We start from the raw sequence: 56,785 nt of genomic DNA on the forward strand, positions 1-56,785 counted from the left end.
TCCCGGAGGAGTCCATGAACCGCGTCTTCACCCGCTTCTGGCGGGGCAGCAAGCGCGGTGGCACCGGACTCGGTCTGTACATCGTCAAGGGAATCGTCGAGGCCCACGGCGGCACCATCACGGTCGGCCGCGCCCGCGGCGGCGGCGCCGAGTTCCGATTTACGCTGCCCGTGAGCGCCCCCGCGTATCTCGCGTAGCGGGCCCACGGGCTCTTCGAGCACCTCCGCCCCGTTAGACTCGGCCTTTGGCACCTTTGTGTCCTTCACGCGGCCCTCGCGAGTCGGTGACGGGGACCATCCGCAGGGGCACCGCCCAGCGACAGCTGGGGGACAAGGACAACCGGAAGCACGGGAAGAGATGTCGGCACCCAATAAGTCGTACGACCCTGTCGAGGTCGAGGCGTTGAAACCGGAAGAGATCGAGCGCATGCGGGACGAGGCGCTCGCCGCCTTCGCCGCCGCGGACTCCCTCGACGCGCTCCACGAGGCCAAGGTCGCCCACACCGGCCCGGCGTCCCCGCTGTCCCTCGCCAACCGCGAGATCGGCGCCCTGCCCCCGCACGCCAAGGCCGAGGCCGGCAAGCGCGTCGGCATGGCCCGCGGCGCGGTGAACAAGGCCCTCGCCGCCCGCCAGGCCGAGCTGGAGGCCGAGCGCGACGCCCGGGTGCTGGTCGAGGAGGACGTCGACGTCACGCTGCCCCACGACCGCGTCCAGGCCGGTGCCCGCCACCCGCTGACCACGCTGTCGGAGCGCATCGAGGACATCTTCGTGGCCATGGGCTACGAGGTCGCCGAGGGCCCCCAGGCCGAGGCCGAGTGGTTCAACTTCGACGCCCTGAACATCGGCCCCGACCACCCGGCCCGCGGCGAGGCCGACACCTTCTTCGTGCAGGCCCCCGACGGCGGCGCCGAGTCCGGGGTGGTGATGCGCACCCACACCTCGCCCGTGCAGATCCGCTCGCTGCTCGACCGTGAGCTGCCGGTCTACGTGATCTGCCCCGGCCGCGTCTACCGCACCGACGAGCTGGACGCCACCCACACACCCGTCTTCCACCAGGTCGAGCTGCTCGCCGTGGACGAGGGCCTGACCATGGCGGACCTCAAGGGCACCCTGGACCACATGGTGCAGTCGCTGTTCGGCGAGGGCATGAAGACCCGGCTGCGGCCGAACTTCTTCCCCTTCACCGAGCCGAGCGCCGAGATGGACATGCTCTGCTACGTCTGCAAGGGCGAGTCCGTCGGCAACCCCGACCGGCCCTGCCGCACCTGCTCCAGCGAGGGCTGGATCGAGCTGGGCGGCTGCGGCATGGTCAACCCGCGGGTGCTCACCGCCTGCGGCGTCGACCCGGAGAAGTACAGCGGATTCGCCTTCGGGTTCGGCATCGAGCGGATGCTGATGTTCCGCCACAACGTCGAAGACATGCGAGACATGGTCGAGGGTGACATCCGGTTCACCCGGCCCTTCGGGATGGAGATCTGATGCGGGTCCCGCTTTCTTGGCTGCGGGAGTACGTCGACCTGCCGGCCACCGAGACCGGCCGTGACGTCCAGGCCAAGCTCATTTCGGCCGGCCTGGAGGTCGAGACGGTCGAGCAGCTCGGCGCCGACCTCAAGGGCCCCCTGGTCGTCGGCCAGGTGCTGACCATCGAGGAGCTGGAGGGCTTCAAGAAGCCGATCCGCTTCTGCACCGTCGACGTCGGCCAGGCCAACGGCACCGGCGAGCCCCAGGAGATCGTCTGCGGCGCCCGCAACTTCGCGGTCGGCGACAAGGTCGTCGTGGTGCTGCCCGGCGCCACCCTGCCCGGCGGCTTCTCGATCTCCGCCCGCAAGACCTACGGCAAGGTCTCGCACGGCATGATCTGCTCCACCGACGAGCTGGGCATGGGCGACGACGGCACCCACGGCATCATCGTGCTGCCGCCGGAGACCGAGGTCGGCAAGGACGCCATCGAGCTGCTCGAACTGGTCGACGAGGTCCTGGACATCGCCGTCACCGCCAACCGCGGCGACTGCCTGTCCATCCGCGGTGTGGCCCGCGAGACCGCCATCGCCTACGGCCTGCCGCTGCGCGACCCCGCCCTGATCGACGTGCCCGCGCCCAACGCGTACGGCTACCCGGTCCAGGTCGCCGACCCGTTCGGCTGCGACCGCTTCACCGCCCGCACCGTCACCGGGCTGCGCCCCGAGGCCCGCTCCCCGATCTGGCTCCAGCGCCGGCTCCAGAAGGTCGGCATGCGCCCGATCTCGCTCGCCGTCGACGTCACGAACTACGTGATGATGGAGCTGGGCCAGCCGCTGCACGCCTACGACCGCAGGCTGGTCCAGGGCACCATCGGCGTGCGCCGCGCGCAGGAGGGCGAGAAGCTCGTCACCCTCGACGGCGTCGAGCGCAAGCTGCACGCCGAGGACCTGGTCATCACCGACGAGCGCGGCCCCATCGGTCTCGCGGGCGTGATGGGCGGCGCCAACACGGAGATCGCCGACCACACCGAGGACGTGGCGAACGCGACCACCGACGTGGTGATCGAGGCGGCCCACTTCAACGCCGTCTCCATCGCGCGCACGGCCCGCCGCCACAAGCTGCTGTCGGAGGCATCCCGCCGCTTCGAGCGGGGCGTCGACCCGCAGGCCGCGGCCGCCGCCGCGCAGCGCACCGTGGACCTGCTGGTGCTGCTCGCGGGCGGCACCGCCGAGGCCGGTGTCACCGAGGTCATCGCGCCGTCCGCGCCGCGCACCATCACCGTCCCGGCCGACCACCCGGACAAGGTCGCGGGCGTCGCCTACGGCCGCGAGACCGTCGTACGCCGCCTCCAGCAGGTCGGCTGCGACGTCTACGGGCAGGACGAGCTGATCGTCACCGTGCCGTCCTGGCGGCCCGACCTGACGGACCCGAACGACCTCGCGGAGGAGGTCATCCGCCTGGAGGGCTACGAGAACCTGCCCTCCACGCTGCCCAAGCCCCCCGCGGGCCGCGGCCTGACCGAGCGCCAGCGGCTGCACCGCCGCATCGGCCGGGCGCTGGCCGGCGCCGGCTACGTCGAGGCGCTGAACTACCCGTTCGTCGGCGAGCAGGTCTTCGACCAGCTCGGCCTGGCCGCCGAGGACCCGGCCCGCCGGGTCGTCAAGCTGGTCAACCCGCTCAGCGACGAGGAGCCCGCGCTGCGCACGACGCTGCTGCCGGGCCTGCTCGGCGCGCTGCGGCGCAACGACGGCCGGGGCTCGCACGACCTGGCCCTGTTCGAGACCGGACTGGTCTTCCACCCGCGCGAGGAGCGCCGCACCGCCGTGCACCTGCCGGTGGACCGGCGTCCCACCGACGAGGAGATCGCGGCGCTGAACGCCGCGCTGCCCGAGCAGCCCCGGCACGCCGCGGTCGTCCTCGCCGGCGCCCGTGAGCAGGCCGGCTGGTGGGGCAAGGGCCGTCCGGCCGACTGGGCCGACGCGATCGAGGCCGCGCGCATCATCGCCCGTGAGGCCGGTGCCGAACTCGCCGTGCGCAAGGGCCAGTACGGTCCCTGGCACCCGGGCCGCTGCGCCGAGCTGGTCGTGGTGGCCGACGGTGCGGAGCGGGTCGTGGGCCACGCGGGCGAGCTGCACCCGCGCGTCCTGAAGGCCCTGGGCCTGCCCGAGCGCACCTGCGCGATGGAGCTGGACGTGGACGCCCTGGAGGAGGCCGGCGACGGCATCCCCATGGCGCCGGGCATCTCCACCTTCCCGGTGGCCACGCAGGACGTCGCCCTGGTGGTCGACAAGCCGGTGCCGGCGGCCGAGGTCGAGGCCGCGCTGCGCGCCGGCGCGGGTGAACTCCTGGAGTCCATCCGCCTGTTCGACGTCTACGAGAACGCCGAGCAGCTGGGCGAGGGCCGCAAGTCGCTCGCCTACGCGCTGCGCTTCCGCGCCCCCGACCGGACGCTGACGGTGGACGAGGCGTCGGCGGCCCGGGACGCGGCGGTCGCCCTGGCGGGCGAGCGCACCGGAGCCGTACTGCGCGGCTGACCCACCCGGTCCCCACGAGCGGCCGGCCACGGACCTCCGTGGCCGGCCGCTCTCTCATGCCGGGGGCGCCCCTCGCCGTACCGGCGCGAGCGGCACGCCGGCCCCGGACGATCGGCTGCTGACGGCCCGTCACGTCCTGCATAAATGCATCCTCACCTGCGCTTTCTCACTCGTTCGGGTGGTCATCGGGGGTGAGCCGGGCCGTCCGGGCCGAGCCGTCGACAGAATCGGACCGGCCTTTCGGGGTCGGTCCGTCTGCTCTGTCAGGGACTCTCCATGGGGGACCAGAGGCATGATCCGCATCAAGGCGCGGGCGCCCACCGCGCGAGGAGCCGTACTTCCCACGATCTGGGGAGCGTCGGCGGTCGGTTACAAGTTCGGCTGCCCGCTCGCGGAGCAGGAGGGGCTCGGCGCCCGCATCGTCACCAGCGCCGTGTTCTTCGCCGTGGGCGCCGGCCTGATACTCCATGTCCGCCGCGCCCTGCTGCGCGAGCTGCGGCTCGCCCGGCGGGCGGCCCGCATCGCGCAGAGCGTCGTGCTGCGGCCCCCGCCGCCGCGTCTCGACGGGCTGAACGTGGCCGCCGTGCAGCTGTCCGCGGACCGGGGCGCGAGCGTCGGCGGCGATCTGTACGAGGCCGTCGCCACCGAGCACGGGGTGCGGGTGGTGATGGGCGACGTGCGCGGGCACGGGCTGGCCGCGCTCGGTACCGTCGCCGCCCTCCTCGGCAGCTTCCGCGAGGCCGCCCACGACGAGCCCACGCTGACCGGTGTGCTGCGCAGGCTGGAGCGCGCCCTCGCCCGGCACCTGCGGGACCGGGCCCGCGCCGAACACCCCGCGACCGGCGCCCCGGACCCCGACCACCCGGTGGCCGAGGAGTTCGTCACCGTGCTGCTCCTGGAGATCGGCACGGGCGGCGAGCTGACCGCCCTCAACTGCGGCCACCCCTGGCCCTACCGGCTCAGCGGCACCACCGTCGAACCCCTGACCCGCGCCGAACCGCTGCCCCCGCTGGGCCCCTTCCCGCTCCCCGCGGACCTGGCGCCGCGCCCCTGCGGCGAGCTGGGGCCCGCACAGTCCCTGGTCCTGTACACCGACGGCGCGGAGGACGCCCGGGACGCCCGGGGCCGGTTCTTCGCCCTGCCAGACGTGCTGCGCACCGCCGTACGGGACCAACCGGCGTCGCCCCAAAGGGTGTTGCGCACCCTCCTGGCCGCCCTGCTGCGCCACACCGGCGGCACGCCCACCGACGACGTGGCACTCCTGGTACTGCGCAACGAGCGGGGGCCGACCGCCATGGCGTGCGGGACCGTACGACCGGTCACCAGCACGCACCACTGATGTTCCCGCCAGACCACCGCTGTTCGAGGGGGATCCGGTGGCCTGGCGGGCCTCCGGAGAGGAATCCCAGTCAACCGAGCCGGGCCCGCGCCGCGACAGCGCGCGCATCCCCCGGGCACGGGCACTCGGTTCACACCCCGTGTGAATGCGGGGCGACTAGGCTGGCGGCACCAGGCACTCGGGGGTCACCCATGCAGCCCAACACTCTGCTCGACGCCATCCTGGACGAGGCGGGCATCTCGCACGCCGGTCTCGCCGCCCACGTCAACCAGGCCGGCCGCGCGCGGGGCCTCGCGCTCCGCTACGAACACACCGCCGTGTCCCGCTGGTTGAAGGGCCAGCGGCCACGCGGCCAGGTGCCCGACCTGATCTGCGAGGTGCTCGCCGCCCGGCTGCACCGGCCCGTGACCCTGGACGACATCGGCCTCGGCGTGCCCGGCCGCCCCGGCACCGCGGCCACCGGCTCGCTGTCCGGGTTCGTGGAACGGGCCACCGCCCTGTGGCGCTCCGACGAACAGCAGCGCCCGCATGTCCTCGGCGCCCCCGCCGTCACCGGCACCCCCGCCGTGATGCCGGTGTGGGAGTGGGAGAACCCGCCCGAGGACACCGACGTCTCCCGCGGCGGTCCGCACCGGGTCACGGCCGCCGACATCGAGACGCTGCGCGCGGCCCGTACGCACTACGAGCAGATGTACCGCAAGGCCGGGGGCGTCGCGACCCGCACCCGTATCGTCGGCTTCCTCAACGCCGAGGCGGCACCGCTGCTGCGCGGCGGCTACACCGACGCCACCGGGCGCCAGCTGCACCGCGCCACCGGCGGACTGGTCGCCATCGCCGGCATCTGCGCCTACGACTCCGACGCCCACGGACTCGCCCAGCGCTACTTCCACCAGGCGCTGCGCCTGGCCAAGGCCAGCGGGGACCGGGGCCTCGGCGCGTACGTGATAGCGCTGCTGGTCAACCAGTCGCTGTTCATGCGGGAGTACCGGCAGGCGGTGGCCTTCGCGGAGGCCGCGCTGCGCACCGCCGGACGGCACATCACCCCCGCGCTCGCCTCCGACCTGTACGCGATGCAGGCCAAGGCGTACGCGCACCTGGGGGACGCGGGCAGTGCCCTCGGCTGCATCCGGCGCGCGGAGACCGCCGCCGGACGCATCCGGCGCGGACACGAACCCGACGAGACCGGCTATGTGCAGCCCGGCCTGGTCAACGTCCAGGTGGCCGAGGCGCTGTTGAGCCTCGGGGAACTCGGCGCCGCCCGGGAGCACGCGGCGGCCGCCGTGGACAACCCCGCCCACGACCGGGGAAGAGTGCACCGGCTCGCCATGCTCAGCACCATCGAGCTGCGCCAGGGCAACACGGAGGAGGCCGTGGCCACCGCCGTACAAATGGCCGAACAGGCGCGGGGGATGGAGTCCCAGCGGCTGCGCGACCGGCTGCGCGCGGTGCGCGAACACCTGGCACGTTGCGGTTCGCCGGGCACCACGGAGGCCGCCGAAGTCATCGACGGGGCGCTGCGCGTGCCACTGTAGGGCCCCTGTGGGCGCACCGTCCCTGCTGCGATATTGCCACCTAATCGGCGAAAGGTGGCAGAACCGTGCAGTGGACGAAACAGAACGAACAAACGGTGTATGAGAACCGCTGGTTCAGCGTCAATCTCGCAGATGTCGAGCTGCCGGACGGCCGGCACCTCGACCACTTCCTCATCCGGCTGCGCCCGGTGGCCGTCGCCACGGTGGTCAACGAGGCCAACGAGGTGCTGCTGCTGTGGCGGCACCGCTTCATCACCGACAGCTGGGGCTGGGAACTCGCCGCGGGCGTCGTCGAGGACGGCGAGGACATCAGGGCCGCGGCCGCCCGGGAACTGGAGGAGGAGACCGGCTGGCGGCCGGGTCCCCTGCACCACCTGATGACGGTGGAGCCGTCCAACGGCCTCACCGACGCCCGGCACCACATCTACTGGTCCGACGAGGGCGAGTACACCGGGCATCCCGTGGACGACTTCGAGTCGGACCGCAGGGAGTGGGTCCCGCTCAAACTCGTCCCCGACCTGATCGCCCGTGGGGAGGTCCCGGCCGCCAACATGGCGGCCGCCCTACTGCTGTTGCACCATCTCCGGCCGGCCGAGGGCTAGTGGGCTAATGGGCGCGCAGCGCCTGCCAGACGGTCACCACGAGCGCGCCGAGCGCGGTCAGCGCGGCGAGCGAGGGCAGCGGCCAGCGCGCGTGTTCCAGCGAGACCATCCGGGAGTTCAGCTCGTCCAGCTCCTTGGCGGTCTCCTCGGTGCGGTGACCGAGCAGCGCGAGCCCGCCCTCGACTCTGGCGTAGGCCACGTCCAGTCGGCGCCGTAACTCTGCGAGTTCTCCATGGACCACGGGATGCTCCGGATCGGTGGTCACGGGTCCACTCCTTTCCGTAGTCGAAGGGGACGTTCCGCGCCCCCTTGCATGCGCATGAAGAGTGAACTCGCCTGGTGGACGCGAGGGGAGCGTGTGCGCCGGGTGGGTGTGAGCCCGGCGCGCACACGGTGTGTGAAACGCGCGTGCCCGGCACCGCCTCCGGTGCCGGGCACGTCGGCTGTCGCTGTGCGTGATCGGGCGTGGGCGCGTAAGCCCGTCAGGGCCGCGGCGCCTGCGCGCCGGTGGTGGCGAAGCGCTTGCGGTACTCGGTGGGGGTGGTGCCCAGGTGACGGGCGAAGGCGCGGCGCAGGGTCTCGTCGCTGCCGAGGCCGCTGTACCGGGCGGCGGCGGTGATGCCGTGCCCGTCGAGGAGGAGTTGCCGGGCCCGGTCGAGACGCACGCGCTCGACCCAGCGGGCCGGGGTGGTGTGCAGTTCGGTCCGGAACAGCCGGGTCAGCTGCCGGGTGCTGACGGCGGCGGACGCGGCCATGGCGGCCAGGCTGTGGTCGGCGGCGGGGTCGGCGAGCACGGCGGCGGTCAGTGTGCGCAGCGGGCCGCCGCGCGCGGTGGGCGTGGCCAGCGCGGTGGAGAACTGTGACTGACCGCCGGGGCGCTGCATGAAGACGACCAGTTCGCGGGCGACGGCACGGGCGGCGTCGGGGCCGTGGTCGTCCTCCACCAGCGCGAGGGTCAGGTCGATGCCCGCGCTGATGCCCGCCGAGGTGAGGTAGCGGCCGTCGTGGACGTGCAGGGCGTCCGGTTCGACGCGCACGCGAGGGTGGCGGCGGGCGAGGGTGCGGGCGTGGCGCCAGTGGGTGGTGGCCCGACGGTCGTCGAGCAGGCCGAGCCCGGCCAGGACGAAGGCGCCGGTGCACACGGAGGCGACCCGTGCCGCCCGCTGGGCGAGGGTGCCGGCCGCGGCCAGCAGTTCCGGCCGGGGGCCCGCTTCGGCGAGGTGGTCGGCCCCCGCGATCACCAGGGTGTCGAAGGGCCCGGCATCGGCCGCGGCCGTGGTAGCCGCGAGCACCGGGCCGCTGGAGGTGGTGACGTCGCCGCCGTCGGCCGAGACCAGGGTGCAGTCGTAGGGGTGCCCGAGCCGGGCCGCCTGGTGCAGCACCTCCAGCGGACCGCTGACGTCGAGCAGGGTCACGTCGTCGAACACGAGGAAGGCGATCCGGTGCGTCATGTCTGGATCCGTGGTTCATATGGCCGGACGGACATGGCGGCAGCCTACGGCACGGACGAGGGTGGAGGGAGCCCACGGATACAGGTGCCGAGCCAAGGAGACCCTGATGAGCGAGACGATCGCAGGCGTGCGCATCCCGGACAGCGCCCTGGCGCGGGAGGCGACCGAGCTGGTGCGCGAGGCCGCCTCACCACTGCTGTTCGACCACTCGCGCCGGGTGTTCCTGTTCGGGTCGCTGCGCGGCGCCGAGCAGAAGCTGGACTTCGACCCCGAACTGCTTTACGTCGGGGCCATGTTCCACGACCTGGGACTGACGGAACGCTTCCGCCGCACCGACCAGCGTTTCGAGATCGACGGCGCCGACGAGGCCCGCCGCTTCCTGCACGCCCACGGCATCAGCGGGGAGCCGGCCGAGCGGGTGTGGACGGCCATCGCCCTGCACACCACCGTGGAGATCCCGCTGCACATGGCGCCCGAGATCGCCCTGGTCACCCGTGGTGTGGAACTGGACGTCCTGGGCATCGGCTACCACGCGGTCCCGGACGAGCAGCGTGCCGCGGTGGTCGCCGCCCATCCCCGTCCCGACTTCAAGAACCGGATCCTCGCCGCGTTCACCGAGGGCGTCAAGGACCGCCCGGACACCACGTTCGGCAACGTCAAGGCCGACGTCCTCGCCCACTTCGTGCCCGGCTTCCGCCGCGGCGACTTCGTCGAGGTCGTCAAGGGCTCCGACTGGGCCGAATGACACGCTCCGCCCCGCACCCGGTGCGAAAGCGTTCCTTGATGAGAACACACACCGGAACGACGCCCCCCGAGGAGCCCTTGTGCGAGCCATCACCGTCCGGGACCGCGAGGCCGGTCCCGCCGGGCTGTCCCTGACGGACCTGCCCCGCCCGCACGCGGCCGAGAACGACGTCGTCGTGCGGGTGCACGCCGCCGGGTTCACCCCCGGGGAACTGGACTGGCCGGCCACGTGGACCGATCGCGCCGGCCGCGACCGGACGCCGAGTGTGCCCGGGCACGAGCTGTCCGGGGTCGTCGCGGAACTGGGATACGGCACGACGGGACTGAGCGTCGGGCAGCGGGTGTTCGGCCTGGCCGACTGGGCCCGTGACGGCGCGCTCGCCGAGTACGTCGCGGTGGAGGCCCGCAACCTCGCGCCGCTGCCGGCGGACATCGACCACACCGTGGCCGCCGCGCTGCCGATCTCCGGGCTGACCGCCTGGCAGGGCCTGTTCGACCACGGGCGCCTGGCCGCAGGTCAGACCGTCCTGATCCACGGTGTCGCGGGTGCGGTCGGCTCGATCGCGGCGCAGCTCGCCCGCGAGGCCGGCGCCCGTGTCGTCGGCACCGGCCGGTCCGCACACCGGGAGCGGGCGCTCGCCCTGGGCGCCGACAGGTTCCTGGACCTGGAGACCGAGCGGCTGGAGGAGGCCGGGGAGGCAGACGTCGTCTTCGACGTGCTCGGCGGCGACGTCCTCGACCGCTCTGCCGCCCTGGTCCGGGCCGGTGGCACGCTCGTCACCATCGCCATGCCGCCCAAGGTCCGGCCCAAGGACGGGCGGGCGGTCTTCTTCGTCGTCGAACCCGACCGGGCCCGGCTCGCCGATCTCGCCGCGCGGGTGCGGGACGGCCGCCTCAAGCCGGTCGTCGGCGCCGTGCGGCCGCTCGCCGAGGCACCGGCCGCGCTGGCCCCGGCCACCCGCGCCCGGGGCAGGACGATCATCCGCGTCACGGAGGACTGAGCAGCCGGCCGTCCTCGTTCCGGTCCCCGGCGGAGGCGTCACGGCCGTACCGCCCGGTCCGGCCGGAAAGGCCACGGGCCCCGAGCCGGACTCCCGGCTCGGGGCCCGTGGCCGGGCGGTCAGCCGTAGGTGTAGAACCCCGAGCCGGTCTTGCGGCCCAGGCGGCCCGCCTCGACCATGCGCTGAAGCAGCGGGGGAGCGGCGTACAGCGGCTCCTTGTACTCGGCGTACATCGAGTTGGCGATGGAGACGATGGTGTCCAGGCCGATCAGGTCGGACAGCTTCAGCGGGCCCATCGGGTGGGCGCAGCCCATCTCCATGCCGTTGTCGATGTCCTCGCGGCTCGCGATGCCCGACTCGAACATCCGGATCGCGGAGAGCAGATAGGGCACCAGCAGCGCGTTCACCACGAACCCGGAGCGGTCCTGGGCGCGGATGGCGTGCTTGCCGAGCACCTTCTCGGCGAACATCTGGGCGCGGCTGAGGGTGCCCTCGGAGGTGGTGAGCGCGGGGATCAGCTCGACCAGCTTCTGCACCGGGGCCGGGTTGAAGAAGTGGATGCCGACCACGTGGTCCGGGCGCGAGGTGGCGACCGCGAGCTTCACCAGCGGGATGGAGGAGGTGTTGGAGGCCAGGATCGCGTCCGGGCGGGTCACCACCTGGTCGAGCACCTGGAAGATCTCCGTCTTCACCGGCTCGCTCTCCACGACCGCCTCGATCACCAGGTCGCGGTCGGCGAACTCGCCGAGGTCCGTGGTGAAGCCGAGCCGGGCCTGGGTGGCGTCCCGCTCCTCCTCGGAGATCTTGCCGCGCTCGGCCGCCTTGGAGAGGGAGTTGTACAGCCGGGTCCGGCCGATCTCCAGGGCCTCGCCGGTGGTCTCGGCGACCTTCACGTTCAGGCCGGCCCGGGCGCACACCTCGGCGATGCCGGCGCCCATCTGGCCGCAGCCCACGACTCCGACGCGCTCGATATCTCCCGATGGGAAGGTCACATCGTCCCCTTCGCTGGTTCTCCGGCTCGCTCGCAGACCTCCGGGTTTCGGCGCCTGCTCCGATCGTGCACGTTACCGCGAAGTATCGATGATCGATCGCGTGGGTGCGGGCATTCTTCGCCAGGAGGACGATCCGTGATCATGCGGATCCCGAGCGTAAGGGAATGTGCGGATGGGACCCATGTCACGCCGGGCCTTCACCCTGGCGACGGTGTCGGCGCTGACGACGGGCGGCTGCGTGGCGGCGACCACCGGGGCCGACCGGGCGGTGCCGACCACCCGGGGCGCCCGGGGGGCCACCGGCGCGCCCGGCGCCCGCGCCGCCACCGAGATGCGGGGCGTGTGGATGGCGACGGTCGAGAACCGCGACTGGCCCTCCCGCCCGGGCCTCGGCGCCGCCGCCCAGCGCGCCGAGCTGATCGCCTACCTCGACCGGGCGGTGCGCAACCGGCTGAACACGGTGATCCTCCAGGTGCGGCCGACCGCCGACGCCCTGTGGCCCTCGCCGTACGAGCCCTGGTCGCAGTTCCTCACCGGCACCCAGGGCCGTGACCCCGGCTGGGACCCGCTGGGCACCGCCGTGCGCGAGGCCCACGCGCGGGGGCTCCAGCTGCACGCCTGGTTCAACCCGTACCGCATCGCCAACCACACCGACCCGGGCCTGCTCGCCGCCTCGCACCCGGCCCGGACGCACCCCGACTGGGCGGTGCCGTACGGCGGGAAGCTCTACTACAACCCCGGCCTGCCCGCCGTCCGCGCCTTCGTCCAGCGGGCCATGCTGGACGCGGTCGCCCGCTACCCCGTCGACGCGGTCCACTTCGACGACTACTTCTACCCCTATCCCGAGGACGGGCAGACCTTCGAGGACGACGACGCCTACGACCGCTACGGCGGCGCCTTCTCGACCCGGGCGGACTGGCGGCGGGACAACATCGACCGGCTGGTCGCGGAGATGGCGGCCGGGATCAGGCGGGTCCGGCCCGGCACCCGCTTCGGGATCAGTCCCTTCGGGGTGTGGCGCAACGCCACGACCGACCCGCGCGGCTCCGCCACGGACGCGGGCGCGCAGACGTACGACGACCTGTACGCGGACACCCGCCGCTGGGTCCGCGAGCACTGGATCGACTACGTCGCGCCCCAGCTCTACTGGGAGATCGGCGCCACCGGCGCGGACTACACGACGCTGCTCGACTGGTGGGCCGGGGTCGCCGACGGCACCGGGACCCGGCTCTACATCGGCGAGGCCCTGTACCGGGCCGGGGCCGCGGGGGCCGACGGGCGGCCGGCGGCCTGGCAGGACCCGGCGGAGCTGTCCCGGCACCTCGCACTCGCCGCCCGGCGTCCGCAGGTCGGCGGGCACCTGTTCTTCGCCGCCCAGGACATGGCGGCCGACCCCATCGGGGCGATGCGCCGCGTGGTCGCGGACCACTACACGCGGCCGGCGAGCCCGCCCCGCTGAGCTACCGCTGCGGCTCTTCCTTGTGCTTGACCTGGCAGTCGGGTCCGGGCGACATGATCGCCTCGTGTCCGTCCGGGAAGCGGACCCGGTAGGGCGGGTTGCCCTCCTGTCCCATCACTTCGACGACTTCGGACTCCTGGTCGTGTTGGCCGACCACCCTGCCGTGCTGGACAAGGTGGTCGCCTTTGGACGCACGCATCTCCCGGCCCTCCTCACGATCACGACCGCTGGGTGACGGCGATGCACACGAGCACGGCGACGGCGGTCAGGGGAGCGGCCGCCGTGAAGTGCTCGCCCAGCAGCAGCGCCGACCACACCAGTGTGAGCAGGGGCTGAGCCAACTGCAACTGGCTCGCCCGGGGCACCCCGATGGCCGCCATCCCCCGGTACCAGACCACCAGACCGAGGAACTGGGAGCCCAGCGCCACCCACAGCACCCCGGCGACGCCGTGCGCGGTGAGGTGGACCGGCTCGTACGACAGGGCCAGCGCGGCGGCCGGCAGCGTGAGCGGCAGGCAGAGCACCAGCGCCCAGCCGATCACCTGCCAGCCCGGCATGACCCGGGCCAGCAGCCCGCCCTCGGTGTACCCGGCGGCGCACACCAGCAGGGCGGCGAACAGATAGCCGTCGGCGGCGGTGAGCGCGCCCCCGCTCTGCACCACGGTGAACGCCAGCACCGCCACCGCGCCCGCCACCGCCGCGAGCCAGAACCGGCGGGAGGGGCGGTGTCCGGTGCGCAGCGCCGAGCAGACGGCCGTGGTCAGCGGCAGCAGCCCCACCACGACGGCCGCGTGCGCGGTGGTGGAGGTGCGCAGGGCGAGCGTGGTCAGCGTCGGGAAGCCGAGCACCACACCGAGCGCGACGACGGCGAGGGAGCCGAGCCGGCGCCGCTCGGGGAGCCGTACCCGCAGGGCCAGCAGGGCGCCGCCCGCCACCAGCGCGGCCAGCACGCTGCGCACGGTCACCAGCGACCAGGGGCCGAAGCCCTCCAGGCCCCAGGCGGTGGCCGGGAAGGTGAGGGAGAAGGAGGCGACGCCGAGAGCGGCGAGCACGGTGCCGAGCACCCGGTGTTCCGGGGGAGCGGTGACTGCTATCGGGGCCGCATCGATAGCGCTACTCTGTATCTTCATGCAAGAGCGTAGCAGTGTGGGTGAACTGGCGGAAAGGCTGCGAAGAGAGCTGGTCCGCTACTCGGCGGGTGAAAAGCTGCCGTCGAGCAGGGCTCTGGTCGAGCGGTTCCGGGTGAGCCCGGTGACCGTCTCGCGGGCCCTCGCCCAGCTGGCCGCCGAGGGCCTGGTCGTCACCCGGCCCGGCGCCGGCGCCTTCCGGGCCCGACCGCGCGCCGAGCGGGAGCCGGCCGGGGACACCTCCTGGCAGGAGGTCGCGCTGAGCGCCGACGGCAGCGCCGATCTCGTACCGCGCACCGTGGACGCCTCCGGGGTCACCGTCTCGCTGGCCGCGCCGCCGCCCGGGGTGCTGGAGTTCAACGGCGGCTACCTCCATCCCTCGCTCCAGCCGGAGCGGGCCATGGCGGCGGCGCTCGCCCGCGCGGGCCGGCGCCCCGGCGCCTGGGCGCGGCCGCCGCTGGAGGGGCTGCCGGAGCTGCGGGAGTGGTTCGCGCGCGAGATCGGCGGCGCGGTCGGCGCCGCCGACGTGCTGATCGCGGCGGGCGGCCAGGCGGCACTGGCCACCGCCCTGCGCGCGCTCGCCCCGCCCGGTGCCCCGGTGCTGGTCGAGTCGCCCACCTACCCGGGCATGCTGGCCCTCGCCCGCGCGGGCGGACTGCGCCCCGTCCCGGTGCCGGTGGATCGCGACGGCGTCCGCCCCGACCTGCTCGCGGACGCCTTCCGGGCCACCGGCGCCCGGGTGTTCGTCTGCCAGCCCCTGTTCCAGAACCCGACCGGCGCGGTCCTGGCCCCCGACCGGCGCCCCGAGGTGCTGCGCATCGCCCGCGCGGCCGGCGCCTTCGTCGTCGAGGACGACTTCGTACGGCGCCTCGTGCACGCCGACGCGGGCCCGCTGCCGCGCCCGCTGGCCGCCGACGACCCCGACGGCGTGGTGGTGCACGTCGGCTCGCTGACCAAGGCGACCTCGCCCAGCTTCCGGGTGAGCGCGCTCGCCGCGCACGGACCGGTGCTGGAGCGGCTGCGCGCCATCCAGGTGGTGGACACCTTCTTCGTCCCCCGCCCGCTCCAGGAGGCCGCGCTGGAACTGGTCGGCTCCCCGGCCTGGACCCGCCATCTGCGCACGCTGGCGGAGGAGTTGCGGCTGCGCCGCGAGGCGATGACCCGCGCGCTCGCCCTGCACCTGCCCGAACTCGCCCTGCCGCACGTCCCGTCCGGCGGCTACCACCTCTGGCCGCGCCTGCCCGAGGGCACCGACGACGCGGCACTGTCCGCCGCCGCCCTGCGCGCCGGCGTGGCCCTCACCCCGGGGCGCCCCTACTTCAGCGCCGAACCCCCCGGCCCGTACGTGCGGCTCAGCTTCGCGGCGGTGGCCGGCACCGGGGAGATCACGGACGGGGTGCGGCGGCTGCGGACGGCCTGGGACGAGGCGCGGTAGGGCCTGACGGCGGAACCCGATCGGGTGGCCCCGGACGGCCCGCGCCTGCGATCATCGCGCGATGAGCGAGACACCCCGACTCCCCGATGGCTACGAGTTCTCCGACGACACCGCCCGCGTCGACGTCGCCCTGGTCCACCGCTGGCTGTCGACCGACGCCTACTGGGCGATGGACCGCCCCCGCGAGACGCACGAGCAGGCCATGGCGTCCTCGCTCAACTTCGGGGTGTACGAGACGGATACGGGCGCGCAGGTGGCGTACGCCCGGGTGGTGACCGACCGGGCGCTGTTCGCGTGGCTCGCCGATGTCTACGTCGACCGCTCGGTGCGCGGCAAGGGCGTGGGCACCGCGTTCGTCGCGGGCATCCGCGACCACCTGCGACCCTACGGCCTGCGTCGCATCCTGCTCGCCACCGAGGACGCGCACGGGGTCTACGGGAAGCTGGGCTTCCGCCCGCTGGACCGCCCCGAGATGTGGATGATCCACACGCCTCGGTGAGCGGCCGGGCCCCAGGGCCCGGGCGCGGGCGTCTCCGCGTACGCCGCCCCGTCCGGCGCGGCGTACGCGGCCCGCAAAAGGCACTTCACCTTGAAAACACCTCCGAATAACGTGCCGGAAAGCTTGGGTTTCCCAGGCGGACATGAAATCGATGATTTTCGGCCCGGGGTCGTAGAAAAACGCATCAATGTGCGATGCGGATACAACCGAAGAGAAAGCGGCCCCGTCTAACCCGACGAAATCCAAAGGCGAATTCGTGGGGAGCTGCCGAGAATGGTTCGTCGGAGCGAGCGGGGCGCGGGGCGCCCGGCCGCCGCGTCGCTGGCCGCCCTCGTCGCCTGCGTGGCGCTGTGCGCCGCGGACGCGCTGGCCGGCGGCTACCCGTTCGGCCCGCGCACCCGCAGCGTCAACGACCTGGGCAACCAGTACGTACCGCTGCACGCCCACCTCTGGGACCTGCTGCACGGCAGGGCCGACGGCGGACTGCTGGTCAACTGGCAGTCCGGGTACGGCTCCAGCTTCCTGCCCGACTTCGGTACCTACCTCGCCAGCCCGTTCGCGCCGCTCGTCGCGTTCTTCCCCCGGGACGAGATCGACCTGGCGGTGTACGTGATCACCGTCTTGAAGATCGCCTGCGCGGCGGCCGTCATGGCCTGCCTGCTGCTCGCGCTGCGGCCCGGCCGCTGGTGGGCGGCCGGGCCGCTCGGGGCGTCGTACGCGCTGTGCGGCTGGACGCTGGCGGACGCCGACTACAACCCGATGTGGCTCGACGGGCTGATCGCACTGCCGCTGCTGTGCCTCGTCGGCGAATGGGCCCTGGCCGGGCGGCGCCGCGTCCTCGGGGTGCTGCTCGTCGCCCTCGTGTGGAGCGCCAACTTCTACACCGCCTACATGGCCACCCTCGGGGCCGCGCTGGTGCTGCTGGTACGCCTGTCGCTCGCCGGGCCGACCCGCCGGCAGGCCCTCGCCGCCGCCGGCCGCGCCGTCCTCACCGTCGTCCTCGGCACGGGACTCGCCGCCCCCCTGGTGGCCGTCGTCTACCTCGGCACCAAGCACGCCTACCCGGGCCGGGTACGGCCGTTCAGCCCGGTGCCGACCGAGGACCTGGTCGCCCGGCTGCTGCCGGGGACGTACGGCTGGGGCTCCCCGGCGCTCTACGTCGGCACCACCGCCCTGCTGCTCGCCCTCGCCCTGCCCTTTCACCGGGCCGTCCCGGGCCGCGTCCGGGCGGCCTGGACCGCGCTGGTGCTCGCGGTGGCCCTCTCCCTGCAATGGGCACCCACCAGCCTCGCCTGGCACGCCTTCGCCACCCCGCAGGGCAGCTCCTACCGGCAGACCTTCGTGCTGGCCGGGCTGCTCGTCATCGCCGCCTGGCACGCCCTGTCGTACGGCCCGCCCCGACCGGCCGCGCTCGGCGCCGCCACCGCGCTGCTCGCCCTGGGCGCCGTCGCCGCCCGCCGCAGCGACGTGATCCACGCGCACACCTGGCCCCTCCTGCTGCTCGCCGCCGGCGGGACGCTCACCGGGCTCCTCCTCCTGCGCGGCGCCGGGCGGCACGGCGGACTCGCCGCCCTCGCCGTCCTCGTCCTCCTCGGCGCGCAGCTGGGCGAGAGCGCCGCCACCTCCGCCGTCGCGAGCGGGCTGCGCCTCAAGCACCTGGACGACTACGCCCCCTTCGGCCAGCGGCAGCAGCGGCAGGCGGCGGCGATCGCCGGGGCCGACGACTGGCCCCGCCGCCGCACCGAGCCAGGCCGCGAACAGACCGTCGCCAACGACCCGATGCTGGTGGGCGGTCAGGGCGCCGCCTACTACAGCAGCCTGACCTCCGACGTCCTCTCCCGCACCCTCACCGCGCTGGGCGGCGGCTGGACCTCGCGCGGCCGGGGCGTGCAGAGCCTCGACAACGCCGTCACCGACGTGCTCTTCTCCGTCGGCGCCCGGGTGCACAGCCCGCCCGACCCGCACCAGACCCACCGGTCCCGGGACACCGCCCCGCCCACCGTCACCCGGCGGGACGTGCCGCCCCTGGTCACCGTGCGGCCCGGCCCCGGCACCACGCCCTTCGGCGCGTCCCCGTACCGCAACCAGGAACTGCTGCTCGGCAGCCGTGTCTACACCGTGCCCGCCCTCACCGTGCACGACGACGCCGGGGCCCCACTGCCCGCCCGCCGGGTCGGCTCCGGCACCGCGCGGACCCGGCCCGCGATCACCGCGAGCTGCCCGCCCGGCACCCAGGTGAACCTGTGGGCACCGCACTTCTCCGGCACCGCCCGGCTCGCCACCGGCACGGACACCGCCGTGTTCCGGTCGGTGAGCGGCCGCAGCCTCGCCGCGATGGAGCCGCTGGGCCGGACCCCGGCCTCCGGGCGGGTGCGGATCGAGCTGGTCCCCGACCGGCCCGGCCGCATCCCGCCGGGCGCCGTCGGCTGCCTGGACACCGCCCGGCTGGACACCGCCGCCGCCCGCCTCACGGCCACCGGAGCCACGGCGGTCACCGTCTCGGACGGCACCCTGCACGCCCAGTTGCCGCCCGGCAGCAGGGGACTCGCCGTCGTCGCCGCGCCCCGCATCGCCGGCTGGCGGTGCGCCGCGGGCGACGGCCCGGCTCGGCCCGCCGACCAGTACCACGGTCTGATCGCCGTCCCCCTGGACGGCAGCCGGACCAGCCTGACCTGCACCTTCCACCCGCCCGGCCTACGGCTGGGCACGACCGTCGGGCTCGCCTCGCTCACGGTCCTGCTCCTGCTCACCGCGGGCACCGCCGTCCGCCGCCGACGCACCTCGGCGCCCGCCCCGACCGCACCACCGGCACCGCGCGAGCGCGCGACGGCCGCGCACTGACCGCGACCCTGGGGGAACCACCATGCTGATATCGATCGTCGCGCCCTGCTACAACGAGGAAGACGTCCTGGACCGCTTCCACGAAGCGGTGCAGCGGGTCGCCGACGAACTCCTGCCGCTCGGCCACGACATGGAGTTCGTGTACGTGGACGACGGCAGCCGCGACCGCACCCTCGCCCTCCTCGAAGGGCTCGCCGCCCGCGACGCGCGCGTGCGCTACGTCTCCTTCAGCCGCAACTTCGGCAAGGAGGCGGCCCTGCTCGCCGGGCTGCGGCACGCCTCCGGGGACTCGGTCGTCGTCATGGACGCCGACCTCCAGCACCCGCCGGAGCTGATCGCCCGCATGGTGCGGCTGCGCGAGCAGGGCCACGACCAGGTCATCGCCCGCCGCACACGCACCGGCGACCGCTTCACCCGCACCCTGACCGCGCGCCTGTACTACCGCCTCGTCAACCGGCTGATCGACGTCGAACTCCGCGACGGGGTAGGGGACTTCAGGCTGCTGTCGCGCCGGGTGGTGGACGCGGTGCTGGCCCTGACCGAGTACAACCGCTTCTCCAAGGGCCTGTTCGCCTGGGTGGGCTTCCCCAGCACCACCTTCGAGTACGAGAACGCCGCGCGCGAGGCGGGACGCAGCTCCTGGAACCTGCGCGGACTGCTCAACTACGGCCTGGACGGCGTGCTCTCCTTCAACAACCGGCCGCTGCGCGCCGCCCTCTGGCTCGGCATGGGCCTGCTGCTGTGCGCCGGCCTCTACACGGCGTGGATCGTGGGCGCCGCGCTGGTGCACGGGGTGCAGACGCCCGGCTATGTGACCATCATCACCGCCGTCACCGCCCTCGCAGGGGTGCAGATGGTCATGCTGGGAGTGATCGGGGAGTACACCGGACGCATCTACTACGAGGTGAAGGGCCGCCCGCACTTCCTGGTGAAGGCGACCAACGTGGAACGGACGAAAGACCTCATCCCTTGATAGCTCGGCAGATCGTCACCTTCGCCGTGGTCGGCGTGCTCAACACGGCCGTCTACTACGGTCTTTACCTGCTCTTCCTCACCTGGCTGCCCTATCTCGCCGCGCACGTCCTGGCATTCGCGCTGAGCATGGTCGGCTCCTTTTTCCTCAACGCGCGCTTCACCTACCGCATTCGCCCGACCTGGCGGAAATTCCTGCTGTTCCCGCTGACGAACGCCGCCAATTTCGTCATCACCACGGTGGGCGTGTACGTGATCGTGGACGTCCTGCACGCGGGCAGCCGGTTCGCCCCGCTGCTGGCCTCGGCGGCGGCGATCCCGGTCACCTTCGTGGTGTCGCGGTGGATCATGCTGCCGGGCGCGAAGTTCCGTACGGCCGACGGCTGACCGGGTCAGCGGGGCGGCTCGATGCCCCAGGCCGCTGCCCGGGCCGCGGCGGCCGCCCGGTTGGGCAGGCCGAGCTTGGCCAGGATGTGCTCGATGTGCGTGCCCACCGTGCGGGGCGTGACGTACAGCCGTTCGGCTATCTCCCGGTTGGTGCGCCCGGCCGTGAGCTCCGCCAGCACCTGGAGTTCCCGGGGCGAGAGACCGCCGGGCGGCCCGGCCCCCGGGCCCGGGTCGACGGCCGCCGCCAGCGACTCGGTGAGCAGGGTGACCGCGGCCCGCGCCGGATCGGGCGCCCCGCGCGGCCTCCGGGTGCTGACGTTGAGCATGCCGACGTAGCGGCCGTCGGCGGCGAACAGGCACTGGGCGACACCGTCGCGGATGCCGAGGGGACGCAGCACGTCCCGGAAGCCCGGGGACGCGTCGAGGAGGTCCCGGGGGACGTCCGGGAGCCAGAGACCGCCGCCGCCCGGCCCGCGCAGCACCTGGAACACCGGGTCGTTGTGGAGCCGGGTCTCGATGTACGCGGTGGCGTCGGCCGGATAGGTGCCGGCGAGGGTGGTGTGGCGCCGGCGCACCGGGTCCCAGCGGGCCAGCGAGGCGTGGTCGTACTCCACGACCTCGGACAGCGCCGCCAGGACCGCGTCCGCGCCGCGCGCGCCGTCCGAGGCGCCGCGGGCGGCCGCGCGGACCCGGACGGCCGCGTCCAGGATGTCCGCCGTGCTCCGTCGTGCCGCCATCCCCTCAGCATGATCACGTGGCCGGAACGGGTCAAACGCGCCGGGCGTCGTGCACGATCCGCCCGTCCAGCACGGTGAGCACGACGGGCATGCCGGGGATGTCGTGGGGGTCGGCGGCGAGCAGGTCCCCGTCGAGCACGCAGAGGTCGGCGACCTTGCCCGGCTCCAGGGAGCCCTTCCAGCCGTCGGCGAAGTCCTGCCAGGCCGCGTCGATCGTGTAGGTGCGCAGCGCCTCGGCCAGGGTGATGCGCTGCCCGGGGCCGCTGACCCGGCCGGCGGCCTTGGACTCGCGCAGCATCATGGTGGAGACGCCCTGGCGCCAGTCCGGGTGGGTGACCGGGGCGTCGGAGCCGCTCGCGACCCGCACCCCGGCGTCGAGGGCGTCGCGGTACGGCCACGCGTAGGCGGCCCGGTCGGCGCCGACGAACTCCTCCTCCATGTCGGCGACGGTCCACTTGATGGTGGGGTTCATGTTGACGCCGAGGCCGTGCGCGGCCAGCACCTTCATGCTGTGCGGGGTGAGGAAGTCGCCGTGGATGACGTAGTGGCGGGCGTCGGGGCGCGGATGGGCGGCGAGGGCGGCGGCGAAGGCGTCCGCGACGGTGTCGATGGCGCGGTCACCGGTGACGTGGACGCCGATCTGGTGCCCGGCGGCGTGCGCGTGCCGGATCATGGCGTCGATCCCGGCGGCCCGCTCGGCGTCGTCCGCGCCGCCCACGCACAGGGAGCCGCAGCCGCCGCCGGTGTACGGCTCGTGCATCCAGGCCGTCTTGTTGGGGACGATGCCGTCGGCGAAGATCTTCACCCCGAGGACGGCGAGGCGGCGTGGATCGGCGCCGCCCGGCTCGGCGATTTTGCCGGGGCCGCCGAGTCCGCCGGGGCCGCCGAGTCCGTCGACGGCGCGGGCGAACTCCTCGGCGGTGCTCGCCATCCCGGTGGGCAGCAGCAGCACACCGACGCGGGCGGTCAGTTCGCCGTCGGCCAGCAGCTGCCGGTAGACCTCCAGGGTCTGCGTGCCGAGGGCGCCCCGCATGATGCCCTCGCCGCTGGGTCCGAGCCCGGGCTCGGTGTAGCTGGTGACGCCGAGCCGGGCGAGGGCGGCGAGGGCCGACCGGACCGCCTGCGCGCGCTCCTGCCGGCTCAGCGGCGGCAGCGCCCGCTGCACCAGGTCCTGGGCGCCCTCGTGCAGCAGCCCGGTGGGTTCCCCGGCCGCGTCCGTCACGACGGCCCCGCCGGGCGGCGCGACGGTGTGCCGGTCGATCCCGATCAGCTCCAGCGCCCGGGAGTTGACCCAGGTGGCGTGCCCGGAGAAGGAGTACAGGACGACCGGGTGGTCCTGGCTCACGGCGTCGATGTCCCGCCGCGAGGGCAGCCGCGCCGGATCGGCCAGGCACTCCGCCAGATACCCGGTGTCCCACCCGTGCCCCGTGATCCACTGCCCGTCCGGGGTCCGCCCCACGGCCTCCCGCACCGCCGCGGCCACGTCCGCGAGCGAGGACACCGCCGGGTGCCCGACGTCCAGGGAGACCGGGGGCGTCGCCATGCCGAAGGCGCAGCCGTGCAGGTGCGAGTCGTTGATCCCGGGCAGCAGCGTCGCCCCGCCCAGCTCCACGACGCGGGTGCGGGGCCCGATCAGCGCGGCGACCTCCTCCCGGTCGCCGACGGCGCTGATCAGCCCGTCGCTCACCGCCAGCGCCTCGGCCACGGAGAACTCCGCGTCGACCGTGACCACCCGGCCACCGACGAACACCAGATCCGCATACCTGTCCACAGAAGGTCCTTCCGTACACGGGCGCCCCACGGCCGCCCGAAACGATCTCCCGAGGACTATGCCGACGCGCCGGCCCGCCGCACATCGGTCATCTCACCGATACCGGCGGCCGGGGGGGAGAGAGACCGCGGTGCCTCGGGGGCGTACCGTGTGCCGCTCGCCCGCCGCTTCCCGCCCGCGGGACCGGTCTGACTGGATGTCAGCACACGGCTCAACAAGCCGTACTTCAGCCTTTAGGATGCTCATCCGACGAGCGCAACGGGGGCTTGATGACAACGCAATCGTCTTCCGGGAACACCATGGCCGATGAGCGCGAACGGGTGCTGGACGCCGTGTTGGGGCCGGCCAGCGAGGCGTACTACGCCGAGCGCGTCCGGTCGGGCAGCGGGGCACGGGCCAGGGCACAGGCGGCCCAGTCCACCGTGACGCTGTTCGCGGGCGGCATCGTGGCGGCGTTGACCTTCACCCAGCTCGCCGACCGGCCGCTGACCACCCAGGCGACCGGTGTCGCCGCGGTGGCCCTGTGGCTGCTGGCCGCCGTCCTCTATCTGCGGGCGGTGGCGCAGCCGGTCGGAGCACTGGCCGGCCCGAGCCACGCGCGCGATCGCCTGGACCTGCTCAACGCCGTGCTGAAGAGGGCCGACGACGAAGCAGCACAGGTCGACAAGCGGCAGAAGCAGGCGAACTGGGTGGTCATGGGAGCCCTGGCGGTCAGTGTGCTCACGGTCGGGCTCGCGGCCATCGGGGGTGCCAAGGAGGAGAAGGCCGCCGGCTCGATCGCCGTCGCGCCGGCGTACGCCGAGAGCGTCCGCATGGTGTGCGCCGTCCAGGACGGGCGCGTGACCGGGCAGATCGACAAGACCTCCCTCGACAAGCCCTTCGTGAGCATCACGGTCGCTGCGAAGCAGTGCGGCGGCGGGACGGGCAAGGAGACCGAGTTGGCGATACCCAGGGCAGCCGTCCGGGCCATCGCGTTGGAAGGGGAGTGACCACCGGCATGGGCGCGGTCTTTCATCTGTTGTGCTTCACGCCGCTCGTCCAGCGCGAATCCGCGCTGGAGACCGTGCGGTCGGTGCACGCCGAGGGCGAGCGGATCGACGGCATCCTCGTACTGGGCTGCGGCGCCGGAGAGCCGCGACGGGTCACGCCCGACGAAACCGGTGACTTCCTCGAGACGGTGCTGCTGGAGTGCCTGGAGGCCGACAACGCGCTGCCCCCGGTGACGATCGTGCCGGGACGGCACGACGTCGGGCGGCTCGGACCCGGCCACGGCATGCTCGCCAAGGCGCTGACCCGCTACTGGGGCGACACCGAGCGGGGGCTGTGGCGGGGGGACGAGCAGGACATCGTGGAGGCCGTCCGCGACATCCCGTTCGCGGAGTTCGGCACGTGGTCCGGCGCGCACGCCAACTTCCCCGGGTGGCACCAGGGCGTCCTGCCGGGGGAGGGGTCCGTGCGGCTGGGCACGGACGCGGGGACGCTCGGCGTCGTCGCCGTGAACACCGTCTTCCGCACGGCGGTGCCCGACGCCACCGCCGAACTGGCCACCTGCTCCCCGGGGCAGTGGGACAGCGCGGTCGGCGGCGACTACCTCCAGTGGGCCGGTGCCAACGACCTCACCCTCGTGGTCGCGGGACACTCCGCCGCCGTCCCGCCGTCCCTCGCCCCGGTGCTGCCGAAGACCGTGCTGCTCGCTCCCGAGGGGGACTCCGCCCCGTCCGGCTCGGCCGCGCGGTGGCTGGTCACCTCCCGCGGCACGACGCGCCAGCACCGGCTCCTGCGCGTGCAGACCACGGGCCCCGGCGCCCCGAAGGTCCGTGACCTCGCGGCACCCCCCGCCGAGCAGCCGGTACCCCTGCCGAGCCCCCGGCGCGCGGCGCTCCCCGCCCAGACGGCCGGCCGGGCCGCACCGGTGGCCTACGACGAGCGGGCCGTTATGGAGGAGTTCTACCAGCAGATCGGCACCGGCCGCATGGTCCTGGTGGCCGTCTCGGGCGTGCACGGCGAGAACGACCCGGTCGACACCGACAGGCTCACCCGGCAGCTGACGGAGGCGGTCTACAGCGGCGTGGTACCCGACCCGGCACCCACCACCGCCGAGATCTGGAACACCGCGCTCGCCGAACTGGGCTCCCGGGTGGTCGGCGAGTTCGTCGCCGAACTGCGCGGTGCCGACGCGGAGTCCACGACGGCCGCCCGCCGCATCCTGGGAGCACCCTGGTGGCGCGTCTACGACTTCACGGCCACCGACGTCTTCTCGTCGCTCCCCGACATCGACCCGCGGATCGCCGAGACCAACACCTTCGTCGACGCCCTGGCGCGCAAGCCCGCGGCCGGCAACGCCACGATCGAGGCGGTGGCCATGCACGGCAACCCCACCGGCCCGGAAGCCCTCGACTTCACCGTTCCCGCCGACGACGACCTCTCGCCGCGCGCCCTGTGGTTCCGCAGGCTGAAAGCGGAGCTGCTGACCCATCCCACGGTCTTCATGGCGGCCTCCCCAAGCAGCCGGTCGCTCTGGAACGCGCTCGCCCTGGCCCAGCCGCAGACCGAGGCGGAGCACTTCCCCCGCTTCCTCATCACGGGACCGGGGACCGCCGCGGACCGTGCCCGGATACGCCAGGCCGGTCTGACCCACATCCAGGTCTCCCCGCACGTGTTCGCGGTACGGCAGCTGCGACCGGGACTGGAGATACTCCAGCAGGGCAAGAGGCGGCTGGCCGACATCCGGGTCGGCGCCCGGCGGGGCTCCGGGATCAAGCTGGTCTCGTCGCTCGTCGACAGCGCGCCGGCGGGCAGCGTGGAGTTCCTGAAGGGGCAGGACCCGACGTGGGGTGACATCAAGGACGGCTTCGCCGTGAAGCTGTCGATCACCGACCGCATCCGTGCCAGCGCGCGGCCCGCGGAGGACGGCCGGCGCAGGGTCGTCCTGGTGGAGGGCCGGGCCGGCTCCGGCAAGACCACGGCCCTGATGCAGTACGCGTACGAACTCCATCAGGCGGGCCGTTCCGTCGCGTGGATCGACCGCGAGGCGACCGATCCGCTGCCGAACCTGAAGGCTCAGGCCCTCAGCATGTCGGCGGACGCGATCTTCGTGGACGACGTCGACATCTTCGGCAGCCTGGGTGCCTCCCTGCTCAGGGAGCTGAGCAACGGTGGCCGGGCGCTGGTGGTCGCGGCGATCCGCACCACCCGTTCCGACGAGCTGGACGTCACCTTCCAGTCGCGGCGGGTCTCGGCGGACGAGCCGCTGAAGGACGAGGACCTGGGGCAGATCGTCGACGTGCTGCACGAGCACGGACTGCCGGGCATACTCAAGCGGCAGAAACTGCGGCCCGAGAAGATCGACAAACTGCGGGAGCTGTGCGACCGCAGCCTTCTCGTGGCCATGATCCAGGTGGTCACGGGCAAGCGCTTCGAGGACAAGGTCGCCAGCGAGTACCACGAACTCGATCCCGAGCAGGTCTCGGTCTACGCGACGGTGTGCGTCTTCGAATCCGCCATCGTCTTCAAGAAGCGCGGCATCGAACAGGAGGACCTGCTCCAGATAGTCTCCGGGCGCGGTGCCCCCAAGCCGTCGCTGAACCGGGCGATCAACCGGCTCGTGGACAGGCGCTTCCTCACCCTGGCCCCGGACGGGACCGTACGGAGCCGGCAGCGCACCATCGCGGACACCGTGGTCGACACGGTCCTCAAGAAGAACCCGGACCAGCTGGCCGGCGTCATCGAGTACCTGCTGCGGTTCTACGCGCAGTACGCGGCCGACATCCGCGACAACGACGACCCCTACCGCCGGATCCTGATCCGGCTGCTCAACCACTCCCTCATGGTGTCGCTCCGGCTCAGGCCCACCCAGGTCCGGGACATCTACAGCACCGTGCACGAGCTGCTCCAGGACAACTTCCACTACTGGCTGCAACGCGGCGAGTACGAGCTGGAGCGCGGTGACCTCGGCATCGCCGAGAACCACCTGGAGACCGCCCAGGGGTGCGAGGGGGGAGCGACCGACCACTTCGTCCTCACCGCGTGGAGCGCGATCCGGCTGCGCCGGTCCACGGAGAGCCCCGCCGACGGCAGCCTGCGGGACCGCGCGTTCGAGGCCATAGGCGTGCTGGAGGAGGTCACGCGGCGCCACGGCGGTGCCTCTCCGCACTCCTTCTCGGTGGTCGCGCGCCGGGGGACCGAGTGGGTGGAGGCCTGCGAGGTGTCGCTGTCCGTGGGGCAGGTCGACGACACCCTCCGCCGGATCCTCGCGGTCGTCGAGGCCGGCCGGCGGTTCTGCAAGGACAACCACGAGTTCATGCGCATCGCCGACGAGTTCGAGCCCAAGGTGAACCGCCTGCTGGAACGGAGCAAGGGCATACCGCTGTAGCGGTCCGCGCCGCGTCCGCGGCAAGGACCGGCAGGCGCCGGTGGCCCCGTCGGGAACGGGGAAGCGGCGGCCTGTGTGACCGAGATTCCTAGGTCGTTTTCTTCGGACAGGTGATCCGAAGAAAACGACCTAGGTCACATACCCTCTCAGCTCCGGGCCGGGAGCCAAGGCAGGCCCGCACGCGGGTGCGGCGCCCAGGAGAACAGGTAGCCACAGATTCCGCTTAGGGCCGTACGCGGAGTCGCAGAGCCGTGTCGGCCTCCCGCGCGGTGGCCGCCGGCCCGGCGGCTGACGCGACGACGTTCTCGTCCATGTGACGAACGCCACATCACCTCCGGCGCGTCCGAAGCGGCTGCTGGGCGTCGTGCGGGGCATCCCGATGTGCAACCGTGCACCCCTCCTCACCAGGGCTCCGGCTGCTTTGCCCTGCCCGTGACTCTGGCGGAGCCTTGCCGGAGCGCCCTCCGTTGGGCGACGAGCGGCTGGCACGGATCGCCAGGGAAGGCTCCTCCCGCGCTGAGCTCCTGCCGGGTGGGCAGCCGACACTCTCCGGCATCTGCTCACGGCCCCAGGCGTCAGGAGAGCACCGAGCAGAGTCCCTCCGAATGCCCTCGCCACGGGGCCTTGGGCTGTGCCTGCCCAGTGGGACACTCCACCGCGTTACAGGTCAGCCGCACCTGGCATCGATCTCGTTGGGAATTCCGACGCCCAACTCTGCGCGTTCGTGTCTCGCCGTGTCGGCCCGCGCAACCGCGCGTTCCTGTGCGGTGTTTCGAGGGCACGGCCGTCGACTTCGGGGGCGTCCCCGTTCGTTTCGGAGACGCGGCCGTCGACTTCGGGGGCGTCCCCGTTCGCTTCGGGAGCACGCTGCCGGGCTTCGAGGCCAGCCAGTCTCGCGGACGCAGGTCTACGACACAGGTCTCGTCTTCATCGCGGCAAGATCGGCGTTCAGCGACGCGAGGCCTGTGTTCAACGGCTGCTGTCGCGACACTACGGCGATGACCGTTCTGACGGCGACGTCTTGTCCGCGGACATCCGCGCGGGCGGTGTCCGCTCGGATACTGCGGGTGCCCGAACGGTTGTCCGCTCTCCGCTGTGACGCGGGCCCGCCGTCACGGCGGGCCGAGGACGGACCGCAACGCGGACCGGGACGGTCCCCGGCGGACCGGAGTGGGGACCATGGGGAACGGACCGGGGACGTTGGTCCGGGACGGACCGGGGACGGACCGGGCTGGGGACCGGGGACGGCGGACCGAGATGATCCCCGACGGACCGGGACGGACCGGAGTAGGGAAACCGGGCTGGGGACCGGGGACGAATTGGGGGACCACGCCGGGGACGGAGCGGGGACCATCCCCACCCGACTCACCGAGCGGGACCACGCTCGGTGAGCGTGAACGCCGTGAATCAGTGAGCGTGAACCGGTGCGGTGAGCGTGAACCGAGCTCACCGCACCGGTTCACGCTCACCCAAAAACCGGTAATCGGGAAGCGTAGTCCGTACGGTACGGGTGCTCGTAAGGCGCCTGTACGTGCACCGCGGCGTACGACCGGTACGGCCGTACCGTACGGCGCACGTACAGCCGTACGGGATGCAGTGGCGCGGGAACTGCGAAGTGCTTCCCGCCCAGGCGGGAACTGGGTTCTCCGCAGTTCGTCCGGCCCTTCGCCGGGGCCGTACGGCGCCGTACAGGCGCCGTACGTACGCCTCGGCAATGCACCCGTACGTGCACTGTCCGCGTGCCGTAGTACGGGTGGCGATGCCGCCCGTACGGTGACTGGGACTACCGGTTCTTGGGCGGGCGTGAACCGGTGCGTTGAGCTCGGTTCACGGTCCCAGTTCATCCGTTCCCGCTCATTGGTTCACGGCGTTCACGCTCACCGAGCGTGAACGCGCTCAGGAACTGGGCGACCGAGCGGCGACAGTCCCCTGTTCCCCAGCCCGGTTTCCCTACTCCGGTCCGTCCCGGTCCGTCGGGGATCATCTCGGTCCGCCGTCCCCGGTCCCCAGCCCGGTCCGTCCCCGGTCCGTCCCCGGTCCGTCCCGGATCAACGTCCCCGGTCCGTTCCCCATGGTCCCCACTCCGGTCCGCCGGGGACCGTCCCGGTCCGCGTTGCGGTCCGTCCTCGGCCCGCCGTGACGGCGGGCCCGCGTCACAGCGGAGAGCGGACAACCGTTCGGGCACCCGCAGTATCCGAGCGGACACGCGAATCCGTCCGCGCCGCCGTCAGACACGGACGTCGCCGTCGTGTCGCGACAGCAGCCGTTGAACACAGGCCTCGTGTCGCTGAACGCCGATCTTGCCGCGATGAAGACGAGACCTGTGTCGTAGACCTGCGTCCGCGAGACTGGCTGGCCTCGAAGCCCGGCAGCGTGCTCCCGAAGCGAACGGGGACGCCCCCGAAGTCGACGGCCGCGTCTCCGAAACGAACGGGGACGCCCCCGAAGCCGATGGCCGTGCCCTCGAAACACCACACAGGATGAAAAGAAGTCATACGGCAGGGGTGAATCGAGAGGATCAAATGCCAAAATTCGCGAGAATTGGAAGGACCCGAGATTCGACAGTTTCCCGATTCGGGATCGGGATCCGGAATTCATTGGGTTTCGCAAATAGGAAAAGGGATGTATGCTGGCAGCTGATCGCCAGTTCCGGGAAGCCGGACAGATCACTCGGTCCGCAAATGAGTCGGGCCCCACGCCTCTGTTGCACGAGATCGTGGGGCCCCCGGTTCCGGACCTGGGATGGGCTCGGCCGTGGCATCGGCCGGGCCCATCGTTGCTGCTAGTTCAGCTGCCAGAGCTTGTACACCCAGTACGCGGCCTGGCTGGCACGCGCGATCAGGATGCATATCTGGATGGCTGACTGCCGCTTGGTCCGGTCCGGCTTGGTTCCCTCGTCGGGGTTCCTGCCGGACACCGAATCACCTCCTCCCGGTAGACCAGCTGAAATCCACCGGAATTCTTGGAGGGGTGTCTCGACAGTAGCAGAATCACGCCTACGGAAAAGCGGCTCCCTGAATGCGGCACCCATGCGACGCGGCTAATGGCGAGAGCTGTCCGGCGGCGCCGAGGCGTGGGTAATAGCTGGCTCGCGCTCCGGGCAAGTCTCGGCGTGGTTCCGGTTACGGTCTCGGCGCCGAGCCAGTGATCTTGGTTAGATTCCGAGCGAGGAGGGCCGGGCGGGCCGGGCGCTCCAATCGGCCACGGTGTTGGTCATGGGTTGCTGTCGATCCAGCCCGTACGGCGCTCGGTGTTGAACTGCGGTCGCCGGTGGTCATCTCGATCTGCTGGCGAACGAGCTGCTCACCCCGGTGGACGCTGCAAGCTAGATCGCCCTTGGGCCGGTTGTGGCGCTCGGGGTGCGCGTGGCCGGGGCCGGTACGGTCCGCATTACGAGCCGGGAAGATCCGCTCGCGCGTCTCGGCTCGGCCCTGTTCGCCGCCCAGAACGTCGCAGTGATCTCGTTCAGGCCGCTGACCACTAGCATCTGGCCCTCCGGTCGCCAGCTCAGTGATGTGTGGGCTCTGGTCCCACTCGGCCGCAGCCCATCTTGAGGCACTGTCGGTCGGCGCCGTGCCGACGCCGCGGACACAACGCGCACCTTAAAGCTGCCGGCCTCCGTGGGCGGCCGGGAGTGGAGCCGTGGTGGCCCGGGGTGGACCATGAGCCCGGCTCCATGCATCGGTGGCCTGGGATGTACTGCCGATCGTCCCAAGTTCCGTACGACTTCGTCCCGCGTCACCGCGTACGACTTCCTCGCGCAAGGTTCTTCGGCTGCACAGCTGCTCTGGCTGCACAGCGCTACGTGACCAAGGTGAGCCTGGCGGCGGGTCCGCCGCATGACCATTGCATAAACGTGCATTGCTGCGTATAGTCATGCCATCCAGAGGAGGACGGACATGGCGGTACGTGCGGCGGTTGCCGGGGCGAGCGGGTACGCGGGTGGCGAGGTTCTGCGGCTGCTGCTCGCGCACCCCGAGGTCGAGGTCGGGGCGCTGACCGGGAACTCCAACGCGGGACAGCGGCTCGGAGGGCTCCAGCCCCACCTGTGGCCGCTGGCCGACCGGGTGCTGGGCGAGACCACGGCCGACGCGCTCGCCGGGCACGACGTGGTGTTCCTCGCGCTGCCGCACGGGCAGTCCGCCGCCGTCGCCGAGCAGCTCGGCCCGGATGTGCTCGTCATCGACATGGGCGCCGACTTCCGGCTGCGGGACGCGGGTGACTGGGAGAAGTTCTACGGCTCCCCGCACGCCGGCACCTGGCCCTACGGCCTCCCCGAGCTGCCCGGCGCCCGCGCCGCGCTCACGGGCTCCAAGCGCATCGCCGTGCCCGGCTGCTACCCCACCGCGGCGACCCTCGCCCTCTACCCCGCCTACGCGGCGCGGCTCGCCGAGCCCGAGGCCGTGATCGTCGCCGCCTCCGGCACCTCCGGCGCGGGCAAGGCGCCCAAGCCGCATCTGCTGGGCAGCGAGGTCATGGGCTCCATGTCGCCGTACGGTGTCGGCGGCGGCCACCGGCACACCCCCGAGATGATCCAGAACCTCAGCGCGGTCGCGGGGGAGCGGATCACCGTCTCCTTCACCCCGACCCTCGCCCCGATGCCCCGCGGCATCCTCGCCACGTGCAGCGCCAAGGCCGCGCCCGGGGTGACCGCGGAGTCGGTGCGCGCCGCCTACGAGAAGGCCTACGCCGACGAGCCCTTCGTGCAGCTGCTGCCCCCGGGCCAGTGGCCCGCGACGGGCGCCGTGCACGGTTCCAACGCCGTTCAGGTGCAGGTCGCCCACGACGAGGCCGCGGGCCGCATCATCGCGATCAGCGCCATCGACAACCTGACCAAGGGCACCGCGGGCGGTGCCGTCCAGAGCATGAACCTCGCCCTGGGTCTCGACGAGACCACCGGGCTTTCCACGATCGGAGTCGCACCGTGAGCGTCACGGCAGCCAAGGGATTCCGGGCGGCGGGCATCGCCGCCGGGATCAAGCAGAACGGCAACCCCGACCTGGCCCTCGTGGTCAACGACGGGCCCCGCCGTGCCGCCGCGGCCGTCTTCACCGCCAACCGCGTCAAGGCCGCGCCGGTGCTGTGGTCCGAGCAGGTCATGAAGAGCGGCCAGGTCTCCGCCGTGGTCCTCAACTCCGGTGGCGCCAACGCCTGTACCGGCCCCAAGGGCTTCCAGGACACCCACGCCACCGCCGAGAAGGCTGGCGAGGTGCTGGGCCGCGGCGCCATCGAGGTCGCCGTCTGCTCCACCGGCCTGATCGGCACCCTGCTGCCCATGGACAAGGTGCTCCCGGGCATCGAGACCGCCGCCGCCCAGCTGTCCGAGCACGGCGGCGAGAAGGCCGCCATCGCCATCAAGACCACCGACACCGTGCACAAGACGTCGGTCGTCTCCAGGGGAGACTGGACGGTCGGCGGGATGGCCAAGGGCGCGGGCATGCTCGCCCCCGGCCTCGCCACCATGCTGGTCGTGATCACCACCGACGCCGACGTGGACGAGGCCACCCTGGACAAGGCCCTGCGCGCCGCCACCCGGGTCACCTTCGACCGCGTCGACTCCGACGGCTGCATGTCCACCAACGACACCGTGCTGCTGCTGTCCTCCGGCGCCTCGGGCGCCACCCCCGACTACGACGCCTTCGCGGACGCCGTGCGGGAGGTCTGCGCCGACCTCGGCCGCCAGCTCATCGGCGACGCCGAGGGCGCCAGCAAGGACATCAAGGTCGAGGTGGTGGGCGCGGCGAGCGAGGCGGACGCCGTCGAGGTGGGCCGCTCCATCGCCCGCAACAACCTCCTCAAGTGCGCCATCCACGGCGAGGACCCCAACTGGGGCCGCGTCCTGTCCGCGATCGGCACCACCGGCGCCGTCTTCGAGCCGGACCGGCTGGGCGTCGCCATCAACGGCGTCTGGGTGTGCAAGAACGGCTCGGTCGGCGAGGACCGCGACCTGGTCGACATGCGCTACCGCGAGGTGCACATCGTCGCCGATCTCGCGGCCGGCGCCGAGACCGCGACGATCTGGACCAACGACCTGACCGCCGACTACGTCCACGAGAACAGCGCCTACTCCTCATGACCGCGACGCGCAAGCACACGGCACTGCCCAAGGCCAAGATCCTCATCGAGGCGCTGCCCTGGCTGACCCGGCACCACGGCAAGGTCGTCGTCATCAAGTTCGGCGGCAACGCCATGGTGGACGAGGAGCTGAAGGCCGCCTTCGCCCAGGACGTCGTCTTCCTGCGGCACGCCGGACTCAAGCCGGTCGTGGTGCACGGCGGCGGCCCCCAGATCAGCGCCGCCCTCGACCGGCACGGCATCGTCAGCGAGTTCAAGGCCGGCCTGCGGGTCACCACCGAGGAGGCCATGGACGTCGTACGGATGGTGCTCGCCGGACAGGTGCAGCGCGAGCTGGTCGGCCTGCTCAACCAGCACGGCCCGCTCGCCGTCGGCCTCACCGGCGAGGACGCCCACACCATCACCGCCGTCAAGCATCTCCCGGAGATCGACGGTGAGTTCGTCGACATCGGCCGCGTCGGCGAGATCACCGCGATCGACACCGGCGCCATCGAGGCCCTGCTCGCCGACGGCCGTATCCCGGTCGTCTCCTCCATCGCCCGCAGTCAGGACGACGGTCATGTCTACAACGTCAATGCTGATACGGCGGCTGCGGCACTCGCTGCGGCACTGGACGCCGAAACCCTCATGGTCCTCACCGACGTCGAGGGCCTCTACGAGGACTGGCCGCACTCCGACGAGGTGATCAGCCGCCTCACCGCAAGCCAACTGGAGAAGCTGCTCCCGGAGTTGAGCTCCGGCATGGTGCCCAAGATGCAGGGCTGCCTGTACGCCGTCCGCAACGGCGTGCACACCGCCCGCGTCATCGACGGCCGGGTCCAGCACTCCATCCTGCTGGAGATCTTCACCGACGAGGGCATCGGCACCATGGTCGTGCCCGACGAGCCCGAAAAGGACACGCCGTGACGGGCAACCAGGAACTGACCCAGCGCTGGCAGAGCGCGCTCATGAACAACTACGGCACCCCGCGCCTGCCCCTCGTGCGCGGCGCGGGCGCCACCGTGTGGGACGCCGAGGGCCGCGCGTACACCGACTTCGTCGGCGGCATCGCCACCAACGCCCTCGGCCACGCCCACCCGGCGATCGTCGAGGCGGTCACCCGGCAGATCGGCTCCCTCGGCCACGTCTCCAACCTCTTCCTGGCCGAGCCGACCGTCGCCCTCGCCGAGCGGCTGCTCCAGCTCTTCGGCCGCGACGGCCGGGTCTTCTTCTGCAACTCCGGCGCCGAGGCCAACGAGGCCGCCTTCAAGATCGGCCGGCTCACCGGGCGGACGCACGTCGTCGCCACCGAGGGCGGCTTCCACGGCCGTACGATGGGCGCCCTCGCGCTCACCGGGCAGCCCGCCAAGCAGGACCCGTTCCGCCCGCTGCCCGGCGACGTCACCCACGTCCCCTACGGCGACGCCCAGGCGCTGGCCGCCGCCGTCACCGAGGAGACGGCCCTGGTGATCATCGAGCCCATCCAGGGCGAGAACGGCGTCGTCGTACCGCCGACCGGCTACCTCAAGGCGGCCCGCGCCATCACCGCCGCCACCGGCGCCCTGCTGGTCCTGGACGAGGTGCAGACCGGCATCGGCCGCACCGGCACCTGGTTCGCCTACCAGGCCCACGAGGGCGTGCTGCCGGACGTGGTCACCCTCGCCAAGCAGCTCGGCGGCGGCCTGCCGCTCGGCGCCACCGTCGCGTTCGGCCGCGCCGCCGAACTGCTGCGGCCCGGCCAGCACGGCACCACCTTCGGCGGCAACCCGGTCGCCTGCGCCGCCGGACTCGCCGTCCTCGACACCATCGAGGGCGAGGAACTGCTGGAGAACGTCAAGCGGCAGAGCGAGCGGCTGCGCACCGGGATCGAGGCCCTGGACCACCCGCTGGTCGACCATGTCCGGGGCGCGGGCCTGCTCCTGGGTATCGTGCTCACCGGGCCGCGCGCGCCACAGGTGCAGCAGGCGGCCCAGGAGGCCGGGTTCCTGGTGAACGCCCCCGCCCCCGACGTCGTGCGGCTCATGCCCCCGCTGAACCTGCGCGACGACGAGGCGGGTGCCTTGCTCCAGGCGCTGCCCGGCATCCTCGACGCAGGCGGGGACGGACGATCCGGAGAATGAGACGACGATGAGCCAGGCGCAGGAGCACGAGCAGCAGACAGGTGCCGGGCCCGCCGTGCCGCAGACGCGCACCGCACGCCACCGCCGGATCGTGGACATCCTCAACCGGGAGCCGGTGCGTTCGCAGAGCCAGCTGGCCAAGCTGCTCGCCGACGACGGGCTCAGCGTCACCCAGGCGACGCTGAGCCGGGACCTCGACGAGCTGAACGCCGTCAAGATCCGCAACAACGAGGGCGACCTGATCTACGCGGTGCCCAGCGAGGGCGGCTTCCGCACCCCGCGCGCCCCGCTCGGCGAGTCCGCCAAGGAGGAGCGGATGCGGCGCCTGTCCCAGGAGCTGCTGATCTCCGCCGAGGCCTCGGCCAACCTGGTCGTGCTGCGCACCCCGCCCGGGGCCGCCCAGTTCCTCGCCTCGGCCATCGACCAGGCGGAACTGCACGACATCCTCGGCACCATCGCGGGCGACGACACCCTGCTGCTGATCAGCCGGGACCCCACCGGCGGCCAGGCCCTGGCGGACCACCTGCTCAAGCTCGCCCAGAACGGGCACTGACCGGCATGCGCGGCGCTGCCCCCCGGCGGAGAATGGGCATGTGATCCTCCGCGACGGCGGACCGGGGGCGGGCAATCCCCCGGCGGCCGTCGGCCGTATACAAGGGTGTGTCGGGTTTGCGGTTCCCCCTGGGGCGCCTCCCGGACGAGGCTCTGCTGTCCGGGCTGGCCACCGGAGACCAGGAGCTGGCGATCGTCTTCGTGCGGCGTTTCCAGCACCGGGTCTTCGGCGTGGCCATGGCGGTCACCGGGGACCAGCAGCTCGCCGAGGACGTCGCCCAGCAGACGTTCGAACGCGCGTGGCGGCACGCGCAGATCTACGATTCGCGCCGTGGTTCGGTCACCACCTGGCTGACCACCATCGCGCACAACCTCGCCATCGACGCCGTACGCGCCCGGCGCACGGAGCCGGTGGCACCCGAGGACCTCGACGCCCTTCTCGGCACGGTCACCGAGACCCCCGAACGATGGGTGCTGGCCGACGAGGCCTCCGCCCGGCTGCGGGCCGCCGTGGGCCGGCTGCCCCGGGAACAGGCGCGGGCCCTGATGATGGCGGGTGTCTACGGGATGACGGCCCAGCAGGTCGCCGACGCGGAACAGATCCCGCTCGGCACCGCCAAGACCCGGATCAGGGCGGCGATGGGCAAACTGCGCACCACACTGTCGGCTCCGGAGCGGGGCGACCATGTCCAGTGACGCGAACTGCGAGAAGCTGCGCGAGCTCGGGGCCGAGCTGGCGCTGGGCGTGCTGCCCGGCCGGGAGCGCGCCGAGGCCCTCGCCCATCTGGACGGGTGCGCGGACTGCCGGGACTTCGTCCGCCAGCTGACCCTGGTCGGCGACCGGCTGATCGGCCTGCTGCCCTGCCAGGAGCCGCCCCTCGGCTTCGAGACCCGGGTGGCGCGCAGCCTGGCGCGGCAGGCGACGGCGCAGCGGCACGCCTCCGGGCGGGGCGCGGGGGTCGCGTTCGCTGCGCTGCGCGAGCGGGCGCGCCGGACCCGGGTGCGGCTCGGGGCGGCCGCGGCCGCCCTCGCGGTGGTCGCCGGGTTCGCCGGCTGGGGCATCGGCACCGCGGTCGAGCAGGTCACCGCCACACCCCCGCGCACCATGCAGTCCGAGCCCATGCTGGTCGGCGACATGACCTCCGCCGCGGCCCGCGGCCGGCCGGTCGGCGAGGTGTACGCCAGCCCCGGCAACCCCGGCTGGGTCTTCATGACCGTCGAACTCGACGGCCACGGCGGCGCGTACACCGGCCGGGTCTCCTGTGTGCTGGAGCGCTCGAACGGCACCACCGTGCACGTCGGCGACTTCACCGTGCGCGACGGGCACGGATACTGGGGAGCCACGGCGCCCGTCGACGCGGACTCCGTCTCCGGCGCCCGGCTGACCGCGGCGGACGGCACCGTCCTCGCCCACGCCAAGCTGCAGACAGCGCACGTGCTGTCCCGGGAGACATGAGCCGTCAGGACGCCATCCGGCCGGTGTTCAGCCGGTGCAGCCGGGCGTACGTGCCGTCGTGGTCCAGCAGCTCGGCGTGCGCGCCGTCCTCGACGACCCGGCCCCCGTCGAGCACCACGATCCGGGTGGCGTCCCGGACGGTGAGCAGGTTGTGCGAGATGACGACGGTGGTCCGTCCGGCCATCAGCCGGCGCAGCGGTTCCATGATCCGCCGGCCCGAGGCCGCGTCGAGCCCGGTGGTCGGCTCGTCCAGCAGCAGCACGGGTGCATCCCTGATCATCGCGCGGGCGATGGCCAGCCGCTGGCACTGGCCGCCGGACAGGGTGCGCCCGCGCTGGCCGACGAGCGTGTCGTACCCGTCCGGGAGCCGCTCGACGAACTCGTGCGCGTCCGCCGCGCGCGCCGCCGCCACGATCTCGGCCTCGGAAGCGCCGGGGCGGCCGTAGGCGATGTTCTCCCGCACGGTGCCGTGGAAGACCAGGGTCTCCTGGAGCACCACCGCGACGCTCTCGCGCACGTCGGCCAGGCGCAGCTCGCGCAGATCGGTGCCGTCGAGCCGGACCGCGCCCCGCTCGGGGTCGTAGAAGCGCAGCTGGAGCCGGGCCACGGTGGACTTGCCGGCGCCGCTCGCCCCGACCAGCGCCAGCGTCTCGCCGGGCGCCACCCGGAAGGAGACGTCCGCGAGGGCCCAGGGGGTGGTGCCGGGGTAGCGGAACCAGACGCCGTCGAACTCCACCGAGCCGTGTGCCCGGCCGGTCGGGCGGGCGTCCGCCCGCTCGGTGACCTGGGGGCGCTGGTCCAGCAGCTCGATGATCCGCTCGGCGGAGGCGGCGGCCGTGTAGAAGGTGGTGGCGAGCCCGGACATCCCGCGCACCGGGCCGTACATCTTGCCGATCAGGGCGAGGAAGACCAGCAGCCCGCCCAGGGTGAGCCGCCCCTGGGCCAGCTGCCAGGTACCGAGGCCGAGGACCGCGAGTACCCCGGCCACCTCGATGACCTCGACGATCGGGGCGTAGACCGCCCGGATACGGGTCGAGGCGAGCACCGCCCGCAGCCGGCCCGAGCCTTCCCGCTCGAAGCGGCGCGCCTCCCAGCCCTGCCGGTTGTACGCCTGCACCAGCGCCACGTTGCCGAGCACCTCCTCGGCGATCGCGCTGAGCGAACCGCCGCGCCGCCTGGTCTCCCGGGACGCCTCCTTGCTCAGCCGCGCGAAGTGCCGCGCGGCGGACCAGAAGAGCGGCACGATGACCAGCGCGAGCAGCGTGAGGTCCCAGCTCAGGTAGAACAACAGGCCGAGGAAGACGGCCAGTTGGAGCACGTAGTACAGGGCGTCCGCCACGCCCGACAGCAGGAACGTCTCGACCGCGTCGACGTCGTCGGTGACGCGGGACAGCACGTCGCCGAGCCGGCGGCGCTCGAAGAAGCCGAGGGAGAGCCCCTGGAGATGGCGGAAGACCGCGCACCGCAAGGACAGCAGAAAGCGTTCGCCGACCCAGGCGGAGGTCATCCGGTCGGCGAATCCGAGGACGCCCGAGCACACGATCAGCCCCAGGTAGGCCGGGGCGATCCACAGGAAGGGTCCCAGGTCGCGGGGGACCAGCACCTCGTCCACGACGGTCTTGAACAGCCACAGCTCCCCGGCGTCGACGGCCGGACCGACCATGCTGAACAGCAGGAGGGGCAGGAGCCAGCGGCGACCGCCCCGGGTGTAGGGCCAGAACCGCCGGAACACCTCGCGCGGGGGGATCGCGGGCGCGGCCGCCACGACCGCTTCGGAGGTCTCGCCCACCGACAGCAGACGCCGCAGCACATGCGCCATGGGATGCGTTTCCTCGGAGTGCGGACGGGCGGGCCGGGGTCTTCGTCCCCCGGTCCGCCCGGCCTGTGTGGAGGTGGTCGGTCAGTAGCGTCCGAAGCGGTCGTCGTGCCGGTCGCCGTGGTCGTGCCGGTCGAAGTCGTCGCGGTCGCGGTCGCGGTCGCGGTCGTGGTCGCGCCCGTGGTCCCGGCCGTGACCGCCGTGGTCGCCGTGCCCGCCGCCGTGACCGCCGTGGTCACGCAGCGGCAGGAGGCTGCTGAAGATTGCCATGGGTTCCTCCCGGAGAATTCGCTTCACACGGGATACGTCGCAGGACGCGAGAGGGATGGCTTCTTCGGGAAGAAATTTCCCTTTCAACCCAGATACCGGTCCAGGCCCCCGGTGCGGAGCACCTCGTCCCGCGCCGTGAACAGCAGCGCCTCCACCCCGGGCAGCGACTCCAGCCAGGCGAGGCCCGCGCGCGAGCCCCGCGCGAACGCGGCCGTGGCCCAGCAGTCCGCCCAGGTCAGCCGGGGTGCCACCACGGTCGCCGACACCAGGTCGGTGTCCGCGGGCCGGCCCGTGCGCGGGTCCACGATGTGCGCGCCCCGCTCGGCCGTGCCCGACGTGGCGACGGACAGCTCGGCCGCCCCCGCCGACGACACCACCGCGGCGAGCCACCCGGCCCGCAGCGGATCCGCCACACCCACCCGCCAGGGCCGCCCCGCCTCCGGCTCGCCCAGCAGCTGGACGTCCCCGCCGCCGTTGACGGCGACCCCGCGCACCCCCGGCACCCGGGCCAGCAGCCGCGCGGCCCGTTCGGCCGCCCAGCCCTTGACGATCCCGGTGGGATCCGGCACGCCCCGGTGGCGGGTGCCGAACCACCCCTCGCTCACCCGCTCCGCCTCCGCCGCCAGTGCCAGCACCTCGGCCACCTCGGGCGCACACTCCGCCACGGTCAGCTCGCCCCGCGCCAGCCGGGACACCTCGCTGTCCGCGCGGTACGTGCTGAACACCGCGTCCGCCCGGTGGAGCCCGTCCACCGCCGCGCCGAGCGCCGCCCGCACCGCGCTCGGCTCACCCCCGCGCACGTCGAAGGAGAAGACGGTCCCCATGACCTCCTCCGCGTGCCGCACCCCGTCACCCATGGGCCTGGTCCAGCGCGGACTGGAGGGACTGCCGGTAGCCGGTGCTCGTGTACGTGGCCCCCGAGACCATGTCGATCCGCGCGCTCTGCGCCGCCAGCGCCTCGCGCCGCAGCTGGGGAAGCGCATAGCTGTTGATCTCCTGGTCGCGCGGGTTGTCCGTGGGGTACTGGACGGCCGTCACGTCGGTGAGCCTGCCGTCCTCGATGGTGGCCCGCACCTGGACCGGGCCCCAGCGGGTCTGCACGGTGCTGCCGGTGACGGTCTTCGAGACGCCCTCGGGGGCGGCGGGCGCGCTCGCGCCGGCCCGCGGGGCCGCGGTCGACGCGCCCACGACGAGACCGGAACCGGCGTGCGGCTTCAGGGACAGCAGCAGCACCACGCCGGAGACCGTGGCGGCGCTCGCCAGGACGATGCGGCGCAGCGGCCGGTTCTTCCTCAACGCGTGCATGGCGTCCGCCTCACAGTTCGAAGGACTCGTGGTGGATGCGGCGGTCCCGCAGACCGGCCGCGCGCAGGGCCTCGTAGACGTCCCGCGCGAACCCGTGCGGCCCGCAGATGTAGACGTCGTGGCCGCGCAGCCCGGGGACGGCCGCCCGCAGCGACTCCGCCGTGATGGCGGGCCGCTCACCGTGCGGACCGTTCAGCGCGTACAGCACCCTGGCACCGCGCCACCGGGCGATCGCCTCCAGCTCGCCGCCCAGCGCGAGATCCTCCGCCGAGCGCGCCCGGTACAGCAGGGTGACCTCGCCGGGCAGCGTCTCGAACAGGGCCCGCAGCGGAGTGACGCCGACCCCGGCCGCGATCAGCAGGGAGCGCCGGGCCGTGGTCCGGTCGGCGGTGAGCGCGCCGTAGGGGCCCTCCGCCCACACCCGGGTGCCGGGCCTGAGCAGCGAGACGGCCGTGCTGTGGTCGCCGAGCGCCTTCACCGTGATGCGCAGCAGGTCGGGGCGCGGCGGCGCCGACAGGGAGTACGGCGTGGAGGTCCAGGCCATGCCCGCGGCGAGGAACCGCCAGCGGAAGAACTGGCCCGGCCGCGCGCCCAGCCGGTCGAGGTGCCGGCCGCGCATCACGACCGAGTACACGCCGGGCGCCTCCGGCTGCACCGACTCCACCCGCAGCCGGTGCCTCCGGTTCAGCCGCACCGGGGTGAGGACCCGGAACCACACCACGAGCCCGGCGACCCCGAGGTAGAGCGCGTACCAGGCGGCGCCGGCCACCGGCCGGCCGTTGAACTGCTCGCCCAGCGACACCTGGTGGAAGAAGGTCAGGAACACGGCGGCGTACGTGAGCAGGTGGACGTAGTACCAGAACTCGTGCCGGACCCGGCGGCGCACGGCCCGCACGGAGGTGAGACCGACCGCGAACAGGATCACGGTGCCCGCGCCGGCCTTCAGCATGTCCGGGTAGTCCAGCACCACGGTGACCGTCTCGTGCCACAGCGACGCCCGGTCCTGCGCCGCGTACCCGGCGAGGATCAGCACGATGTGCGCCACCAGCAGGGACACCGTGTACCGGCCGGCCATCGCGTGCCAGCGCGCCACCCGGTCCGAGCCCACCCGGTTCTCCAGCAGCGGCACCCGCGCCATCAGGCCGACGAGCACCGCGCAGGCGTACCCGCACAGCAGACCGGCGATCCGCCCGGCGCCGGTGAGCCAGCCGGCCGCTCCGACCACCGAGGCGGTGTCCGTCCACCAGAGCGCGACCACGGCCGCCGCCCCCGCCCACAGCAGGGCGAGCAGCGGCCCCGCGGGGGAGCGGCGCCGCGCGGCCCCCCGCAGGGGCGGTGCCGCCCGCCTCGTCTCCACTGCTGTCATCAGGCCGTCCCTTCGTCCGTCGGCCCGCCCACTGTGCGTGCCCAAGCTCTGAGGGGCCTCTGAGAAAGGGCCCGGGGACGCTGTCTTCAGGGCTTTCTCACAGACGTCTCAGAGATCTCTCAGCAAGCCCCTGACCAGGCACTGCGACGGCCCACCGACGCTTTTCAGAGCAAACTCACAGCCCGCGCGGCCCACCGCCGCCCCGCGCACGCGCGATGCTGGGAGGCGCGATGAACACGACCCGTTCCGGCCGCCCGGCCCTCACCCGTCCCGACGGCACCCCGCTGCGCGTCCTCGTCGTCGACGACGACCCCGACCTCGCCGAGGTGCTCACCGGCGCCCTGCGCTACGAGGGCTGGGAGGTGCGCGCCGCCGCCGACGGCACCGCCGCCCTCGCCGCCGCGCGCGAGCTGCGGCCCGACGCCGTCGTCCTGGACGTGATGCTGCCCGACATGGACGGCCTCGCCGTGCTGCGCGGGCTGCACGAGTCCCAGCCCGATGTGTGCGTGCTCTTCCTCACCGCGCGCGACGCCGTCGAGGACCGGATAGCCGGGCTCACGGCGGGCGGCGACGACTACGTCACCAAGCCCTTCAGCCTGGAGGAGGTCGTGGCCCGGCTGCGCGGACTGCTGCGCCGCGCCGGGATGGCCCGCCGCCCGGAGGAGGAGGCCGGGCTGGTCGTGGGCGACCTGGTGATGGACGAGGACGCCCGTGAGGTGACCCGGTCCGGCGAGCTGATCGAACTCTCGCCGACCGAGTTCGAGCTGCTGCGCTTCCTGATGCGCAACCCACGCCGCGTGCTCAGCAAGGCGCAGATCCTCGACCGGGTCTGGTCCTACGACTTCGGCGGCCGGGCCCACGTGGTCGAGCTGTACATCTCCTACCTGCGCAAGAAGATCGACGCGGGCCGGGCACCCATGATCCACACGGTGCGCGGGGCGGGCTACGTGATCAAACCGGTGACCGTGTGACGACCGGCGACCGCCCGGGCCTGCTCGCCCGCCTGCCCCGCTTCCGCACCCTGCGCGCCCGCCTGACCTTCGGCCTCGTGGTCCTGCTCGCGGTGAGCTGCGCCGCCGTCGGGGTGGCCGCGGTGGTCGAGCTGAACGGCTTTCTCACCCAGCGCCTGGACGAACAGCTCGCCCAGGTCGGCACCCGCTTCCCGGAGAGCCTGGAGCACCGCGGCAGGCTGCCCGACGACCACGACGGCGACGAGCAGGCCGACACCCGGCGGATGGCCACCGGCACCTTCGGCGCCCGCCTGCTGGACGGCACCGTCACCAACAAGGGCCTCATCCGCTCCGGCGACCTCTCCGCCGACCTGAACGTCGCCCTGTCCGCGGCGGACGCCGAACGGCTGGCCCGGACACCGGCCGACGGCCGCCCGCACACCGTCGAACTCTCGGCCCTCGGCCACTACCGGGTCGTCGCCACCCCCGGACGCGACGGCGACGTGCTGATGGCCGGCCTCCCGCTGGAGTCCGTCGAGGCCACCGTCCACCGGCTGGAGCTGGTCTCCGCGGTGGTCTTCGGCCTCGCCCTGGTCACGGCCGGGGTGGCCGGCGCCCTCTGGGTCCGCTGGTCCCTGCGCCCCCTCGGCCGGGTCGCCGCCACCGCCACCCGGGTCAGCGAACTCCCGCTCGCCAGCGGCGAGGTCGCCCTGCCGCCGCGCGCCCCCGACGCCGACCCGCACAGCGAGGTGGGCCGGGTCGCCGCCGCCCTCAACCGCATGCTCGGCCATGTCGAGGACGCGCTCACCGAGCGGCACGCGAGCCAGGAGCGGCTGCGCCGGTTCGCCGCCGACGCCAGCCACGAGCTGCGCACCCCGGTCGCCTCGGTGCGCGGCCACGCCGAACTGGGCCTGCTGCACCCCGGCCCGGTGCCGCCCGAGGTCACCCGGGCGCTGGAGCGGATCGCCGCGGAGTCCTCCCGGATGGGCCTGATGGTGGACGACCTGCTGCTGCTCGCCCGCCTCGACGCGGGCCGCCCGCTGGAGCGCGGCCCGGTCGACCTGACCCGGCTGGTCCTGGACGCGGTCACCGACGCCCGCGCCGCGGGCCCCGGCCACCGCTGGACCCTGGACCTCCCCGAGGACCCGGTCACGGTCACCGGAGACGCGCACCGCCTCCACCAGGTGGTCGCCAACCTGCTGGCCAACGCGCGTCTGCACACGCCCCCGGGCACCGAGGTCACGGTCGCCCTGGAGCCCCGCCCCGGCGCCGTCCGCCTCCGCGTCCACGACGACGGCCCCGGCATCCCCGAGGAGCTGCGCCCCGCGGTCTTCGAACGCTTCACCCGCGCCGACCACCGCCGCCACGCGGACGCGTCCGCGCCGGGGGCGGGCCTCGGCCTGTCGATCGTGGCGGCGGTGGTGGAGGCGCACGGCGGGACGGTGGAGGCGGACAGCGAACCGGGCGCCACGACCTTCCGCGTCACCCTGCCGGTCTGACGTCAGTACCGGCTGACGCCGGTGGCGCCGCCGGACGTGCCCAGGACGATGTGCGGCGCCCGCCGCGGCACCACCCACCGCAGGATCCGCCGCATGTCCGCCTCCGGGACGGAGACACAACCGGCGGTCGCCCCGCGCCCGTCGACGTGCAGGAAGATCCCGGCTCCCCGCCCCCGCACCGGCCGGTGGTAGTTGAACCCCACCACCAGCGCGTACGCGTACTGGCCGGCGTACGCGCTCAGGTGCTCCGACTCCGCGGCCCGGCAGTCGCGCGGCAGCGGATCCGTCCAGCGGTTGTACGACGACGACGCGTTGTCCTGGCACCACCAGGAGCTCGCGCGGACGGCCCGGTAGGGGACCCGCGTGCCGCCCGGCGCCGCCTTGGTGCCGAAGCCGAACGGGAGGTCGTACAACCCGGTCGGCGTCGTGTCCGTGCCCTGCGTCCGGGCAGCCCCCTCGACCAGCCCCTTCGCCCCGAACCGCGCCGGTGCGGACCCGGCCCGCGCCCATGTCCCGCCCCGCCGGTCCCACCAGGTGACCGTGCCCGTCGTGGAACCGGTGTCGGGCGCCTGCGCGATGATCAGCTGGGTGCCGCCGCCGGTGTCGGCCAGCCGCTCGGGCAGCGGGGCCGCCCCGCGGGGCGGGGCGGCGCCGAGCAGACCGAGAAGGGAGGCGGAGACGAGGCGGGCGACGGCACCGGGGCGCATGCTCAGACGCTAGCCGGGGGCAGCGGCAGCGGCAGTCCGGGAAGGCCGTCCAGGCTCGTGGCGATGTACTCCTTCTTGGTGAAGTACTCGTTGAGGGAGGCGTCGTCCTCCCGCGCGAAGCGCCTCTCGTGCAGGTCGCGCTCCTCCTCGTACGCCATGAAGGGGACGGCGTACCCGCAGGTGTCCCGCACCAGCTCGGCGTGGACGACGATGATCGCGCGCAGTCCGTGCGGCTCCGGGTCGATGCCGGGGAAGCGGGCGAGCAGCTCCGGGAAGCGCGGGTCGTCGCGGAAGACCGGCTCGCCCCGGCCGTGCACCCGCACGATGTTCGGCGGGCCCTGGAAGGCGCACCACATCAGGGTGATCCGCCCGTTCTCCCGCAGGTGCGCGATGGTCTCGGCGTTGGAACCGGCGAAGTCCAGGTAGCCCACGGTGAGTTCGTCCAGCACGGCGAACGAGCCCCGGAGGCCCTTGGGGGAGAGGTTGACCCGGCCGTCGCCGGACAGCGGCGCGGTCGCGGTGAAGAAGAGGGGTTGCTCCTCGATGAACGTGCGGAGCCTGCCGTCGATGCGCTCGTAGGTCTTTCCCATGTCCAGGATTATCCCCGGAACTCTTTCGACTGTCTAAGGATTCTCGGGCTCACTCGAAAGGGCGATTGACGAATCATGCAGAGTTCTGCATACTCATGCATGTCAGCAATTGCACGTGAGGAGAAACCCGTGACCGAGCGCGTCGTACTCGCCTACTCAGGCGGTCTGGACACCTCCGTCGCCATCGGCTGGATCGCCGAGGAGACGGGCGCCGAGGTCATCGCCGTTGCGGTCGACGTCGGCCAGGGCGGCGAGGACCTGGACGTCATCCGCAAGCGCGCCCTCGCGTGCGGTGCCGTCGAGGCCGAGGTCGCCGACGCGAAGGACGAGTTCGCCGACGAGTACTGCCTCCCGGCGATCAAGGCCAACGCCCTGTACATGGACCGCTACCCGCTGGTCTCCGCCCTCTCCCGGCCGACGATCGTCAAGCACCTGGTCGCCGCCGCCAAGAAGCACGGCGCCACCACGGTCGCCCACGGCTGCACCGGCAAGGGCAACGACCAGGTCCGCTTCGAGGCCGGCATCGTCGCCCTCGCCCCCGACCTCAAGTGCATCGCCCCGGTCCGCGACTACGCGATGACCCGGGACAAGGCGATCGCCTTCTGCGAGGCCAAGCAGCTCCCGATCGCCACCACCAAGAAGTCCCCGTACTCCATCGACCAGAACGTCTTCGGTCGCGCCGTCGAGACGGGCTTCCTGGAGGACATCTGGAACGCCCCGATCGAGGACATCTACGAGTACACCTCCAACCCCGCCACCCCGCGCGAGGCCGACGAGGTCGTCATCACCTTCAAGGAGGGCGTCCCGGTCGCCCTCGACGGCAAGCCCGTCACCGTCCTCCAGGCCATCCAGCAGCTCAACGAGCGCGCCGGCGCCCAGGGCATCGGCCGGATCGACATGGTCGAGGACCGCCTCGTCGGCATCAAGTCCCGCGAGGTCTACGAGGCCCCCGGCGCGATCGCGCTGATCACCGCCCACCAGGAGCTGGAGAACGTCACCGTCGAGCGCGAACTCGCCCGCTACAAGCGGCAGGTCGAGCAGCGCTGGGGCGAACTGGTCTACGACGGCCAGTGGTTCTCCCCGCTCAAGCGCGCCCTGGACGGCTTCATCAACGAGGCCAACCAGCACGTGTCCGGCGACATCCGCCTGACCCTGCACGGCGGCCGCGCGGTCGTCACCGGCCGGCGCTCGGAGTCGTCCCTGTACGACTTCAACCTCGCCACCTACGACACCGGCGACACCTTCGACCAGGCGGCGGCCAAGGGCTTCATCGACATCTACAGCCTGTCGTCGAAGATCGCCGCGCGCCGTGATCTCGCGGGCGAAGCCTGACGCAGACCTGGCGCGACCCGCACGGGTCCCTCGCACGCATCAGAACTGACAGCCGCCTCCTCACCTGCAAGGGTGGGGAGGCGGTCGCACAGAGACACTCCCGAGGAGCACGCAAGTGAGCAGCAACAGCGGTGACGTACGGCTCTGGGGCGGCCGTTTCGCCGACGGTCCCGCCGAGGCCCTGGCGAAGCTGTCCGCGTCCGTCCACTTCGACTGGCGGCTCGCGCCCTACGACATCGCCGGTTCCCGTGCCCACGCGCGCGTGCTGCACAAGGCCGGGCTCCTCAGCGCGGACGAGCTGGAGCGCATGATCGCCGGGCTCGACCAGCTGGAGGCGGACGTCGCCGACGGCTCCTTCACCGGCACCATCGCCGACGAGGACGTGCACACCGCCCTGGAGCGGGGCCTGCTGGAGCGCCTCGGCCCCGACCTGGGCGGCAAGCTCCGCGCCGGCCGCTCCCGCAACGACCAGGTGGCCACCCTGTTCCGGATGTACCTCAGGGACCACGCCCGGATCATCGGCGGGTTGATCGCCGACCTCCAGGACGCCCTGATCGGCCTCGCCGAGGCCCACCCCGACGTGGCGATGCCCGGCCGCACCCACCTCCAGCACGCCCAGCCGGTGCTCTTCGCCCACCACGTCCTCGCCCACGTCCAGTCCCTGTCCCGGGACGCGGAGCGGCTGCGCCAGTGGGACGAGCGCACGGCGGTCTCGCCGTACGGCTCGGGCGCCCTGGCCGGCTCCTCCCTGGGCCTGGACCCCGAGGCGGTGGCCAAGGACCTCGGGTTCGAACACGGCAGCGCCGGAAACTCCATCGACGGCACGGCCTCCCGGGACTTCGTCGCGGAGTTCGCCTTCATCACCGCGATGATCGGCGTGAACCTCTCCCGGATCGCCGAGGAGATCATCATCTGGAACACGAAGGAGTTCTCCTTCGTAACCCTGCACGACGCGTTCTCCACCGGCTCGTCGATCATGCCGCAGAAGAAGAACCCGGACATCGCGGAGCTGGCCCGGGGCAAGTCCGGCCGCCTCATCGGCAACCTGACCGGGCTCCTCGCCACCCTCAAGGCCCTGCCCCTCGCCTACAACCGCGACCTCCAGGAGGACAAGGAGCCGGTCTTCGACTCCTGCGACCAGCTGGAGGTGCTGCTGCCCGCCTTCACCGGCATGATGGCCACCCTCACGGTCCACCGCGAGCGCATGGCGGAACTGGCCCCGGCCGGCTTCTCCCTCGCCACCGACATCGCCGAGTGGCTGGTCCGCCAGGGCGTCCCCTTCCGGGTGGCGCACGAGGTCGCGGGAGAGTGCGTCAAGGCCGCCGAGGCCGAGGGCAAGGAGCTGGACGAGCTGACGGACGAGCAGTTCGCCAAGATCTCCGCCCACCTCACCCCCGAGGTCCGCACCGTCCTCAACGTCCCCGGCGCCCTCGCCTCCCGCAACGGCCGCGGCGGCACCGCCCCGAGCGCGGTGGCCGTCCAACTGGCCGAGGTCAAGGCGGACGTGGCGGTCCAGCACGAGTGGGCGCGGGCGAAGACGGCCCGCTAGGGTCCTTCGTCCGGATCAGGCCCGGCGAGCCCGGCGCGATCCGGACGAAAGACCCTCGGCTCCGTCCGACGGCACCGGGGCGTGCAGGGGCCGCTCGCCCCGGCACGCCCCTGGCCGCCGGCTGCCCGACCGGCGCGTCCGGCCCGGATCAGCCCGCGGCGAGGAACTCCAGGGTGTCGATCACGCGGTTCGAGAAGCCCCACTCGTTGTCGTACCACGCGACCACCTTGACGTGGCGGCCGTCGACGCGGGTGAGGGCCGAGTCGAAGATCGACGAGGCGGGGTTGCCGGTGATGTCGGACGACACGAGCGGGTCGTCCGAGTACTCGAGGACACCGGCGAGCGGTCCCTCCGCCGCGGTGCGGTACGCCGCCAGCACCTCGTCGCGTGTCACGTCGCGCGCGACGGTCGTGTTGAGTTCGACGATCGAGCCCACCGGCACCGGCACGCGGATCGAGTCGCCCGACAGCTTGCCGTCGAGGTTCGGCAGCACCAGGCCGATCGCCTTGGCGGCGCCGGTCGTGGTCGGCACGATGTTCACGCCTGCGGCACGGGCGCGGCGGGCGTCGCGGTGCGGACCGTCCTGGAGGTTCTGCTCCTGCGTGTAGGCGTGCACCGTCGTCATGAAGCCGTGCTCGATACCGGCGAGTTCGTCGAGGACCGCGGCCAGCGGGGCGAGCGCGTTGGTGGTGCAGGAGGCGTTCGAGACGATCGTGTGCGCGGCCGGGTCGTAGGCGTCGGTGTTGACCCCGTAGGCGAGCGTGACGTCCGCGCCGTCCGACGGCGCGCTGACGAGCACCTTCTTCGCGCCCGCGACGAGGTGGGCGCGGGCGGCCGCGGCCGAGGTGAAGCGGCCGGTGGCCTCCAGGACGATGTCGACGCCGAGTTCGCCCCAGGGCAGCCGCGCCGGCTCCCGCTCGGCCAGCACCGTGATCCGGCGGCCGTCGACGTCGAGGGCGTCCCCCTCGACGGTCACCGGGCGCCCGAGCCGGCCGGCCGTGCTGTCGTAGGCGAGCAGCCGGGCGAGCGTGGCGGGCTCCGTCAGGTCGTTGACGGCGACGATCTCCAGGGCGCTGTCGCGCTCCAGCAGCGCGCGCAGCACATTGCGTCCGATGCGGCCGAAACCGTTGATGGCGATGCGAGTCATGAGCGATGTCCCTTCCGTTCGCCATCAGGCTCGCGCGCGGCCCCGGCCGCTGACAGTGGCGGGACCGCCACGGTTCACAAGGATCCCGCCACGCTCGCCCGGCGCCTCACTCGCCCCGGGTGAAGGTGCGCCGGTACTCGCTCGGCGTGGTGCCGAGGATGCGCTGGAAGTGCAGCCGCAGATTCGCGCCGGTGCCGAGCCCGACGTCGGCGGCGATCTGCTCGACGCTGCGCTGCGAGCGTTCGAGCAGTTCCCGGGCCAGGTCGACGCGGGCACGCATCACCCACTGCATCGGCGTGTAGCCGGTCTCCTCGACGAAGCGCCGGGAGAACGTGCGCGCCGAGACCCCGGCCTGCCGGGCCAGTACGTCGAGGGTGAGGGGCTCGTCGAGCCGGTGCAGCGCCCACTCGCGGGTGGCGGCGAACCGCTCGCCGAGCGGCTCGGGCACGCTGCGCGGCACGTACTGGGCCTGGCCGCCGCTGCGGTAGGGGGCGGCGACCAGACGCCGGGCCGCGTGGTTGGACGCGGCAACTCCGAGGTCGCCGCGCAGGATGTGCAGGCACAGGTCGATGCCGGAGGCGGCGCCGGCCGAGGTGAGCAGGCTGCCCTCGTCCACGAACAGCACGTTCTCGTCGACCCGGACCAGCGGATGCCTGGTCCGCAGGGCCCGCGTGTAGTGCCAGTGCGTGGTGGCCCGCCTGCCGTCGAGCAGGCCCGTGGCGGCGAGCGCGAAGGCACCCGTCGAGATGGCGGCGAGCCGGGCCCCCCGGGCGTGGGCGGCGATCAGCGCGTCGACGACGGCCCGCGGCGGGTCGTCGCGGTCCGGGAACCGGTAGCCGGGGACGAAGACGACGTCGGCCCACTCCAGCGCGTCGAGACCGTGGGCGACGTGGTACGCGAGGCCGTCGCCACCGGTCACGAGACCGGGTGCGGCCCCGCACACCCGCACCTCGTACGGCATGCTCGCGCGGGTCGTGAACACCTGCGCGGGAATGCCGACGTCGAGCGGTTTCGCGCCTTCGAGCACGAGGACGGCGACGCGATGCAGACGGGGGGCTGGCACGGGGAAGAGGCTACGCCGGGCGGGCCCCGGGGCCGGCGCCCGCCCCGGGGCGGGCGCCGCACGCGCCGGGCTCCGGGGCGGAGCCGGACGCGGGTTACGTTGGTCGAAGCCGAACCGGAGCCGACCCAACGGAGCCCGCGATGCCCTTCGCCCGTCTCGCGACCGCCACCACCGCCACCTGTCACATCGGCCTGGGGCTGGCCGCCGTCGGCCGCCCGGGCTACATCAACCTGGGCCGGGACGAGGACCTCGGCGCGGACCGGAGCGTGGCGGCCCTGCGCGCCCGCACCCATGAACTCCTCGACGCCGCCTACGCCCAGGGCGTGCGCTACTTCGACGCGGCCCGCTCCTACGGCCGTTCGGAGGAGTTCCTCGCCGACTGGCTGAAGGCCCGCCCCGACGTCCAGGATGTCGTCGTCGGCAGCAAATGGGGCTACACCTACACCGCCGGCTGGTCCACCGAGGCCGAGCGGCACGAGGTCAAGGACCACGGCCTGGCGACGTACGAACGCCAGCGCGCCGAGACCGACGCCCTGCTCGGCGACCGGCTCGACCTCTACCAGATCCACTCGGTCACCCCGGACAGCCCGGCCCTCACCGACAAGGAACTCCACGCCAGGCTCGCTCAGGCCGCCGCCGGCGGCCTGACCGTCGGCTTCTCCACCAGCGGCCCCGCCCAGGCCGACGCGATCCGCGCCGCCCTCGCGGTGACGGTCGACGGCGAGCCCCTCTTCCGTACCGTCCAGTCCACGTACAACGTCCTGGAGCACTCGGCGGGCTCCGCCCTCGCCGAGGCCCACGACGCCGGACTGACCGTGATCGTCAAGGAGGGCATGGCCAACGGCCGGCTCGCCGGTCCGAACGCACCCGAGGCGTTGCGGGCGGTCGCCGCCGAGACGGGACTCGGCTGCGACGCCGTCGCCCTCGCCTGGATCCTGAGCCGGCCCTGGGTGGGCGTGGTCCTCTCCGGCGCCGCGACGGTTGCCCAGCTCGCCTCCAATCTGCACGCCCCGGCCGTCGACCTGGACGCGGAGCAGATGACCCGCCTCGCCACGCTCACCGAGGACCCCGGCACCTACTGGCAGCGGCGCGGGGAACTGCCCTGGCACTGACGCTCGCGCGTGAGCCCTGGCATCTGGCCCGCCCGCGTGCCCCGGCCCTGAGCCACACCCGCGCTGACCAGCGACGATGAGTCGCACATGCCCAGTGTGAGACATGACTGTCTCATCTGGTCTATCCTTGTCTCATGGATCGTGACCATGTGCTGCGCAGCGCCGCCGCTCTGCTGACCCGCAAGTCCACCGCGACCATGGACGAGGTCGCCAAGGCGGCCGGGATCAGCCGGGCCACGCTGCACCGCCACTTCGCCGGGCGCGACGCGCTCGTACGGGCGCTGGAGGCGCTCGGCATCGCGGAGTGCGAGGCGGCGCTGGACCGGGCCCGCCCGGAGGAGGGGGCGGCGGCCGACGCCGTGCGCAGACTGGTCCGCGAGATCCAGCCGGCCGCGGGACTGCTCGCCTTCCTGTACGGCGAGAGCCAGCTGTGGGAGGGCGACCGGCAGAACGACGGCTGGCAGCGGCTCGACGGCCGGATCGCCGCCCTGTTCCAGCGCGGGCAGCACAGCGGCGAGTTCCGCATCGACCTCACGCCCGCCTGGCTCACCGAGGCGCTGTACGGCCTGACGGCCTCCTGCGCCTGGGCCAGCCTGGACGGCCGTGTGGCCGCCCGCGACTTCCCGACCATGGTCGCCGAGCTGCTGCTCGGCGGCGCCCTGCGAAGAGAGGAACCATGACCAGCACCCTGCGGCCGGCCGATGTGGCGGGGGCGGAGCGGCGTCCGGGCCGGTGGCTCGCGCTCTGCGTCCTCGTCCTGGCCGTGCTGCTGGTGGCCGTCGACGCCACCGTCCTCGGCCTGGCCACCCCCTACATCAGCGAGGACCTCCACCCCTCCGGCACCCAGCTGCTGTGGATCGGTGACGTCTACTCCTTCGTCATCGCCGGTCTGCTGGTCTCCATGGGCAGCCTCGGCGACCGCATCGGCCGCAAGCGGATCCTGCTCTGCGGCGCCACCGCGTTCGGCGCGATCTCCGTGCTCAACGCCTATGCCACGACACCCGAGTCGATGATCCTGGCGCGGGCCCTGCTCGGTGTCGCGGGCGCGACCCTGATGCCGGCCACCCTCGCCCTGATCCGCAACCTCTTCCACGATCCGCGCGAGCGCAGCCTCGCCGTCGGCATCTGGGGCGCGACCGCATCCGCCGGTACGGCCGTCGGCCCGATCGTGGGCGGCTTCCTGCTGGAGCACTTCTGGTGGGGCTCGGTCTTCCTGATCAACCTGCCGGTGATGGCCGTCCTCGTGCTGGTCGGTCTGCGCACCCTGCCCGAGTCCCGCAACCCGCACCCGGGCCCCTGGGACCTGCCCAGTGTCCTGCTGTCGCTCGTCGGCATGATCGGCGTCGTCTACGCCGTCAAGGAGGCCGCGACGCACGGCTTCTCCTGGCCGGCCCTCGCCGTCGGCCTGCTGGGCGCGGGCGCCCTCGGCGGCTTCGTCCGCCGTCAGCTGACCATGCCGGTCCCGCTGCTGGACATGCGGCTGTTCCGGCACCGCGGCTTCAGCGGCGCGGTGCTCGCCGACCTGCTGACCGTACTCGGCATGTCCGGGCTGGTGTTCTTCCTCTCCCAGTACCTGCAACTCGTCCAGGGCAGGCACCCGTTCGAGGCGGGCCTCGCCGAACTGCCCGCCGCCGTCGGCGCGGTGGCGGCCGGACTGGTCGCGGGCAGCGCGGCCCGGCGCTTCTCGGTCCGCTCGGTGGTCTCGGGCGGCCTCGCCGCGGTCGGCCTGGCCCTGGCCGCTCTGACCTGCCTCGGCCAGTCCACCGGCTACCCGGTCCTCGGCGCCGCCCTGCTGATCGTCGGCATCGGCGCGGGCCTGTCCTTCACGGTCACCGCCGACGTGATCCTCTCCAGTGTCCCCAAGGAACAGGCCGGCGCCGCCTCGGCGGTCTCCGAAACCGCCTACGAACTGGGCGCCGCCCTCGGCATCGCCCTCCTCGGCTCCATCGTGACCGCCGTCTACCGCGGCTTCACGGGCCCGGCCGGCACTCCGCCCGGCGCCCATGAGTCCCTGGGCGCGGCGGTCGAGGCCGCGGCCCGCATGCCCGCCGGTGCGGCCCGTTCGCTCCTGGACTCGGCCCGCGACGCCTTCGTGCACGGCCTCCACCTGGCGTCCGGCGCCGGCGCGGCGGTCCTGCTGGGCACGGCGGCGGTGGCGTGGTTCCTGCTGAAGGGGCAGCGGCTGGAGAACACGGAGCAGAGCGGGTACCCGGAGCACGCGGAGTAGGGAGTCCCGGCCGGGGTTCGCGCCCCGGCCGGTCGCTCAGCGCTTGTAGCCGAGCACCGTCATCATCCCGCTCTCCGAGTGGTACTGGTTGTGGCAGTGCAGCATCCACAGCCCCGGGTTGTCCGCGTCGAACTCCACCACCAGCTTGCGGTGCGGCAGCACCAGCGCGGTGTCCTTGCGCGCCCCCACCGCGTCCAGCCCGGTCATCGCGAACGTGTGCCCGTGCAGATGCATCGGGTGCCACATGTCCGTCGCGTTGATGAGGGTGAGCCGCACCCGCTCCCCGGCATGGATCTCGTGCCGCTGCCGCACGTCGTACGGCTTGTGGTCGAAGCCCCAGTCGAAGTTGTGCATGTTGCCGGTGATCCTGATGCGCATCTGGCGGTCGGGGTGCCGCTCCGGCAGGGCCACCGACTCGGCCGGCTCCAGCCGCCGCGCCGGCACGCACTCGCCGTCCAGCTCGTCCGGCCTGACATTCGGTGCGGGAAGGTTCTTCCCCTTGTCGGTGCGGAGCACGGCGAGCCCGCTGCCCTTCTTGCCCTCGGCGAGCGCGACCAGCGGGAAGCAGCCGTCCTTGGCGGTCACCAGCACGTCGTACCGCTCGGACATGCCGATGAGCAGCGCGTCGGTCTCCCTGTGCCGCACGGGGTAGCCGTCGGTGTGGGTGACGGTCATGGCGTGGCCGCCGAGGCAGACCCGGAACGCCGTCTCCGAGCCCGCGTTGACGAAGCGGATGCGGATGCGGTCGCCGGGGCGGCAGCGGAACACCGAGGGATTGTGCGGCAGCCGCCCGTTGGCGAGGTAGTACGGGTAGTCGACGCTGCCGCCGTCGCCGTCGAGCATGCGGCTGTGGGAGTCGTGCAGCACCCGGTTGGGGCCCGTGGACTTGGCGGGCGGCGCCGCCTTCGTCCCGGCCGACTTGCTCGGGTGGGGGCTCGGGCTGCCGCTCGCGTGCGGGTGCTCGGGGCCCATGCCCATGCCGCCCATCGCGGAGCCGCCCGGCTTGAGCTGTTCGAGCACCCCGTCGGGGGTGGAGCCGTCCACGCCGTCCAGCCAGTCGTCCAGGACGACGATCCACTCCTTGTCGTAGGCGAGCGTCTCCTTGGGGTCGTCCACGACGAGCGGCGCGTACAGGGCGCGGTCGGGCTGCATCCCGACATGGGAGTGGAGCAGATAGGTGCCCGGGTGCTTCACGGTGAACCGGTAGCGGAAGTCGCGCCCCGAGGGGATGGCACGCTGCGTCAGATCCGGTACGCCGTCCATGTCGCAGCGCAGCCGTACCCCGTGCGAGTGCAGGGTGGTGCTGACGGGCAGCCGGTTGGCGAGCGTCAGATCGAGCACGTCGCCGGCGCTGACCCGGACCAGCGGACCCGGCACCGTGTCGTTGTAGGCCCAGGTCCGCACGGACCGCCCGCCCAGGTCGAGTTTCGCCTCGGCCGCCGTGAACCGGAGGCTGTGGACACGGCCCGCCCCGCGCTTGCGCTCGGTGGCGAGGACCTCCGGGTCCGACGGGTTGACGTACCCCTTGGGTCCCGCCGGTACGAAGTTCCCCTCGATGCCCGCCCCGAGGGGGCCGGTGTCCGCGCGGTGGGGGCCGGAGCGGGTCTCGGAGCCGGAGCCGCAGGACGCCAGGAAGCTCGCACCGACGGCTGCGATCGGGACACGGAGGAGGGTTCGCCGCGAAGGTGTATCCATGCCTGAATCAGACATGTTCTCCGTGGGGTACGCGCGGGAGCGTAGGCCGAATGCCCCTGCGCCGGGGGAGATTCACACCGGCAGACGGACGAACGGCCGCCGTGTCCGTCCGTCCGGGGGTCTCAGGCGGCCTTCGCCTTGGTGGCGTACATGTCCACGTACTCCTGCCCGGACAGCCGCATGACCTCGGCCATCACGGAGTCCGTCACGGCACGCAGCACATAGCGGTCGCGGTCCATGCCGTCGTAGCGGGAGAACTCCATCGGCGCGCCGAAGCGCACGGTCACCTTGCCGGGGCGCGGGATGCCGTTGCCGCCCGGCTGGAGCTTGTCGGTGCCGATCATGGCGAACGGCACCACGGGGGCGCCGGTCATCAGGGTGAGGCGGGCGATGCCCGTGCGTCCCCGGTAGAGGCGGCCGTCGGGGGAGCGGGTGCCCTCGGGGTAGATGCCGAAGATCTTCCCCTCCTCAAGGATCCGCCGTCCGGTCATCAGCGCGGCCACACCGCCGTTCGCGCCGTCGCGGTCCACCGGGATCATGCCGACGCCGGTGAAGAACCAGGCCATCAGCCGGCCCTTGACGCCCTTGCCGGTGACGTACTCGTCCTTGCCGATGAAGAACACCTGACGCTTGGTGACCAGCGGCAGCACGATCGAGTCGATGAAGGTGAGGTGATTTCCGGCCAGAATCACCGGGCCGTCCCCCGGAATGTGCTCCAC

Annotated in this window: 49 protein-coding genes (2 of these 49 only partly in view); 30 read left to right on the plus strand and 19 right to left on the minus strand. The window is 72.9% G+C overall.

Annotated elements, in window-relative coordinates:
• From HZZ00_RS09970 to HZZ00_RS09995, 6 genes are all read left to right on the plus strand, one after another.
• On the plus strand, nucleotides 1-197 hold the 3' portion of the coding sequence (locus HZZ00_RS09970; RefSeq protein ID WP_180331854.1) for an ATP-binding protein. The gene continues 934 nt to the left of window position 1, outside the view; only the last 197 of its 1,131 coding nucleotides appear in the window; the start codon falls outside the window, past its left edge; the stop codon is at nucleotides 195-197.
• 160 nt (nucleotides 198-357) lie between these two features.
• Complete coding sequence (gene pheS / locus HZZ00_RS09975) at nucleotides 358-1,479, plus strand: phenylalanine--tRNA ligase subunit alpha (RefSeq protein WP_180331855.1); 1,122 nt, start codon at nucleotides 358-360, stop codon at nucleotides 1,477-1,479.
• On the plus strand, nucleotides 1,479-3,995 hold the full coding sequence (gene pheT / locus HZZ00_RS09980) for a phenylalanine--tRNA ligase subunit beta (protein WP_180331856.1): 2,517 nt from the start codon (nucleotides 1,479-1,481) through the stop codon (nucleotides 3,993-3,995). Before pheS ends, pheT begins: the two co-directional genes overlap by 1 nt.
• Nucleotides 3,996-4,287: 292 nt before the next feature.
• Complete coding sequence (locus HZZ00_RS09985) at nucleotides 4,288-5,334, plus strand: PP2C family protein-serine/threonine phosphatase (RefSeq protein WP_180331857.1); 1,047 nt, start codon at nucleotides 4,288-4,290, stop codon at nucleotides 5,332-5,334.
• 191 nt (nucleotides 5,335-5,525) lie between these two features.
• Entirely contained in the window at nucleotides 5,526-6,866 is a 1,341-nt protein-coding gene (locus tag HZZ00_RS09990) for a transcriptional regulator (protein WP_180331858.1), read from the plus strand.
• Between the two features lie 65 nt (nucleotides 6,867-6,931).
• The gene (locus tag HZZ00_RS09995) at nucleotides 6,932-7,468 is read left to right on the plus strand and encodes an NUDIX domain-containing protein (RefSeq protein ID WP_071828526.1); all 537 of its coding nucleotides are present in this window, start codon (nucleotides 6,932-6,934) and stop codon (nucleotides 7,466-7,468) included.
• Between the two features lie 4 nt (nucleotides 7,469-7,472).
• On the opposite strand, the gene HZZ00_RS10000 is transcribed toward HZZ00_RS09995, so the two are convergent.
• Entirely contained in the window at nucleotides 7,473-7,733 is a 261-nt protein-coding gene (locus HZZ00_RS10000; protein WP_070030185.1) for a hypothetical protein, read from the minus strand.
• A 217-nt stretch (nucleotides 7,734-7,950) separates the two neighbouring features.
• On the minus strand, nucleotides 7,951-8,919 hold the full coding sequence (locus HZZ00_RS10005) for a GlxA family transcriptional regulator (RefSeq protein WP_180331859.1): 969 nt from the start codon (nucleotides 8,917-8,919) through the stop codon (nucleotides 7,951-7,953).
• Nucleotides 8,920-9,025: 106 nt separating this feature from the next.
• On the opposite strand from HZZ00_RS10005, the gene HZZ00_RS10010 reads away from it, so the two are divergent.
• Together HZZ00_RS10010 and HZZ00_RS10015 are read left to right on the plus strand one after the other, a co-directional pair.
• Nucleotides 9,026-9,664 (plus strand): HD domain-containing protein, encoded by a 639-nt coding sequence (locus HZZ00_RS10010; RefSeq protein WP_180331860.1) that lies wholly within the window; start codon nucleotides 9,026-9,028, stop codon nucleotides 9,662-9,664.
• Nucleotides 9,665-9,743: 79 nt separating this feature from the next.
• Nucleotides 9,744-10,664, plus strand: coding sequence for an NADP-dependent oxidoreductase (locus HZZ00_RS10015; protein ID WP_180331861.1), 921 nt, complete (start codon nucleotides 9,744-9,746; stop codon nucleotides 10,662-10,664).
• A 119-nt stretch (nucleotides 10,665-10,783) separates the two neighbouring features.
• Here the strand turns inward: HZZ00_RS10015 and HZZ00_RS10020 are convergent, their stop codons facing one another.
• A complete protein-coding gene (locus HZZ00_RS10020; protein WP_257585931.1) occupies nucleotides 10,784-11,602 on the minus strand; it encodes a 3-hydroxybutyryl-CoA dehydrogenase in 819 nt (272 codons plus the stop codon).
• Between the two features lie 235 nt (nucleotides 11,603-11,837).
• On the opposite strand from HZZ00_RS10020, the gene HZZ00_RS10025 reads away from it, so the two are divergent.
• The gene (locus HZZ00_RS10025) at nucleotides 11,838-13,115 is read left to right on the plus strand and encodes a glycoside hydrolase family 10 protein (RefSeq protein ID WP_180333447.1); all 1,278 of its coding nucleotides are present in this window, start codon (nucleotides 11,838-11,840) and stop codon (nucleotides 13,113-13,115) included.
• 1 nt (nucleotide 13,116) lies between these two features.
• Here HZZ00_RS10025 and HZZ00_RS10030 read toward each other — a convergent pair whose 3' ends face one another.
• Nucleotides 13,117-13,314 (minus strand): DUF1918 domain-containing protein, encoded by a 198-nt coding sequence (locus HZZ00_RS10030; protein ID WP_180331863.1) that lies wholly within the window; start codon nucleotides 13,312-13,314, stop codon nucleotides 13,117-13,119.
• A gap of 19 nt (nucleotides 13,315-13,333) precedes the next feature.
• A complete protein-coding gene (locus HZZ00_RS10035; RefSeq protein WP_180331864.1) occupies nucleotides 13,334-14,245 on the minus strand; it encodes a DMT family transporter in 912 nt (303 codons plus the stop codon).
• Here HZZ00_RS10035 and HZZ00_RS10040 point away from each other — a divergent pair.
• The 5 genes from HZZ00_RS10040 (at nucleotide 14,244) to HZZ00_RS10060 (ending at nucleotide 20,376) form a co-directional block, all read left to right on the plus strand.
• Nucleotides 14,244-15,677: a PLP-dependent aminotransferase family protein gene (locus HZZ00_RS10040; protein WP_180331865.1), complete on the plus strand. Its 1,434-nt coding sequence runs from the start codon at nucleotides 14,244-14,246 to the stop codon at nucleotides 15,675-15,677. The genes HZZ00_RS10035 and HZZ00_RS10040 overlap by 2 nt on opposite strands.
• A gap of 61 nt (nucleotides 15,678-15,738) precedes the next feature.
• Nucleotides 15,739-16,176, plus strand: coding sequence for a GNAT family N-acetyltransferase (locus HZZ00_RS10045; RefSeq protein ID WP_180331866.1), 438 nt, complete (start codon nucleotides 15,739-15,741; stop codon nucleotides 16,174-16,176).
• A 273-nt stretch (nucleotides 16,177-16,449) separates the two neighbouring features.
• Nucleotides 16,450-19,017 (plus strand): YfhO family protein, encoded by a 2,568-nt coding sequence (locus HZZ00_RS10050; RefSeq protein ID WP_180331867.1) that lies wholly within the window; start codon nucleotides 16,450-16,452, stop codon nucleotides 19,015-19,017.
• 22 nt (nucleotides 19,018-19,039) lie between these two features.
• A complete protein-coding gene (locus HZZ00_RS10055) occupies nucleotides 19,040-19,990 on the plus strand; it encodes a glycosyltransferase family 2 protein (protein ID WP_180331868.1) in 951 nt (316 codons plus the stop codon).
• The gene (locus HZZ00_RS10060; RefSeq protein WP_180331869.1) at nucleotides 19,987-20,376 is read left to right on the plus strand and encodes a GtrA family protein; all 390 of its coding nucleotides are present in this window, start codon (nucleotides 19,987-19,989) and stop codon (nucleotides 20,374-20,376) included. The genes HZZ00_RS10055 and HZZ00_RS10060 overlap by 4 nt, the downstream gene beginning before the upstream one ends.
• A 5-nt stretch (nucleotides 20,377-20,381) precedes the next feature.
• Here the strand turns inward: HZZ00_RS10060 and HZZ00_RS10065 are convergent, their stop codons facing one another.
• Nucleotides 20,382-21,113 (minus strand): LuxR family transcriptional regulator, encoded by a 732-nt coding sequence (locus HZZ00_RS10065; RefSeq protein WP_180331870.1) that lies wholly within the window; start codon nucleotides 21,111-21,113, stop codon nucleotides 20,382-20,384.
• Nucleotides 21,114-21,144: 31 nt separating this feature from the next.
• Nucleotides 21,145-22,884, minus strand: coding sequence for an amidohydrolase (locus tag HZZ00_RS10070; RefSeq protein ID WP_180331871.1), 1,740 nt, complete (start codon nucleotides 22,882-22,884; stop codon nucleotides 21,145-21,147).
• Nucleotides 22,885-23,183: 299 nt separating this feature from the next.
• Between HZZ00_RS10070 and HZZ00_RS10075 the strand changes: the two genes are divergently transcribed.
• Both HZZ00_RS10075 and HZZ00_RS10080 read left to right on the plus strand, forming a co-directional pair.
• Complete coding sequence (locus tag HZZ00_RS10075) at nucleotides 23,184-23,873, plus strand: hypothetical protein (RefSeq protein ID WP_180331872.1); 690 nt, start codon at nucleotides 23,184-23,186, stop codon at nucleotides 23,871-23,873.
• Nucleotides 23,874-23,881: 8 nt separating this feature from the next.
• The gene (locus tag HZZ00_RS10080) at nucleotides 23,882-27,256 is read left to right on the plus strand and encodes a hypothetical protein (protein ID WP_180331873.1); all 3,375 of its coding nucleotides are present in this window, start codon (nucleotides 23,882-23,884) and stop codon (nucleotides 27,254-27,256) included.
• A gap of 2,782 nt (nucleotides 27,257-30,038) precedes the next feature.
• Here HZZ00_RS10080 and HZZ00_RS38275 read toward each other — a convergent pair.
• The gene (locus HZZ00_RS38275) at nucleotides 30,039-30,173 is read right to left on the minus strand and encodes a hypothetical protein (protein WP_257585729.1); all 135 of its coding nucleotides are present in this window, start codon (nucleotides 30,171-30,173) and stop codon (nucleotides 30,039-30,041) included.
• Between the two features lie 982 nt (nucleotides 30,174-31,155).
• Between HZZ00_RS38275 and argC the strand changes: the two genes are divergently transcribed.
• The 7 genes from argC to HZZ00_RS10115 all read left to right on the plus strand — a co-directional run bounded on the left by argC (nucleotide 31,156) and on the right by HZZ00_RS10115 (nucleotide 37,438).
• Nucleotides 31,156-32,184: an N-acetyl-gamma-glutamyl-phosphate reductase gene (argC, locus tag HZZ00_RS10085; protein WP_180331874.1), complete on the plus strand. Its 1,029-nt coding sequence runs from the start codon at nucleotides 31,156-31,158 to the stop codon at nucleotides 32,182-32,184.
• The gene (gene argJ, locus HZZ00_RS10090) at nucleotides 32,181-33,332 is read left to right on the plus strand and encodes a bifunctional glutamate N-acetyltransferase/amino-acid acetyltransferase ArgJ (protein ID WP_180331875.1); all 1,152 of its coding nucleotides are present in this window, start codon (nucleotides 32,181-32,183) and stop codon (nucleotides 33,330-33,332) included. Before argC ends, argJ begins: the two co-directional genes overlap by 4 nt.
• Nucleotides 33,329-34,237 carry an acetylglutamate kinase gene (gene argB / locus HZZ00_RS10095; protein ID WP_180331876.1) on the plus strand — a complete coding sequence of 303 codons (909 nt, stop codon included), beginning with the start codon at nucleotides 33,329-33,331 and terminating at the stop codon, nucleotides 34,235-34,237. Before argJ ends, argB begins: the two co-directional genes overlap by 4 nt.
• Before the next feature lie 41 nt (nucleotides 34,238-34,278).
• A complete protein-coding gene (locus HZZ00_RS10100) occupies nucleotides 34,279-35,430 on the plus strand; it encodes an acetylornithine transaminase (protein WP_257585932.1) in 1,152 nt (383 codons plus the stop codon).
• 7 nt (nucleotides 35,431-35,437) lie between these two features.
• Nucleotides 35,438-35,983, plus strand: coding sequence for an arginine repressor (locus tag HZZ00_RS10105; RefSeq protein ID WP_180331878.1), 546 nt, complete (start codon nucleotides 35,438-35,440; stop codon nucleotides 35,981-35,983).
• 107 nt (nucleotides 35,984-36,090) lie between these two features.
• A complete protein-coding gene (locus HZZ00_RS10110; protein ID WP_070030276.1) occupies nucleotides 36,091-36,678 on the plus strand; it encodes an RNA polymerase sigma factor in 588 nt (195 codons plus the stop codon).
• Nucleotides 36,668-37,438: a zf-HC2 domain-containing protein gene (locus HZZ00_RS10115; protein ID WP_180331879.1), complete on the plus strand. Its 771-nt coding sequence runs from the start codon at nucleotides 36,668-36,670 to the stop codon at nucleotides 37,436-37,438. Before HZZ00_RS10110 ends, HZZ00_RS10115 begins: the two co-directional genes overlap by 11 nt.
• Nucleotides 37,439-37,442: 4 nt before the next feature.
• On the opposite strand, the gene HZZ00_RS10120 is transcribed toward HZZ00_RS10115, so the two are convergent.
• From HZZ00_RS10120 to HZZ00_RS10140, 5 genes are all read right to left on the minus strand, one after another.
• Complete coding sequence (locus HZZ00_RS10120) at nucleotides 37,443-39,257, minus strand: ABC transporter ATP-binding protein (protein ID WP_180331880.1); 1,815 nt, start codon at nucleotides 39,255-39,257, stop codon at nucleotides 37,443-37,445.
• A gap of 81 nt (nucleotides 39,258-39,338) precedes the next feature.
• Entirely contained in the window at nucleotides 39,339-39,524 is a 186-nt protein-coding gene (locus tag HZZ00_RS10125; protein WP_180331881.1) for a hypothetical protein, read from the minus strand.
• Nucleotides 39,525-39,607: 83 nt separating this feature from the next.
• The gene (locus tag HZZ00_RS10130) at nucleotides 39,608-40,348 is read right to left on the minus strand and encodes an FAD:protein FMN transferase (RefSeq protein WP_180333448.1); all 741 of its coding nucleotides are present in this window, start codon (nucleotides 40,346-40,348) and stop codon (nucleotides 39,608-39,610) included.
• A 25-nt stretch (nucleotides 40,349-40,373) separates the two neighbouring features.
• Complete coding sequence (locus tag HZZ00_RS10135; protein ID WP_180331882.1) at nucleotides 40,374-40,829, minus strand: FMN-binding protein; 456 nt, start codon at nucleotides 40,827-40,829, stop codon at nucleotides 40,374-40,376.
• A 10-nt stretch (nucleotides 40,830-40,839) separates the two neighbouring features.
• The gene (locus HZZ00_RS10140) at nucleotides 40,840-42,195 is read right to left on the minus strand and encodes a ferric reductase-like transmembrane domain-containing protein (protein ID WP_180331883.1); all 1,356 of its coding nucleotides are present in this window, start codon (nucleotides 42,193-42,195) and stop codon (nucleotides 40,840-40,842) included.
• A gap of 230 nt (nucleotides 42,196-42,425) precedes the next feature.
• On the opposite strand from HZZ00_RS10140, the gene HZZ00_RS10145 reads away from it, so the two are divergent.
• Both HZZ00_RS10145 and HZZ00_RS10150 read left to right on the plus strand, forming a co-directional pair.
• The gene (locus HZZ00_RS10145) at nucleotides 42,426-43,166 is read left to right on the plus strand and encodes a response regulator transcription factor (protein ID WP_180331884.1); all 741 of its coding nucleotides are present in this window, start codon (nucleotides 42,426-42,428) and stop codon (nucleotides 43,164-43,166) included.
• Complete coding sequence (locus HZZ00_RS10150) at nucleotides 43,163-44,644, plus strand: cell wall metabolism sensor histidine kinase WalK (protein ID WP_257585730.1); 1,482 nt, start codon at nucleotides 43,163-43,165, stop codon at nucleotides 44,642-44,644. Before HZZ00_RS10145 ends, HZZ00_RS10150 begins: the two co-directional genes overlap by 4 nt.
• Before the next feature lie 2 nt (nucleotides 44,645-44,646).
• Here the strand turns inward: HZZ00_RS10150 and HZZ00_RS10155 are convergent, their stop codons facing one another.
• Entirely contained in the window at nucleotides 44,647-45,351 is a 705-nt protein-coding gene (locus tag HZZ00_RS10155) for a L,D-transpeptidase (RefSeq protein WP_180331885.1), read from the minus strand.
• Between the two features lie 2 nt (nucleotides 45,352-45,353).
• Nucleotides 45,354-45,941, minus strand: coding sequence for a pyridoxamine 5'-phosphate oxidase family protein (locus HZZ00_RS10160; RefSeq protein ID WP_180331886.1), 588 nt, complete (start codon nucleotides 45,939-45,941; stop codon nucleotides 45,354-45,356).
• 129 nt (nucleotides 45,942-46,070) lie between these two features.
• Here HZZ00_RS10160 and HZZ00_RS10165 point away from each other — a divergent pair, with 129 nt between their 5' ends.
• Nucleotides 46,071-47,273 carry an argininosuccinate synthase gene (locus tag HZZ00_RS10165; RefSeq protein ID WP_070030137.1) on the plus strand — a complete coding sequence of 401 codons (1,203 nt, stop codon included), beginning with the start codon at nucleotides 46,071-46,073 and terminating at the stop codon, nucleotides 47,271-47,273.
• Nucleotides 47,274-47,388: 115 nt separating this feature from the next.
• A complete protein-coding gene (gene argH, locus HZZ00_RS10170) occupies nucleotides 47,389-48,822 on the plus strand; it encodes an argininosuccinate lyase (protein WP_180331887.1) in 1,434 nt (477 codons plus the stop codon).
• Between the two features lie 148 nt (nucleotides 48,823-48,970).
• On the opposite strand, the gene gap is transcribed toward argH, so the two are convergent.
• Together gap and HZZ00_RS10180 are read right to left on the minus strand one after the other, a co-directional pair.
• Nucleotides 48,971-49,969: a type I glyceraldehyde-3-phosphate dehydrogenase gene (gap, locus tag HZZ00_RS10175; RefSeq protein WP_180331888.1), complete on the minus strand. Its 999-nt coding sequence runs from the start codon at nucleotides 49,967-49,969 to the stop codon at nucleotides 48,971-48,973.
• 106 nt (nucleotides 49,970-50,075) lie between these two features.
• The gene (locus HZZ00_RS10180; RefSeq protein WP_180331889.1) at nucleotides 50,076-51,032 is read right to left on the minus strand and encodes a GlxA family transcriptional regulator; all 957 of its coding nucleotides are present in this window, start codon (nucleotides 51,030-51,032) and stop codon (nucleotides 50,076-50,078) included.
• Nucleotides 51,033-51,172: 140 nt separating this feature from the next.
• Here HZZ00_RS10180 and HZZ00_RS10185 point away from each other — a divergent pair, with 140 nt between their 5' ends.
• The 3 genes from HZZ00_RS10185 (at nucleotide 51,173) to HZZ00_RS10195 (ending at nucleotide 54,371) form a co-directional block, all read left to right on the plus strand.
• Complete coding sequence (locus HZZ00_RS10185) at nucleotides 51,173-52,144, plus strand: aldo/keto reductase (protein ID WP_180331890.1); 972 nt, start codon at nucleotides 51,173-51,175, stop codon at nucleotides 52,142-52,144.
• Nucleotides 52,145-52,278: 134 nt separating this feature from the next.
• Complete coding sequence (locus tag HZZ00_RS10190) at nucleotides 52,279-52,824, plus strand: TetR/AcrR family transcriptional regulator (protein ID WP_180331891.1); 546 nt, start codon at nucleotides 52,279-52,281, stop codon at nucleotides 52,822-52,824.
• Nucleotides 52,821-54,371: an MFS transporter gene (locus tag HZZ00_RS10195; protein ID WP_180331892.1), complete on the plus strand. Its 1,551-nt coding sequence runs from the start codon at nucleotides 52,821-52,823 to the stop codon at nucleotides 54,369-54,371. Before HZZ00_RS10190 ends, HZZ00_RS10195 begins: the two co-directional genes overlap by 4 nt.
• A 36-nt stretch (nucleotides 54,372-54,407) precedes the next feature.
• Here the strand turns inward: HZZ00_RS10195 and HZZ00_RS10200 are convergent, their stop codons facing one another.
• On the minus strand, nucleotides 54,408-56,066 hold the full coding sequence (locus tag HZZ00_RS10200; protein WP_180331893.1) for a multicopper oxidase family protein: 1,659 nt from the start codon (nucleotides 56,064-56,066) through the stop codon (nucleotides 54,408-54,410).
• A 122-nt stretch (nucleotides 56,067-56,188) separates the two neighbouring features.
• On the minus strand, nucleotides 56,189-56,785 hold the 3' portion of the coding sequence (locus HZZ00_RS10205) for a 1-acyl-sn-glycerol-3-phosphate acyltransferase (RefSeq protein WP_071828522.1). Its footprint extends 126 nt past the window's final position; the window shows 597 of its 723 coding nt (coding positions 127-723); its start codon lies off the right edge, out of view; the stop codon is at nucleotides 56,189-56,191.

Origin of the sequence: Streptomyces sp. NEAU-sy36, from assembly GCF_013423905.1 — a bacterium.
GTDB lineage: Bacteria > Actinomycetota > Actinomycetes > Streptomycetales > Streptomycetaceae > Streptomyces > Streptomyces misionensis.

What these genes read in the sequence shown, in the direction of transcription:
- pheS (WP_180331855.1), top strand. Translation starts at nt 358, where the DNA reads ATGTCGGCACCCAATAAGTCGTACGACCCTGTCGAGGTCGAGGCGTTG.
- pheT (WP_180331856.1), top strand. Translation starts at nt 1,479, where the DNA reads ATGCGGGTCCCGCTTTCTTGGCTGCGGGAGTACGTCGACCTGCCGGCC.
- HZZ00_RS09985 (WP_180331857.1), top strand. Translation starts at nt 4,288, where the DNA reads ATGATCCGCATCAAGGCGCGGGCGCCCACCGCGCGAGGAGCCGTACTT.
- HZZ00_RS09990 (WP_180331858.1), top strand. Translation starts at nt 5,526, where the DNA reads ATGCAGCCCAACACTCTGCTCGACGCCATCCTGGACGAGGCGGGCATC.
- HZZ00_RS10005 (WP_180331859.1), bottom strand. Translation starts at nt 8,919, where the DNA reads ATGACGCACCGGATCGCCTTCCTCGTGTTCGACGACGTGACCCTGCTC.
- HZZ00_RS10010 (WP_180331860.1), top strand. Translation starts at nt 9,026, where the DNA reads ATGAGCGAGACGATCGCAGGCGTGCGCATCCCGGACAGCGCCCTGGCG.
- HZZ00_RS10020 (WP_257585931.1), bottom strand. Translation starts at nt 11,602, where the DNA reads ATGGGCGCCGGCATCGCCGAGGTGTGCGCCCGGGCCGGCCTGAACGTG.
- HZZ00_RS10025 (WP_180333447.1), top strand. Translation starts at nt 11,838, where the DNA reads ATGTCACGCCGGGCCTTCACCCTGGCGACGGTGTCGGCGCTGACGACG.
- HZZ00_RS10030 (WP_180331863.1), bottom strand. Translation starts at nt 13,314, where the DNA reads ATGCGTGCGTCCAAAGGCGACCACCTTGTCCAGCACGGCAGGGTGGTC.
- HZZ00_RS10040 (WP_180331865.1), top strand. Translation starts at nt 14,244, where the DNA reads ATGCAAGAGCGTAGCAGTGTGGGTGAACTGGCGGAAAGGCTGCGAAGA.
- HZZ00_RS10035 (WP_180331864.1), bottom strand. Translation starts at nt 14,245, where the DNA reads ATGAAGATACAGAGTAGCGCTATCGATGCGGCCCCGATAGCAGTCACC.
- HZZ00_RS10045 (WP_180331866.1), top strand. Translation starts at nt 15,739, where the DNA reads ATGAGCGAGACACCCCGACTCCCCGATGGCTACGAGTTCTCCGACGAC.
- HZZ00_RS10050 (WP_180331867.1), top strand. Translation starts at nt 16,450, where the DNA reads ATGGTTCGTCGGAGCGAGCGGGGCGCGGGGCGCCCGGCCGCCGCGTCG.
- HZZ00_RS10055 (WP_180331868.1), top strand. Translation starts at nt 19,040, where the DNA reads ATGCTGATATCGATCGTCGCGCCCTGCTACAACGAGGAAGACGTCCTG.
- HZZ00_RS10065 (WP_180331870.1), bottom strand. Translation starts at nt 21,113, where the DNA reads ATGGCGGCACGACGGAGCACGGCGGACATCCTGGACGCGGCCGTCCGG.
- HZZ00_RS10075 (WP_180331872.1), top strand. Translation starts at nt 23,184, where the DNA reads ATGGCCGATGAGCGCGAACGGGTGCTGGACGCCGTGTTGGGGCCGGCC.
- HZZ00_RS10080 (WP_180331873.1), top strand. Translation starts at nt 23,882, where the DNA reads ATGGGCGCGGTCTTTCATCTGTTGTGCTTCACGCCGCTCGTCCAGCGC.
- argC (WP_180331874.1), top strand. Translation starts at nt 31,156, where the DNA reads ATGGCGGTACGTGCGGCGGTTGCCGGGGCGAGCGGGTACGCGGGTGGC.
- argB (WP_180331876.1), top strand. Translation starts at nt 33,329, where the DNA reads ATGACCGCGACGCGCAAGCACACGGCACTGCCCAAGGCCAAGATCCTC.
- HZZ00_RS10100 (WP_257585932.1), top strand. Translation starts at nt 34,279, where the DNA reads ATGAACAACTACGGCACCCCGCGCCTGCCCCTCGTGCGCGGCGCGGGC.
- HZZ00_RS10105 (WP_180331878.1), top strand. Translation starts at nt 35,438, where the DNA reads ATGAGCCAGGCGCAGGAGCACGAGCAGCAGACAGGTGCCGGGCCCGCC.
- HZZ00_RS10115 (WP_180331879.1), top strand. Translation starts at nt 36,668, where the DNA reads ATGTCCAGTGACGCGAACTGCGAGAAGCTGCGCGAGCTCGGGGCCGAG.
- HZZ00_RS10120 (WP_180331880.1), bottom strand. Translation starts at nt 39,257, where the DNA reads ATGGCGCATGTGCTGCGGCGTCTGCTGTCGGTGGGCGAGACCTCCGAA.
- HZZ00_RS10125 (WP_180331881.1), bottom strand. Translation starts at nt 39,524, where the DNA reads ATGGCAATCTTCAGCAGCCTCCTGCCGCTGCGTGACCACGGCGGTCAC.
- HZZ00_RS10130 (WP_180333448.1), bottom strand. Translation starts at nt 40,348, where the DNA reads ATGGGGACCGTCTTCTCCTTCGACGTGCGCGGGGGTGAGCCGAGCGCG.
- HZZ00_RS10135 (WP_180331882.1), bottom strand. Translation starts at nt 40,829, where the DNA reads ATGCACGCGTTGAGGAAGAACCGGCCGCTGCGCCGCATCGTCCTGGCG.
- HZZ00_RS10140 (WP_180331883.1), bottom strand. Translation starts at nt 42,195, where the DNA reads ATGACAGCAGTGGAGACGAGGCGGGCGGCACCGCCCCTGCGGGGGGCC.
- HZZ00_RS10145 (WP_180331884.1), top strand. Translation starts at nt 42,426, where the DNA reads ATGAACACGACCCGTTCCGGCCGCCCGGCCCTCACCCGTCCCGACGGC.
- HZZ00_RS10155 (WP_180331885.1), bottom strand. Translation starts at nt 45,351, where the DNA reads ATGCGCCCCGGTGCCGTCGCCCGCCTCGTCTCCGCCTCCCTTCTCGGT.
- HZZ00_RS10160 (WP_180331886.1), bottom strand. Translation starts at nt 45,941, where the DNA reads ATGGGAAAGACCTACGAGCGCATCGACGGCAGGCTCCGCACGTTCATC.
- gap (WP_180331888.1), bottom strand. Translation starts at nt 49,969, where the DNA reads ATGACTCGCATCGCCATCAACGGTTTCGGCCGCATCGGACGCAATGTG.
- HZZ00_RS10185 (WP_180331890.1), top strand. Translation starts at nt 51,173, where the DNA reads ATGCCCTTCGCCCGTCTCGCGACCGCCACCACCGCCACCTGTCACATC.
- HZZ00_RS10190 (WP_180331891.1), top strand. Translation starts at nt 52,279, where the DNA reads ATGGATCGTGACCATGTGCTGCGCAGCGCCGCCGCTCTGCTGACCCGC.
- HZZ00_RS10195 (WP_180331892.1), top strand. Translation starts at nt 52,821, where the DNA reads ATGACCAGCACCCTGCGGCCGGCCGATGTGGCGGGGGCGGAGCGGCGT.
- HZZ00_RS10200 (WP_180331893.1), bottom strand. Translation starts at nt 56,066, where the DNA reads ATGGATACACCTTCGCGGCGAACCCTCCTCCGTGTCCCGATCGCAGCC.